The following is a 55,042-nucleotide window of genomic DNA, read 5'->3' as shown; positions in this document are numbered from 1 at the left end:
TGACGAGACGGTGGAACCACACGTTCCCGCCCCTCCCCGGAAGGCAGTCCCCTCATGAAGTCCCTGCTCACCACGGCCACCCTCTGGATCACGTGCGTCGCCGGACTCTCGGCGGCGGCGGCCTCCGGCACCGTCCTCGACGGCACGGCGAAGAGCGTGGCCACCTACGGCGGCATCGCCCTCTCGCTGGTGGCCGGCTCCCGCATCGCCCGCAAGGAGCCGGTCAAGTCCTTCCTGTCGCGCCGGCCGGTGCTGTGGTTCCTGTTCCTGTTCAACGGCACCGTCGCCGCGTTCTGCGCGGTCGCGGTGGACGGCACGCAGGGCGTCATGGCCGCGGTGGGGATGGGCCTCGTCGCGCTGGGGGCGGGGTTCGGACTTCTCCCGAGGCGGCGCGGCAATCCGCAGCCCGAGCGCGCCCGAGCCACCGGTCAGGGATAGATCTTCCGCTGCTCGGCGAGCATGGCGACGAACTTCTCGATGCGGTCCGCCCGGGTCTGGGGCCTCTTCGCGTCCTGGACCCGGTACAGGATCGCGAACCGGTTGCGGCTGTCCAGGGTCGCGAAGAAGGCCCGCGCCTCCGGGACGGCGTCCAGGGCAGCCTGGAGATCATCGGGCACCGTCGCCGTGCTCTGCGCGGCGTACGCGGCCTCCCAGCGGCCGTCCGCCCTGGCCTGCTCCACCTCCCGCAGACCGGCCGGTCGCATCCGGCCCTGCTCGGTCAGCTCGACGGCCTTCTGCCGGTTCACCTGCGACCACTTGCTGCCCCGCCGACGCGGAGTGAAGCGCTGCAACCAGTGCAGCTCGTCCAGCTTCTTCTTCTGCCCGTCGATCCAGCCGAAGCAGAGCGCCGACTCCAGTGCCCGCGCGTAGTCGACGCCGTCGATTCCCGAGCCCTTCTTCGGGATCTTCAGCCAGACACCCGCGACGTCCGTGTGGTTCTCCTCCAGCCACTGCTCCCACGCGTCCTGCGTGGAGAAGAGGAGAAGCGGCTCCGCCCCGGCCTGTGCGCCACCCGACATGGCCCCCATCCAAAGCCATCCCTCGGTCACGGTCAACCGGCACGCGAAACACCGGTCCATCGGCCGGTCGGCCCGAGCCGGGGCGGGCACCGGACACACCGCCTGGTCGACATGGCCGAGTCGGGGCGCACCATCGGGTCGAGCGGGTCGAGCGGGTCGAGCGGGTCGAGCGGGTCGAGCGGGTCGAGCCGGGGCGCGCCGGGCCGAAGTCCGATGCGCCCCGCCCGCTCATGCCGCGTGTCCGCCGTCCACCGACAGCTCCGCCCCCGTCATGTACGCCGCCTCCGGGCCGGCGAGGTAGGCGACGGCGGAGGCCACCTCCTCGGCCGTGCCGTAGCGGCCCAGCGCGGTCATGGCCGCCTGGCCGGCCGCGAAGGGCCCGTCGGCGGGGTTCATGTCGGTGTCGGTCGGGCCCGGGTGTACGACGTTCGCGGTGATCCCGCGCCCGCCCAGCTCCCGGGCCAGCGCCTTCGTCAGCCCCACGACGGCCGACTTGCTCATCGCGTACAGGGTGCCGCCGGGGGCAGGCACGTGCTGGGTGATGCAACTGCCGACGGTGACGATCCGCCCTCCGGGTGCCATGAGCGCGGCAGCGGCCTGGGAGGCGAGGAACACCCCGCGCACGTTCACGGCGATGAGCCGGTCCACGTCGGCGAGCGACATGTCCTCCAGTGGCTGCATCAGGCCGAGGGCCGCGTTGTTCACCAGCACGTCCAGGCCCCCGAGCGCCTCCGCCGCACGGTGCACCGCGCCGGCCGCCTCCGCCGCGTCCGCGGCATCCGCCCGCAGGGCCACCGCCCGCCGCCCGAGCGCCTCGATGTCGCGTACCACCTCCTGTGCTGCCTCCTTGCCGTGCACATAGGTCACGGCCACGTCCGCGCCCTCCTGTGCCAGTCGTCGTGCCGTCGCCGCGCCGATCCCACGGCTGCCGCCGGTGACCAGCGCCTTCCTGCCGTTCAGGGGTGCTTGTGAAGTCATGACTCCATTTCAGGGGCGGGACGCGAGACACGCTGGCGGTGAACGGACCTCGACCTGATGGCGAGCCCCGGCCCGGCCGCCGCGGACGGGCGGATTTCGGCCCGGACCTCGCGGAGGCGTTCGCCGGCCAGTCCGCCGGGCTCTGCGGGGCTGGAGTTCCGGGCGCACTGTGGCTGACCACCGGACTGCACACGGGCGATGTGGGCTTCACGGTGGAAGTGCACGAGGAGGCACCGCCGTTGGCCGAAGGCTGGGAGGACGTCGTGGAGGTGTCCTTCCGCCCCGTCTCCGACGGGACGAGGCTCGTGCGGTGGGCGTGGGAGGACACCTGGGAGCTGGACCTGGCCGAGACCGACTACCGGGTGCGGTACTGCGCCATGGGCATGGACGCGGCCCACCGGAAGGACACCCGGCTGGACGAGGAGCCCCGACTGGACTGCTGTCTCCTGCAGTTCTGGCCCGCCGCGCCCGCACCGGACCGCGTCGTGCGGCCGACCTCGCGGATGGCGGCCTACTGGCACGGCCACGCCCGCGAGCTGCCACCGCCGCCCACACCGGCCGACCGCGCGGATGCCGGACGCCGGGCCCGTCGTGCACAGGAAGAGGCGGAAAAGGAACGCGAGTTGGCCTATGAGCGGTGGGCATGGGGCGGTCGGTCGCCGAGCCCGGCGCTGCGCGAGGCCGACGGCAACGTGCTCGGTCTGATCGACTTCGACGCGCCTCTCGTACACGCCATCGACGCGGCCGGCCCCGCGGTACAGCGTGCGGTGGCCCTGCTCGCCGCGCGTCGCGCGTGCGAGGCCGCGGGGCTGGCGGAGCTGGACCGGATCGCCGCCGGACTCGCCGCCGTGACGGAGGGACGGCCACTGCCGCCGCCCCTCGACGACTCGGAGCGGGCCTGGCGGGCCTTTGACGCCGATCCGGGTCTCCCGCACCGGACCGTGAGGCGGGCCGTCCCACCTGAGCGTCCGCCGTTCCAGGCGCCCGCCGGTGACGAGGTGTGCCTGCCGGTTCCGGCGCCCGAACCGACCGCATGGATCGTGGGACCGGCTGCCGACCGGGCGAAGGAGCCGGGGCCCTCCGAAGAGCCCGCGCCGGAGCCCACCCGAGCGACGGGCTACAAGCTGTGGGCCACGATCGGTGCGCCCGGCCCGTCCCTGCCCGTCTCCCAGCCGCACATGGTTCTGCCCGCACTGCTGGGCGCCGGGGAGAGCGATCCATTGCGGGCGGCCCTCGACGCGGTGTTCGCGGCCGTCGCCGCCTACGGCGAGGATTGTCCGACGCTGTTGCGGGAAGTTTGGTCCGCCTGCGAAAGACGTTGGTAATTCTGTATGAAATACCGCGGCGGAATCATTTCTGCAGGGCGACCGCAGATAATCATCGCGAGCGAGGGTACGTCACGGGAGACCGAATTCCTGACAAGCAGCCGGCGGCGGTCTCAGGGGGAGCGGACCGCCGCCGGCACCCCGTCACCCTGCGGGGAGGCCGGCGCCGTGGAGAGCACGTGGGACTCCGGCATACCGCAGACGTGACCTTCCGGCTCAGCCGGAGTGCAGAGCGGAGCGCGGCGTGCGGACGGCCAGGTCGATGGCCGCCCCGGCCGCGTGGGTGCCGCGCAGGACGTTGAGCATCACGAAGTCCTGGATGATCTGGGCGCGCTCGGCCTCGTCGGTCACCGGGTGACACAGCACCTGCTGGACCAGCGTGGGACCGCCCCGCTCCTTGGCCGTCAGGGGGAGCGCGGCGGTCATGTTGCCGCCGACGGAGTCACCGGCCACGGCCGGCCGGGACCCGTCCAGGCCTTGGCCGCGCCCTGCCCGACGACCCACTGGGCGACGGCGTGGCTCTGTTCGATGGCGACCGGGTGGCGGGCCTCGGGTGGTGTGTGCACCGTCAGGGTGGCGCTCAGCGGCTCAGCCGTACGGCCGCGCATGCTCGGCCGGCCATGCCGAGGGCTTCGTCGTCTTCCACGTCCAGGTGACGGGCGCGGTCGCGTTGCTCCAGGACGGCCGTCGGGCCGGGCTTCGGCCCCGCGCGGCCTTGTCGTCCACGACACGACACGGCCGACCGCCACCTGGAGGACCGGAACCGGCACGCGCCGGTGCCGACCACGACCGGTCCCGAGCGGCCGGAGACACTTCTTCGGCGCCCGGGTGGCACGGCCGGCACCGCGACCACGGGTCACGCGGAGGCGTCGGACCCGGCCTCCGGCTCGCTCGCGGCCGTAGCCTCGGCGGCAGCGGGAACGGTGTAGAAGACGGACGTGCCCTGCTTGGTGCGCTGGGCGCCGTTGCGGGCCACCAGGTTCTCCAGCGTGGTGCGGATGACCTTGGTCTGGATCTCCCGGTCGGGAAGTGCCTTGCCGAGTGCCTCGGCGACCTCGGCCGCGGAACGGGGCTCCTTCTGGTCCGCCAGGTGACGCCGGACGAGTTCGACGAGCGTGGGCTGAGCCGCCTGCGGGGCAGCCTTCTTGGCCTCGGGCTTCTTCGCCGCCGCCTTCTTCGCCGCGGGCTTCTTGGCCGGCTGCTTCTTGGCCTCGGCCTCCGGCACGCTCGCCTTCTTCGGCGTCTTCACCGGGCCGGTCGCCGTGGTGGACTTCTTGCGCGGGGCGGGCACCACGACGCCCTCGGTGGCGGCCGGCGCGTCGGCCGGGGGCGTGACACCGAGCGCCTGCTGCATGCTCACGAGGACACCGTGATCATGCTGCAGACCGGTCAACTGCTCTTGCAGTGCCGCGATTTCGGCCGTGATGCGTTCCTGTTCCTTGACATTGCGTTCGAGGTCATTGGACACCTGGCTGACGTACTGCGAGGTCAACTCGGTGACGGGTGTGGTGCTTTCAGACATCTGTTCCTCCGTGTCCGGCGGTGATGTGCCGCTCGCTCGACGAGTCCGGTGACGGCAGGCGGGGAGCGGGAGTTGTGCTTCGAAGGTGCACAACACAGGGGATGATACGGGTGGGTCAGCCTGTTTTCTGCTGAGTGAAGCCTGTGCGTTGCGCGGTGACAAGATGGGCGACAGGGGCCGTTCATGTGTCGTGGCTCTCCCGTCCCGTGGTGAGCGCCTGGACCGGAGTCGGGTCATGGCGTTCCTGGGCGGCCGACAGCCACGGTCGAGTCCGCGGATGCGGCGGATGTGTTCCTGGTGCGCGAGCCGGCTCCGGGGGCCGGGGACGCCGACCGCCGACGACTGCGATCCGGCACCATGCAGGTCAGGGCGTGCCGGCCGTGCGTGCACCACGGCGGCGACCGCCGCGTCCTGGAGCCGGTCGTAACTCAATGCTGAACCTTGCCCTCAGGGGCAAGGCCGAGGTCAACGCCATGGGGCGTTCGTGCCCTGTGCGGGTGGAATCAGGGGAGCGGGAGGTGTTCGGACCGGAACGGTGACTGTGTGCTCCCTAGGCTGCCGCCATGATCATCCCTACCGAACCCATCGGCAGCCTTCCCCGTTCTCCTCAGCTGCTCCAGGCCAGGGCCGCGTTCCAGACCGGGGAGCTGGACGAGGATGCTTTCACGAACGCCCAGCGAGAAGCCGTCCGTGACACCATCGAACGGCTTGAGGCGGCCGGGTCGCCGGTCGTCACCGACGGCGAGCAGAGCAAGCCCGGCTTTCTCACCTATCCCATCGCGGGCTCCCCCAGTCTGTCGTCCGACGGCGTGGTGATCCCCTTCGCCGACGGGCACCAGCGGCAGCTGCCCGCTCTGACGGCCGGGCCCTTCCGCTATCTGGTGTCCGCCGACCAGTACCTGCGCGCCGCCCTGCGGCACGCCCGGGTGCCGGTGAAGCAGGCCGTCGTCGCACCGTCGGCACTGAGCCTGCTCTACCCGGCCGCCGGGATCGTGGGGTACCCGCGAGAGGAGTACCTCCACCAGCTGGCCGATGAGGCGGAGGCAGAGATCCGCAGGTGTCTGGACGCGGGTGCACATGTCGTCCAACTCGACTTCGAAGAGGCCCGTCTCTCCCTCAAGCTCGACCCCAGCGGGCAGGTGCTGGACGATTTCGTCTCCCTCAACAACCAGGTGCTGGCCCGCTTCGCCGAGAGCGAGCGGGCCCGCATCGGTGTCTACAGCGGGCCCGGCGCCGACCAGGACGCCACACACAGCCTCGATGTCGACTACGCCGAGCTGCTGCCCAGGCTCTTCCGGCTCACCGCGGGCAACTTCTATCTGCAGCTCGCGAGCGAGGCCGACCCGGACCGTGTTCTGCGCCTGATCGCCGACGAGCTGCGCCCTGGAACCCGGGTCTTCGTCGGTGTCACCGATCCGACCGATCCGCGCGTGGAGACGGCTGAGCAAGTCCGCGACCGGGTGCTGCGGGCCGCCAAGCACATCCCCGTCGACCAGCTGGGCACCTGCGACGACGCGGGCTTCGCCCCGTTCGCCGACGACACCTCCACGTCACGTGAGGTGGCGTTCGCCAAGATCCGCGCCCGTGTCGAGGGAACCGCGCTCGCCGCGCAAATCCTCGGCTAGACACTGTGTCCCGCGCCTCGACGGGCCTGGACGAGGCCCGGCCGAGTGGGTGTGCGGTCATCGCGGCCGTGCGCGCCGGTGTGTCACCGGTGTGCACAGCCGAGGCCCATGGGCAGGCAGCTCAACGGCGCCGGGCGCGGACCAGCTGGACGACCACGGGATTGCCCGCGTCCGGGGCGGCGAGAAGCTCGGACACCTCCACGTCGAAGCCGTGGGCGGCCAGCAGCTCCTCCCACAGCACCGGTGACAGCACCCACATCCGCACCGCGATGGGCTCCTGGTCACGCAGCCGGACGTATCCCTGACGCACCACCGGCTCACTCGACGGCCCCTGTCCGTCGGCGTCGGTGTGCAGGGCCGAGAAGACCAACGGCGCGCCCCGTACGAGCCCGTCGCGCAGTGCCGGCAGCAGGTGCAGCGGATCGACGCAGCCGAAGGTGCGCAGGGCATACGCCGCTTCGTACGACCGCTGGGTCCGGCGGAGATGCTCGGCGACGTCGGCGCACAGGAAACGGACACCGGGCTCTGTGCCGTGGTCGTTCAGCGCGCGTCGGTGCTGCGTGGGGGACAGATCGACGCCGTCCACGAGGGCGCCGTAGGTGCGGGCCAGGTGCACGGCGTGATGGCCGGGGCCCGAACCGATGTCGAGCACCCGCTTGCCCCGGATGTCTCCGATGATCTCCGCCCCCGGACCCACACCCGGCCAGAAGCCCCAGTCGATGCGCTCCGGGACCGGCGGCGAGTATCCCCGGTCGAGCGCTGCTGGCCGTAGATCGTCCAGGCCTCTTCGTCTGCGGAGTGCGGTGTCAAGTGCGTCTTCTCCGGTCGGTGTGTCGGGACGGTGCCGGTGTTCGGGGGCGTGGCCGGCGCTCATCTCGTGAAGCGTGATCTGCCCAGCGTCACCTGGTGGCCGACCATGGTGATCTCGACGCCGTCCGAGGTCGAGCGTGCCGCGGTGAAGCCGACGCCCTCCGGGAGCGTGACCCGCCACGCGGGCGCGGTCTGCCGGGCACCAGGAACAGTGAGGGTGATCTCGTCGCCCTGGGCGAGGAGCGTGCCTGTGCCGTCCATGTTCCGTCCGCCGACCGTGCCCGTGATCCTGACCTTCGCCGCCTGCTCCGACGATCCTGGGGCCTGGGACACGCGTATGGGACCGCCGCTGCCGGCCAACCTCGTGACGACGCCGGACAGTTCGTCGTACGACAGGGTCAGGGTGCCGGTGGCGAGGTTCACCTCGGCGCTGCTCGCCGTCAGCGAGGTCACGTTCACGCCGTGCAGGTCGAGCTGGAACCGCTTGATGGGCAGATAGCCGCCCTGAGCGTTGGTCGTGGTGTCGACGGTGAACTGCCTGGCCGTGAGCTTGACGTGGCCGAAGCTCTGGCTGAGCGCCTGTGTCAGGAACGGGAAGCCCTCGATGGAGACGTCCACGTGGCTGTCGGTGGTGTTGCCGTAGTCGTACTTCTCCTTGACGAGGCGCGCGGCCTCCTTGTTCGCGAAGTGCACGGCCACGCGGTCGGCGACCGTGAACAGCACGGCCAGGACCACGACCGTGATCGCCAGGACTTTCACCCATCGACGTTGCATTACCGACCCCACCCGTTTGTCCCGGTCTCGTGCCGCACACGATCAGTGCGCGAACCGATCATGCACGGTCCGCAGCTCGGACGACAGGCCTGTGGACAACGCTCTGTGGACAACCGAGAGGATCCCCGTGCACCCGATGTGGCGCGCGGAGTGCGCCTTCGGCGCGTCATGCGCTTTCTGTGCACCAGGCGTAACCCTGTTGATCATATGAGGAATTCCGGTCTGTTTTTCAGGTGGGAGCAAGTGCGGAATTCCCATGACAGGAGCGGAAAATTCAGTCGATCGCTCCGTGGCTGCCAAGGGAAGGACGCAGGTGGAGGTCGAACAGTTGCTGGCCGATTGTCTCCGGGACGCGCGTGACATTTCCCTGGGTACGGTGCCCGTCGTCCCCGAAGGGCCCGCCTACGCGGCGGCCCGCCGTAGTTTCTGACGGCAGGCCTGTCCGCGCTGCGCGTGGGGGTGCCGGAGGCGGGCTGGGTGCAGATCAGTCTCGCACCCGGTCCCTCGGCCCGGCGACGGACGTACCGCTTCCTCGCCGACACGGCCCGCGACCTGATCGCGTCGGGCATGGTGAAGTCCTTCTTCTTCATGCACAAACCTCCGGGTCTGCGGGCCCGGTTCGAGGGTCGCAAGCGCCAACCAGAGCTGTTACAAGCCGAGTTGACGGATCGTCTCCGCCATCTCGACGGGCAGGCGGCCGCGCCGGTGTGCGGGATGTACGAGCCGGAGACGTACCTCTTCGGCGGCTTGCGGTCGATGCGGCTCGTGCGCGAGCTGTTCACGGTGGACTCCCTCGCCTGGCTCGACCACCACACCGACGGTGGACCCGAAGCCCTCGCGGACTGGCGGCTGTCCCTCGTACTGCTCGGTGAACTCCTCGGCGGGCTCGGTGTCGTCGGCTGGGAGCACCGAGGGGTGTGGGAGGTGGTGCGTGACGACACCGGGCGCCGGCTGGGCACCGGCCTGGACGGGGACGCCCGCCGCGCCGCCACGGGCATCCTGGACGCATGGCACGCCGGTCCCCGCGCGCTGCTGGACCCGTTGCCCGACAAGCGCCGGACCGCGGTCGAGGCCCACGCGGCCGCGGTGCGCCGGGGCGCCGAGCGGTGGCGCACCGGGTACTTCGAGTCCGGCGACGCGATCGTCGGCCCCCGCCGCGCCGCGGCCTACTACGTGATCTTCCACTGGAACCGCGGTCGGCTGTCCCTCGCCCGGCAGAGCCTGCTCACGCATGCCCTCGCCGGCGACGGGAGGTTCTGACGTGGGAGAGGATCTGATGCTGGGCGGCACCGCGTTGCTGAGAGTGGCCGGGATGCCCTTGGCGGCCTGGGCGGCGGCCGGCAGCCCGGAGCTGTTCGCCCGCCTCACCGAGCACGCCCACGACAGCGGACGGCGGGCCGAACGCGCCCGGGCGCTGGCCGAAGCGCTCGGCGTCACCGTCGTACCGCACCCCGGACTGACCGCCGCCGACCGGCGCGCCGTCCTCGCCCTGCGCCGGCGGCTGCACTCCGCTGCCGCTCCGCGCCCGGCGGACTGCCGGTTGCTGGAGGGCTTACCCGCCGCCCGGGACCTCGCGCGCGAGGCCGAACGGCTGCGCCGGGACACCGAGTCGGCCGACACGACCCTGCGCGAGCTGGAGCGAGCGGTGACCGCCGAGCGGGTGCGGGTGGGGGAGCTGGGCTGGTCGCTGGTGTGTGCCGCCCCGGTCATGCGGGCGTTCCTCCACGAGGCGGCGCCCGGCGTGTCCGCGGACATCGTCCGGCGGCTGGCCGAGGGCGAGTCCTGGAACGGGCAGCGGCTGCGCAAACGCGGGGCCTATCTGTGGCGGGCCCTGGGACGGGCCGCGGCCAAGACGACCCCGCGCGGATGGGCCGGCCAGGTCGTCGCGCTGCGGGTCGCCCCGGCGGCCGCGGACGGTGCGAGCGGCAACGGCCCCGCGGCACCGCTCGTCCCGCCCGGTACGGCGCTCGGCGCGCTGGCCGCCGAGGCCGTGGAGAACGTCCACCTGCTGCGCGGCCGGCTCGGCACGCTGGACCTCAGGGCGGCCGGCCCCGCAACCGTCCTGGCCCCTGCCCCGCTGCACTTCCTCGACCCGGCGGGCACGGCCACGGACACCGGCACCGGGGTGCTGCGCTGCTGGGTGATCGACCCGCGCGAACGCGGCAGGATGCGACAGGTCGTCCTCCGGCGCACCCGCCCGCTGGACGCCGTGCTCGCCCAACTGGCTGATGGGCCGGGCCAGTTGGGAGACATCGAGACAGCGCTGCTCGGCACGCCGGCGATCCGTGCGGCCGACCCCGGCCCGGCCGTGCTGCGCGGCTTCCTCGCCCACCTGGTCGAACTCGGCGTACTCCAGGTCTGCACGGCCCCGTGCCGTCGTAGCACCGCATGGGTCCCCGCGGAGAAGGTGCGGGAGCGTGACGTCCTTCCCCAGCCGGTCCCCGCACCGGCCGCTGCCCGCGAGACCGACCACCGCGCCGGTCGGCGCGCCGCCGTCGCCGCATCGGCGAGCGATGCCCGGTCCGCCCCATCCGCACCAGCAGCCGTAGCCGCACCTACGCCCGAGCCGGGGCACGATCATGGTTCCGCTCCGACCGCGCACACCGGCGAAGCCGACGCCTGGTTCATCGACTCGTACCGCACTGTCTCGGCCACGGTCCCCGCAGCGGCGGTCGAGCGGGTGCAGCGCGGGCTGCGGATCGCCGCCCGGGTGGCCTGGCTGCGGGACACGGACCGGTTCCCGGCGCCGGATGCCCGCCCCCTGCCCCCGGAGCTCGCGGCGCTCGACGAACGGCCGCGCCCCCTCGGCGAGATCCTGGCCCGCAGCCTGCCGGACAGCGCCTGTCCGCTACCCCCGCCGCAGACCATGCGCCGGTATGCCGGCTGGCACCCCGCCGAGACCGAAGGCTCCGGCTACGCCCGCCTGCTGGCGCACCTCGCCGACCGCACCGGCGAGGAACAGGCGGACCTGGACGACGGCTTGCTGGACGCTCTCGGCGCGCCGCCGGCCCGCACGGCGCTGCCGTCCTGGCCCCTGGACTGCCTGTTACGCCCGCTGCCGGCCCCGGGACCGGTCGCGGTGCTGGAGACGGCCTCGCCCGCGGGGATCCTGGACGCCCGGTTCGCCGACGCGCTGCACACCCTCCACGGCGGCTACGGGAGCCCGCACAGCTACCGGGCCTTCCTCGCCGGTGTGGAGCGGCTGACGGGCGCGCGGTTCGTCGAACTCCTGGTGCCCCCGCTGGCCGCGCGCGCTGCCAACGCCGTACGACGTCCCGTCACCACCGAGTGGTGGACCGGCGATCCGGATCCGGCGCCGTACCGGGGACCGGCCGGTCCGGGTGCGCGCTATCTGCCGCTGGACCGGATCACGCTCCGCCGTGCCGGCTCGCAGGTGATCGCCGAGGCCGACGGGCGGCGCATCCTGCCCGTGCATCACGCCACCCGTTCACCCCTGCCGCCGTACGATGTCCTGGTCCGGCTGCTGATGGCCGCCGGACACCCCGCTGCCTCGCGGGTGATCCGGCTGGACGGCCTGGCCGAGGCGTTCCCCGGCGCGGAGCGCCTGCCCCGGGTGACCGTCGGCGGGGACCTCGTCGTCAGCCCGGCCCTGTGGCGGCTGTCCCGAGCCCGGTTGTGGCGGCCCGGCGACAGCGACCTGGCCAAGGTGCGCGCCCTCGCCGCCCTCAGGCACTCGGCCGGACTGCCCCGCTTCGCGTTCGTACGGGCCGTACCCCAGGCGAAGCCGGTGCCCGTCGACTTCGAGGCGCTGACCGCCCTGCATCTGCTGGAGCGTGTCTGCGCCCACCAGCCCGGACCGGAGCTCCTGGTCGAGGAGATGCTCCCCGCGCCCGGACAGCTGCTGCTCCACGACCCTCTGCACGACGGCGCGGCCGTGGCCGCCCAGCTGCTGCTGAGACTTCCGTACGACCGGAGCGCCGCGGAACTCGCGGCACTCGCCGCCGCCGCACTGCGCGGCACTTCAGACGCCCCCGGAGCGCTCGCCCCGAGCGGGCGGGCCGTCTCCGGGGCGGCCCGACACCCATCCCGTCCCCTGAAGGAGGACAGCAATGCCCGAAGCCATGCAACTCTCCGACCTCGACGCCCTCATCGGTGACCTGGAGGCCCGGATCACCGAGAGCACCCTGCCGTCGGTGGAGGCCGACACCGGTGGCTGCAGCGGTGTGTGCACGGTCCTCGTCTGCGACACCGTGGTGATCTGTAGCGGCGTCGTCTGCTGACGATCCGCCGGTAGATCGCTTCCGCCGGCGGCCTCAGGGCGCGGCAAGGGTGCCCCGAGGCCTGTCCGGGATGGTCTCATGCCGCGAGCGTTCGTGGCATGAGACCGCAGTACCGGCGTCCCGCCCGGCCCCTCCGGATCCCGCCCGGGCGGGACGCCGGCCGGCCCCCGTCATAGCTCCGGAGCGCCGCAACCGAGCACCCCCGAGGAGATGCCATGCCGCAGGGCACCCAGCATGCGCCGTACACCGGCACCGCCCTCACCGCCCTCACCGCGCTCGTCGGCCGGCTCCTGGACGTCTGGTCCGCCGGCGGGAGTGACGGCGGCGTGTGCGACGGGCATCCGTCCGATCCCGGAATCCCCGTCCTGGCCGCCCTGTTGCATGACGTGGGGCCGCCGGGGAGCGCCGGGACGGCGGCCCGCGCGGTGGCCGTGTGGGCCCGCACCGCCGGACAGGGGCCGGGCCATCGCGGCCTGTACGACGGAGGGCTGGCCGGAACCCTTGTGGGCCTGCGGCTGGGCGCCCGGCTGCACCCCCAACTGAACCTGGCCGCCGACCGGTTGCGCGACCAGCTCGTCCGCACCGCGCCGGCCCGGGGCTGGCGGCGCGACCGCGTCTCCTTCCCCGACTACGACCTGATCGTCGGGCCCTCCGGGACTCTGCTCGCGCTGTGCGCCGGCACCCAGCCTGAACCGGCTGACCTCGTGCCGTTCGCCGACCACTTGGCCGCACTGTGCGACGCGGACGACCTGCCACGACTGCGGACGGCGGGCTATGCCGGACATCCCCACCTCGACTGGCTGGACGGACGGATCAACACCGGCATGGGGCACGGAACAGCCGGCGTCGTCGCCGCGCTCACGGCCGCCGTCCGCCACCTGGGCCCCCGCCCCGAACTGACCCGTGCCCTGCGCCACACCACCCGGTGGCTGATGCGCCAGTCCTTCGACGACGCCCGCTCTCTGCGCACCTGGGACGGCGCCGGGCTCGACGGACCGCCGCCCGCCGGGCCCCGCGCCCGCCAGGCCTGGTGCTACGGCACGCCCGGGGTGTCCTGGGCGCTGTGGGACGCGGCGGACGCGCTGGGCGACCCGGAGGCGGCCACCTGGGCCGCCGGCGCCTTCGCCACGCTCGCCGAACGCTACGACGAGAGCTTCCACCTCTTCGGCGACCGCCCCGCCGACGTCCTGGCCCTGTGCCACGGCGCGGCGGGCGTCCTGGCCGTGGCCGACGCCTTCGACCACCACGCCGGCCTCCCGGTGGCAGCCGAGCTGAAGGCGCGGCTGCTCGGCCGGCTGCTGGGCCGCCTGCCCGAGCTGTACAGCTTCGGCCAGGAGGCCAGGGGACTCCTCGGCGGGGCGGCCGGCGCGCTGAGTGCCCTGCTCACCGCGGGACAGGGCGCCGCACGGACGTGGCTGCCCTGTCTCGGGCTGCGCTGAGCCGCCGCACCCGAAGGGCGCGGCGGCACAAGGGGGTTCGTGTGCTCGGGGTGCCGTCGCGGGTACGCCGGTCACGGACCACGGGTCGAGCGAGCCTCATGTGTGTGCCGCGGCCGTGCCGTCGCCGATGTGCAGGACCGCGTCCGCCGTGTCGAGCGTGGCCTGGGCGAGAGGGGCGTAGCCCTGCCGCGGTTCGGTGTCGGTCCGGACGCGGGCGGGAGCGAGTGTGCTGGGCGCGGTCAGTGCCCAGGTGGGGAAGCGGGCCTGGAGGAGGCCCTCGTAGGTGTCCGGCGCGGGAGCGCCGAGGCCGAGGGCTTCGCTGCGGCCGAGGCTGCCCACGACGAAGAGATACCGCTCGCCGAGCAGGTGGGCCAGGACGGAACCGGCGCCCCACCAGTCGGCCCCTACCTCGCCCAGATGCCAGCCGCTCATGGTGCGCTGCAGATGGCCGTTGTTGGCGAAGACCAGGGTGGGTCCCCGTTCCGCCTCGATGTCCCGGATGTCCAGCAGGTTCTGGACCATGTGGGCGTCCCGGACGGCGAGCAGCGCGGTGACCCTGGGGCTGGTGTCGAGGGGCTGCCGTGCCGACTCATGGTGGTAGCGCAGCAGGCCGAGACCGGCGGTGAGGTGGGTCCGGGCCCGCAGCCACCGCTCGCGTGAGGTGGACTCGATGAGTTCGGGTGCGCGGGTGTAGAGCGAGGTGAGCATGTCGTCCGCGATCAGCCGAAGCTGCCCGGCCTCGGCCGTGGCGCCGGGTGACATGGCCGGGTCCATGACCGCCTCCGCGCGGCTCCACCGTTCGTCGTCGCCGGTGAGGCGGGTGAGGTCGAGGTCGAGGCCGAGATAGGCGCGGGCGTGTTCCAGGTAGGCGCGCGGGCTGGGGGCGCTGTAGTTCTCCGTCGGGGTGTCGAAGCCGTGGAAGGCCAGCCGCTGCTCCGGCGGCCGGTTGCGGTTGTGGTCCCGCATCCAGGCGATCAGCCGCCTGTTGGGCTCCAGCGCGCCCCAGCCGTGGGAGAAGCCCTCGCTGAGCACCGTGTCGAGGCTGCCTGCTCCTCCCTGGACGTAGTCGTTCACGGCGAGCGCGGCCACGCGGTCGGTCTCCAGGGCGATGGACCGGAAGCCGCCCCCGACCAGCTGGGCGAACAGCTCGTTGCGGACCCGGCCGAAGGCGGGCTCCTGGTGTGTCGGCTCGCCCAGCGCCAGCAGTTCGCACGAAGGGGTGACGAAGTCTCGGATGTCCTGAGTCATGAGCCTCAATCGTATCTTTGAAAGCTCGGTTGATACTTTGAGCGAGAGGTGCCCCCGGAAGCTTCGGCGGGCCATGGCGTAAAGTCTCAACCGATGAGCACCTTCCGTCCGGCGGACCTCGCGCGTGAGCACGGCATCTCGACCCAGGCGGTCCGCAACTACGAGCGGGACGGATTCATCCCTCCCGCCGAGCGCACCCGGAGCGGCTACCGCATCTACACCGAGGTGCACGCGGCGGCGCTCCGCGCCTTCCTCGCGCTCGTCCCGGCGTACGGTCACGCGGTCGGCGGCCAGATCATGAACGCGCTCCACCGGGACGCGCTCGACGACGCCCTGACGATCATCGACCGCGGCCACAGCCAGTTGCTGCGCGACCGGGACACCCTCGACGCGGTGCGCGACGCGGTGACTCACCTGACCGCCGAGTCCGGCTCCGCTCCGACACCGTCACCGGACGCCGGCACCCGAACCGTCGGCGAACTCGCGCACCAGCTCGGCATCACCCCGGCGACCGTGCGCAACTGGGAAGAGGCCGGCATTCTCGACCCCGCCCGGGATCCCGCCACCGGATACCGCGTCTTCGACGCCGCCGACGTCCGCGACGCCGAGCTGGCGCACCTCCTGCGGCGCGGCGGCTATCCGCTGGATCACATCGCCATGGTCGTCCGGCAGATCCGGACAGCGGGCGGCACCGACGCACTGGCCGCCTCCCTGGAGGCCTGGCAACGCAAACTCACCGCACAGGGCCTGGCCATGCTCCGGGCGGCCACGCGACTCGACGTCTACCTGGGCCTGCTGAACCTCACCTGAGTCGTGCCGACCCGCACGGTCACGCGGAGCGGTGGCCTGCGGCGCATGCACGCCGGCCGTCGCGGGCCGATCCACGGCCGCCAACTCGCCGTACCCTTCGAGGAGAACCGTGCAACGAGCAGGATCGAGATGTCTGCCGGACCGAGGGGGAGAACGGCGTGACGAACGGGGAGCACGACGACAGCGCGGACGTGCGCGAGGCGCGGCGGCTGCTCGACACCGAGTGGCGCGTCGACGCAGACGCCATACTGGAGGGGGCGCGGCGGCTGATCGCGCTGGGGCCGCGGTACTCCGGCGAGGCGGCGACCCGGCTCGGGCTCGTCTTCACGAGCAACCAGCACGTCGGATCCGCGCGGCGCATCGAGGCCGCTCGCATTCGCGCATCCCTCGGCGGCGACCACGTCAAAAGTGCCGCCGGTTCCCTGCGGCTCGTGGCCAACGAGTACCGGGGCTATGTCGAGCAGTGGGAGAACATCGACGGCGCGTACGCGCTGGCCCGGCTCGCACCCCAGTACGTGGGCGAGGGCGCCGCGCTGCTGCGGAGCTTCCTCTCTTCCTCCGGCCACCACCTGGACGACTGGGACCGGGCCTACGCCCTGCCTCGACTGGCCGCGCTGAGAGGGCCAGGGCTCCAGCCCGAACTCCCGTATGAGGGGCAGGAATTCCCCGTTCACGGCCTCGCACACGGGGCTGCGGAGCGCTGGCTGGAAGGGTGGGGCACCGTGGAGGGCAAGCCCGAGAAGCCCTTGTGGTTCGTCAGCCACGCGTACCGTACGGCTGCGGGAGCCACCGTCGTCGTATCGACCTGGCGGCCCGTCGACTCCAACCGGTACGGATTTCACGGGCTCCAGAACGCCTTCGCCGAGGCCCGTGTCGAGTGTCTCGCGGGCGCCCTGCACCTGGCGTTCCGGCCGGACCCCGACCGTTTCGCGTTCCCGGCCGGTCCCGACGACGCCGAGGCCGAGGCCGCCTTCCGCGAGGCGGGACGGCTCGGGCCGGAACACACGTGGCCGACGACGCTCGGCATCGAAGTGGACGGGAGCCGGACCGAGTTCGAGTTCCAGCGGGCCGGTGACGCCTGGGCCGCCGTCGGGGAGGCCGGCCCGCTCGTGATCGGCGTCTACGGCCGGGGCGGTGAACCCGGCGACGAGCCGCTCGCCCGCGCCCGGCCCTAGGCACACCCACGGCGGTCCCGTCCGGCCCGTGAGCGGCGCGGGGCGGGACCGCCGTGTCCGGCGTCAGAACTCGTCGGCGCCGTTGCGCAGTTCGTACGTCCCTTCTGGTGGACGATCCTGGAAATGGCCCGATCGGAGCGCTGGGCCGGGCGGTGATCAGCCCGTGGTGTGGAAGTAGTGCCCCTTGTCGAGGTCGTCCAGAAGGCCGGGGTGGGCCGGCTGCCAGTCGAGCAGGTCGCGGGTGAGGGTGCTCGACACCGGGGCGTCGAGGCCGACGAAGCCGCCCATCCAGCCGAAGTGCTCCGCCGCGGCTTCGGGGGCCACCGAGGTCACCGGGACACCCAGATGGCGGCCGATCACCTCGGCGACCTCGCTGAGGGCGACGCCCTCCTCGGCGGCGCCGTGCAGCACCGCGCCCGCGGGCGCCTTCTCGACCGCCAGACGGAACAGCCGGGCGGCGTCGAGGCGGTGCACGGCCGGCCAGCGGTTGGTGCCGTCCCCGAGATAGCCCGAGACGCCCTTGGCGCGGGCGGTGGCGATCAGGGTCGCCATGAATCCGTTGTCCCCCTCGCCGTGGCAGGTCGGGGAGAGCCGCACCACGGACGAGCGGACGCCGCGCGAAGCGAGGCCGAGCGCGGCCAGGGAGGTGGCCGCCCGGACGGAGAGGGGTGAGCCGTCGACGGTCGGCATGTCCCGCTCCGTCGCCCGCCGGCCGGGCGCGAGACCGGCCACGCCGGAGGCCAGGACGAAGGGCCGGTCGGTGCCGGCGAGCGCCTCGCCGACGGCGTCGACGGCGCGGCGGTCGGCCTCGGCCGCGCCCTGGAAGTCGCCGGAGAAGGCGATGTCGTGTTTGAAGGCGAGATGGATCACCCCGTCGGAGGCGGCGGCCGCCTCCCGCAGGACGTCGAGGTCGTCGACGGTGCCGCGGACGACGTCGGCGCCGGCCTCGGTGAGCGCGGCGGCGGAGGTGTCGGAGCGGGCGAGCCCGACGACCTGGTGTCCGGCGTCGAGAAGCTCGGGAACGACGGCGGATCCGATCCAGCCGGAGGCGCCGGTCACGAAGATGCGCATGGAAGCCCCAGAGAGTCGATGTCAGTGACTGTCATAGACAGTACCACCGAATGTCAGTCACTGTCATCACGTAAGATCGGCGCATGGGCAGATGGGAGCCGGACGCGCGCGGGCGCCTCGCGAAGGCCGCGCTGGAGCTGTACGGCGAGCGTGGGTACGAGCAGACCACCGTCGCGGAGATCGCCAAGCGGGCCGGGCTCACCGAGCGGACCTTCTTCCGGCACTACGCCGACAAGCGCGAGGTGCTCTTCGCCGGCTCCGGCGAGCTGGAAGATCTCTTCGTGCGCGCGGTCACGGGCGCTCCGGAATCCGCGGCACCGCTGGACGCGCTGGCGCTGGGGCTGTACGCCGCCGCTGAGATGTTCGCCGACCGGCGTGACTTCGCCCGCCGGCGGCACGCGGTGATCACGGGGAACGCCGAACTGATGGAGCGCGAGCTGATCAAGCTCGCCTCGCTGTCGGCGGCGCTCGCCGGCACCCTGCGGCGCCGCGGTGTACCCGAACCGACTGCGAGCCTGGCCGCCGAGGCGGGCATCGCCGTCTTCAAGGTCGCCTTCGACCGCTGGATCGCGGCCGGCGAGGAACGCCCGATGGCGGAGCTGACACGGGAGTCGCTGGCCGGACTGAAGGCGGTGGTGTCGGGCGGTTAGGCCCCTGCCGTCGGCTCTGCCGGTGAACTCCCGTGCCTGCGCGGTGATATGGAGACGCGACGGCTTGACGGTCCGATAACGATCTGTTGACGAACCGCACGCGTCTTCATGGAATGTACATACGATCCGACGCATGAACAGAGCTGTGAAGATCGGCCTTGCCGGTACATGCACCGCGCTGCTCGCTCTCGGGGGAATCGGTACGTACAACGTTGTCCACGGCCTGACCTCCGGTTCCGCGGGTGACGCCCAGCCCACGCGGGGGAGCACCTTCGACGCGTCGGAGATGTCGGGCACGCCGCCGACGGGCGCCGAGGCGGCGAAGCTGACCCGTGCCTTCCTGGACAGCTGGTCCAAGCAGCACCTCGACGGCGCGGCGAGCGACACCGACGTACCGGACACGGCGTCCCAGGCGCTGCGGAGCTACGCCGACGGACTGCGGCTGAAGAAGCTGTCGTTCGACCACATCGTCGCCGTCGGGCCGTCCCAGGTGACACCGGGCGCCACGAAGGTCACCTTCGACGTCACCGCCCAGGTGGCGGGCGGCACATGGAGCTACTCCAGCGCGGTCGCGGTGCTGAAGAGCACGCACGATCAGCCGGCGGTGCACTGGAACAACTCGGTGCTCTATCCGGGCATGGCTGACGGCCAGTCGCTGGTCGCGGGAAAGCTGCCGGCCGACCCGGATGCGGCGAAGGTCGTCGCGTCCGACGGCAGGACCGACCTCTCCGGCTTCCCGTCCCTGCGGGACATCGCCGCGACGATCCGCAAGAACGCCAAGGCCACCGGCGGCAGCGCCGAGACGGGCGTGGCCGTGGTCGGCGGCGACGGCGAGCCGGTGGAGACGGTGAAGGTCTTCATCAAGGGGCGGGCCCCGGTGATCCGGACGACCATCGACGCGGACCTTCAGAAGGTGGCCGAGAACGCGGTCCAGGACACCAACCTCCAGGGCAAGCCCGCCGGTACCGTGGCGCTCGACTGGCGCACCGGGCACATCCTCGCCGTCGCGCACACCGGCGACGACGGGGACATCGCCGTCAACGGCATCAAGTCGCCCGGCTCGACGATGAAGATCATCACCGCAGCGGCCCTCTTCGACCAGGCGGGTCTCACGCCGGACAGCCCGGCGCCGTGTACGGACTCGCTGATGGCCAACAGTCAGCTGTTCCACAACGACCCCGGTGTACGGGCCGATCCCGGCTCCTCGCTGGCCCAGGCGTTCACGGTGTCGTGCAACACCTCGTTCATCAAGGACGGGTTCCATCACCTCGTACGCCATGGTGACGCCTCCGCCCTGCACGACGAGGCCGTGAACGTCTTCGGCATGGGCAGCTGGTCCATCGGCGGCGGGGTCGCCACCACCGACCCGAGCATCCCGGCGGACGCCCAGGGCGGCGACCAGGCGGCCCAGTTCATCGGCCAGGGCAAGGTCACGGCCACCCCGCTGTTCATGGCGTCGGTGGCGGCGACCGTCCGCAACGCCGGCTTCGAGCAGCCGGTCATCCTGCCCGGACAGCACCAGGACACCGCGCCCCGGCCCATCTCGCCCCGTACGGCCGGCTACCTCCAGTCGATGATGCGCGGCGTCGCCACCAGCGGGACCGCGGCTCCGCGGCTCGGCGGACTGGCGGGCGTCGGCGCCAAGACCGGCACCGCGGAGGAGGGGGACCACACCAACGGCTGGCTGACCGCCTACGACTCCCGTATCGCGGTCGCGGCCCTCGTCGAGGGTGGCAGCTCGGGCGTGGACTCCGCGGGGTACGTCGTACGACGGCTGCTGACCGGCAACTGATCGAGTCCGGCGCCGCACCGGGTCACTCGCTCCTGAGGCCGGTCTCCCGCTCACTCGGTCAGGACGGCGAGGGCGAAGCCGGTCGAAGCCTCGGCGCCGACCGCCCGGAGCGTGGTGGCGGTCCGGCCCGGGACGGGCGAGGGTGCCCACGGCGGTGGTGGGCGACTGGTGGGGCTGCTCGTCCGGCGGGGGATCGCTTGCGGGGATTCGCCTGCGGGCATCTGCGCTTCGACCGGCTCGCCGGGGCACCGGGCGCCGTCCGGTGCCCGTCCCGGTGTCGCTCCAGGACTGGCCGACCCGTTGCCGCTCGGCGACGGCACGCTCACCGGCGGGGCCCCGGCGACCGGGCCGAGGCCCGGCGGGTGGCGTCGCTCGTCGGTGAGACCGTCCCCAGCGGGGCTGCGGCTGCCGGCATTCCGGGCCGGACCGATCACCGGCCTCCCTTCCGCCGTGGCCGATCGCGACACCCGACTATGCATGGCCATACGGAATGGTGCATACTCTTCCTATGTCCAAGGTCCTCACCTCCCTTCCGGTCGGCGAGCGCGTCGGCATCGCCTTCTCCGGCGGCCTCGACACGTCGGTCGCCGTCGCGTGGATGCGCGACAAGGGTGCCGTCCCGTGCACCTACACCGCCGACATCGGTCAGTACGACGAGCCCGACATCGCCTCGGTGCCGAGCCGTGCGGCGACCTACGGTGCCGAGATCGCGCGCCTGGTCGACTGCCGTGCGGCCCTGGTCGAGGAGGGGCTGGCCGCGCTCGCGTGCGGCGCCTTCCACATCCGCTCCGGCGGGCGTGCCTACTTCAACACCACGCCGCTCGGCCGCGCCGTCACCGGCACCCTGCTGGTGCGGGCGATGCTTGAGGACGACGTGCAGATCTGGGGCGACGGCTCCACCTTCAAGGGCAACGACATCGAGCGGTTCTACCGCTACGGGCTGCTCGCCAACCCCCACCTGCGGATCTACAAGCCCTGGCTGGACGCGGACTTCGTGACCGAGCTGGGCGGCCGCAAGGAGATGTCGGAGTGGCTGCTCGCGCACGGGCTGCCGTACCGCGACAGCACCGAGAAGGCGTACTCGACGGACGCCAACATCTGGGGCGCCACCCACGAGGCGAAGACCCTGGAGCACCTGGACAACGGTGTGGAGACCGTTGAGCCGATCATGGGTGTGCGGTTCTGGGACCCCACCGTCGAGATCCTCGCCGAGGACGTGACCATCGGCTTCGACCAGGGCCGCCCGGTGACGATCAACGGCAAGGAGTTCGCCTCGCCGGTCGAGCTGGTCATGGAGGCCAACGCCATCGGCGGCCGGCACGGCCTCGGCATGTCGGACCAGATCGAGAACCGGATCATCGAGGCGAAGAGCCGCGGCATCTACGAGGCGCCCGGCATGGCCCTGCTGTACGCGGCCTACGAGCGCCTGGTCAACGCGATCCACAACGAGGACACCCTCGCCCAGTACCACAACGAGGGCCGCAAGCTCGGCCGGCTCATGTACGAGGGCCGCTGGCTGGACCCGCAGGCGCTCATGATCCGTGAGTCGCTCCAGCGCTGGGTCGGCGTCGCGGTCACCGGCGAGGTGACGCTGCGGCTGCGGCGCGGTGAGGACTACTCGATCCTGGACACCACGGGTCCGGCGTTCAGCTACCACCCGGACAAGCTGTCCATGGAACGCACCGAGGACTCCGCGTTCGGCCCGTCCGACCGGATCGGCCAGCTCACCATGCGCAACCTCGACATCGCCGACTCGCGTGCCCGGCTGGAGCAGTACGCGGGCCTGGGCATGGTCGGCACCGAGCACCCGGCGCTGATCGGCGCCGCGCAGGCGGCCTCGACCGGTCTGATCGGCGCGATGGCCCACGGCGGCGCCGAGGCGATCGCCTCGCGCGGCGAGGCCCCGGAGGAAGAGGACGAACTGCTCGACCGCGCCGCGATGGAGTCCGGCACGGACTGAGCACGCTCACCCGGTCGTACGCACCCGGACAACGGGCCCCGTCGGTTCACCACCGGCGGGGCCCGCCGTCGTATCAGGGGACGGCGCGGGGCGTACGTCACCCCGAGCGCCGAAATCCGACTGCGGGCCCGCCTCGCCCATGCGGGCCACAGCTGGACGACTACGGGAGGTGGTCCTGGACCGGACCGCGTCGGCGTCCCGCGCCGCACTGCCGACCGACCTCGCCCCCGACCCCGACCCGTACCCCTCGTACCCTGGTCGCCGTGCCCCATTCCCGTCTGCGCCGTGTCGCCGTCCTGGTGCTCGACGGTGCGAAGCCGCTCGATGTCGGTATCCCCGCGCAGGTGTTCACGACCCGGGCGAGCATGCCGTACGAGGTACGGGTGTGCGGCGCCGTGCCGGGACTCGTGACCGGTGGCGACGGGCTGTCGTACCACGTCGCCCACGGACTCGACGCGCTCGCGTGGGCCGACATCGTCTTCATCCCCGGCTACCGGTTCCCGGACCGCGAGGATCCGCCGCGGAACGTCATCGATGCTTTGCTCGCCGCCCACGCGCGCGGAGCGCGGCTCGCCGCCATCTCCACGGGTGCCTTCGCCCTCGCCGCCACCGGCCTCCTCGACGGCAGACGCGCGACGACCCACTGGCACTACTCCCGGGCCCTCGCGGCGAAGCATCCGCTGGTCCAGGTCGACGAGAACGTGCTGTTCGTCGACGAGGGCAGCGTGCTGACCTCGGCCGGCGCCGCCTCCGGCATCGACCTGTGCCTGCACATCCTCCGCGCCGACCTCGGCGTCGCCGCCGCCAACCACGCCGCCCGGCGTCTGGTCGCCGCCCCCTACCGCAGTGGCGGTCAGGCCCAGTACGTGCCGCGCAGCGTCCCCGAACCGCTCGGCGAGCGGTTCGCCGCGACCCGCGAGTGGGCCCTGCACCGCCTCGGCGAACCCCTCAGCCTCGCGGCGCTCGCCCGGCACGCGGCGGTCTCCCCGCGCACCTTCTCCCGGCGGTTTGTGGAGGACACCGGCTACACACCGATGCAGTGGGTGATGCGCGCCCGCGTCGACATGGCCCGCGAACTGCTGGAACGCTCCGAGCGCAGCGTCGAGCAGATCGCTGTCGACGTCGGACTCGGCACCGGCGCGAATCTGCGGGCGCACTTCCAGCAGATCCTCGGGACCACCCCGAGCGAGTACCGGCGCACCTTCACCCAGGGCGATTAGCGGCGCGAGAGCAGCCTGGCGCGATCCTTGCGAACCATGGCGCTCCGGACACGGCCACGGCCGGACGCGACACGCGACGCTGGTGGCGACCCGCAGTGAACAACCGAAGGGGACACCACCCGTGACGCGCATCGCCATCAACGGATTCGGCCGTATCGGACGCAACGTGCTGCGCGCGCTGCTGGAACGCGACAGCGAGCTGGAGGTCGTAGCCGTCAACGACCTCACCGAACCCACCGCCCTGGCACGGCTTCTCGCCTACGACAGCACGGCCGGCCGGCTCGGCCGTCCCGTGGCCGCCGACGGGGACGACCTCGTCGTCGACGGCCGCCGTATCAGGGTGCTTGCCGAGCGCGAACCGGCTCAGCTGCCGTGGGCCGACCTCGGCGTGGACATCGTGCTGGAGTCGACCGGCCGCTTCACCTCGGCCAAGGCCGCGCGCGCCCACCTCGACGCGGGCGCCCGGAAGGTACTTGTCAGCGCGCCCTCGGACGGCGCCGACGTCACCCTCGCCTACGGGGTCAACACCGACGCGTACGACCCCGCCCTGCACACCATCGTGTCGAATGCCTCCTGCACCACCAACGCGCTCGCCCCGCTGGCCGCCGTGCTGGACCAACTCGCCGGCATCGAGCACGGGTTCATGACGACTGTGCACGCCTACACCCAGGAGCAGAACCTCCAGGACGGCCCGCACCGAGACGCCCGCCGCGCCCGCGCCGCCGCGGTGAACATCGTGCCGACCACGACGGGCGCCGCCAAGGCGATCGGCCTCGTGCTGCCGAACCTCGACGGCAAGCTGTCCGGCGACTCCATCCGCGTGCCCGTCCCCGTGGGCTCGATCGTCGAACTCAACACCACCGTCAGTCGCGACGTCACCCGCGACGACGTGCTGGAGGCCTACCGCGCCGCCGCACAGGGCCCGCTGGCCGGCGTCCTCGAATACTCCGAGGACCCGCTCGTCTCCTCCGACATCACCGGCAACCCGGCGTCCTCGATCTTCGACTCGGCCCTCACCCGCGTCGACGGACGGCACATCAAGGTCGTCGCCTGGTACGACAACGAGTGGGGCTTCTCGAACCGAGTGATCGACACCCTCGAACTCCTCGCCGCACGCTGACCGAAGGCGACAACGGATTCAGCCCGCCAGCAGCATCGCGGCCTCGACCACGCCCAGGAGCCCGAGGTACGCCCAGGCGTAGGCGCGGTCGGGGATGCGCGGCGGGCGCCGGCGCAGCACCGCGATGACGGGCAGGGCACCGAGGAGCAGCGCCGCCGCGGCCCGCAGGTCGACCAGGCCGACGAGGCGCGGGTGCGTCCCCGCGGCGGCTATGCCCGAACCGCCGTACAGGGCAAGCGCGGTGGCCGGGAGCGCGATGGCGAGGGTGAGCGGGTTCGCCAGCGCGGTCGCCACCCGCATCGGATGTCCCGCCCGGCGTAGCGCGGGCACGGTCATGACGCTGCCGCCGACACCGAGAAAGGCGGCGACCGCGCCGATCGGTACCCCGAGGACGGCCGGCAGGGGACGCGGCGTCCCTCCGGCCGCCTCCGCCTGCCCGCGCGGACGCAGGAAACCGGGCCGTAGCAGCAGATCGGCGATGGTGAGGGCGACGTACGCGACGAACCCCCAGCGGGCTTGCCCCGCCGGGGCGAGCCGCGTGGCCAGCGCACCGCCTGCCGCGCCGGCCGCCAGCAGGACGAGCAGCACCCCACTGCCCCGCAGCGCCGACAGGACCCGGCGCGGCGTGACGGCCGTGGCGAACCCCGCGCTCACCAGCATGACCAGCGCCGAGGTGGCCGTGGCCACCCGTATCGCGTCCGCGCCCAGGGCGGCGTTCGCCCATACGACGACCGGGACCGCGACGAACCCGCCGCCGAACCCGAACAACACAGTCGTGACTCCGGTGAGGAGCCCGATGCCGAGAAGTGCCATGACGTTCACGGCACCCACCCCACCAGCCGGGACAGGTGTCCCGCATGCGATGGTCGGCATCATCCCTTCGAGACTCGGCCATAGGGTGAGCCGGGTGAAGAACGTCTCTCTGGCCGACTACGACCACGTCGACCGGGCCGTGCTGCCCATCGGCACCGACTACGCGCCCGGCCATGTGCTCGACTGGCACGAGCACCGGCGCGCCCAGTTCCTCTACGGCGCCACCGGCGTCATGGTGGTCGACACCCCCGAGGGCACCTGGACCGTGCCGCCCGAGCGGGCCGTCCTGATCCCGGCCACCACCCGGCACCGGGTCCGCATGGTGGGGGTGAGCACCCGGAGCCTGTACATCGAGCCGGACGCCGTGCCCTGGTGGCCGGCCACCTGCACGGTCGTGGACGTACCGCCGCTGTTGCGCGAACTGCTCCTGGCCGCCGTGGAGTTCGAGGCCGACTACCGCCTCTCCGGCCGCGAGGGATGCGTCGTCGCGCTCCTGCTGCACGAGATCGCCGCGCGCGCCCCGCTCCCGTTCCACGTGGCGATCCCCACCGCCCCCGACCTCGCGGAGATCTGCCGCGCCTACCTGGCGGCTCCGGACGCAGGCGTCACCAATGCCGACTGGGCCGCGCGGACAGCCATGAGCGAGCGGGCCTTCACCCGCCGCTTCCGCGCCGAGACCGGCGAGAGCCCGGCGGTCTGGCGGACCCGGGCGCGCCTGCTCGCCGCCGTACCGCTGCTGCGCACGGCATCGGTCACCGAGGTCTCCGGCCGCCTCGGCTACGCCTCACCGGCCGCGCTGACAGCGGCCTTCACCCGCGCCTTCGGCATGTCACCGTCCCGCTTCGCCACGAGCCACGGCACCGGCGGGTCCTCCTCCGTCCGCCCGGCCTGAGCGCCGTATCGGCCGGGCGGCACCACGGCCGGACCTGCCTGACGAGCCCGCCGCCGTACCGGGCGCGTCACCGTGCACCGGTTCCAGCGAGGCCTCGTCCTGCCCATCGGCGTGCCTGGTTCGGCGTTCCTGGCCCTGTCGGCGACCGCGTCCGCGCTCGGGGTCATCCCCGTCGTGGCCGTCGCCCTCCTGCTGGGCTGAGTGGCGAGGCCGCCCTCGTAGCGGAGGAGCCCGATGGTACGGCCGTGGCGAACTCCGGTCACGTGGCGGCGGAGCCGGATTCAGGCCTCTCGGTGCGGACCGACTGACCTCTCCCGCAGCCCCGACCGCCTCGGTGCCCCGGCGAGTCGTCAGGACGCTTTGCGCTGCCGCCGGATCGGTTCCCCCACCCGGTGCATATGGGTGAGGGCCTCGCGGTAGGACCGGATGAGTCCGGTCTCGTGGTACGGCACACCGATCTCGGCGCAGTACTGGCGGACGATGACCTGGGCCCGGCGCAGATGGGGTGTGGGCATGCTCGGGAACAGATGGTGCTCGATCTGGTAGTTGAGCCCTCCGAGCATGACGTCGGTGAGCAGGCCACCGCGTACGTTGCGGGAGGTCAGCACCTGGCGGCGCAGGAAGTCGGGCCGCTCGTCACCGGTGAACGTCGGCATGCCCTTGTGGTTCGGCGCGAAGGTGCAGCCGAGGTAGACACCGAAGAGACACTGGTGCACGGCGAGGAACGCCACTGCCTTGCCGGGGGAGAGCACCAGGAACAGCGCGGACGCATAGGCCCCGAGGTGCAGGCCCAGCAGAAGGCCCTCCAGCAGCCGCTTCTTCATCGACGGTGAGCGCAGTGCCCGGACACTGGAGACGTGCAGGTTGAACCCCTCCAGCGTCAGCAGCGGGAAGAACAGCAACGCCTGGTGGCCGCCGATGAGCCGGGCCAGTCCCCGGCTGTTGCGGGCCTGGTCGGTGGACCACACCAGGATGTCAGGGGAGACATCGGGGTCGAGTTCCTCGTGGTTGGGGTTGGCGTGATGGCGGGTGTGCTTGTTCATCCACCAGCCGTAGCTCATGCCGATCGCCAGATTGCCGAACAGCCGCCCCCACAGCTCACTCCTGCGGGCACTGCCGAAGACCTGACGGTGCGCCATGTCATGGGCGACCAGGGCGATCTGACCGAAGAGCAACGCCATGAAGGCCGCCACAGCCAGCTGCCACCAGGTGTCGCCGAGCGCGAGGAAGGTCGCCCAGCCCGCCGCCAGCAGCGCGATCACCAGACCGAGCCGCGCCGTGTGGTAGCCGGGGCGCCGCTCCAGCAGACCCGCCTCGGCGATACGACGGGACAGCCGGGCGAAGTCGCTGCCGGCTCCGGAGCCGGACGTACGGGAGCGGGCGGCCGGCAGCGTGGCCGGGACGGAGGTGTCGGTGGAAATCGTCATGCCGACGAGTCTCGGGACGGCGGTGCGGCCGTAACAGCCTGCCAGTCACCCGGCCGGACCGGGGGTTGTCCTGAGGCCGCCCAGGGTGTTTGCACCACCGCATGCGCCCTGAGCTGAGCAGTTGTCCGAGGTGCGGGGGAGTCACCAGCTACGGGCCGCCTGCCGCAGACGGTCACGCACGCGCAGGACGTCCGGGTTGGTGTCGGCACCGGGGCGCTGCACCAGGACGACGGTGTTCAGCGGCGGCTCCTCCGGATCGTGCAGCAGGGTCAGGCGGCCGGAGTCCAGGTGGTCCCGGCACAGTGAGCGGGGCAGCACGCTGTAGCCGGCGCCCGCGGTGATCGCGGAGAGCACGGCGTACAGGTCGGGCACGGTCATGGCCGCGCGGGCGGTGAGCTGCTTGCCGAAGACGGCCCGCCAGTAGCGCCGGACGATCGGCAGATCCTCGGCGTACGTCACCATCGGCACGTCCCGCAGCGCGGAGCACACATCGGCGGACCCGGCGCCGCGCTCCGCCCAGGCGGGGCCCGCGACCAGCACGTACTCCTCGTCGGTGAGCGGCACGGACACAAGGCCCCGGCCGCGCGGCCGCCGAGTGGCGATCACCAGGTCGTGCCGGCCCGCCCGCATCTCCTCCAGCAGCGGCTCGGACAGCCCCTGCGCGACCCGCAGCTCGCCCTCGTCGGCGACGAGCGGGACGAGTGCGGGCAGGACCCGTACGCGCAAAAGCTCCGACGGTCCGGCCAGATGCACGGGCACCGCCGCCGCGCCGGGCTCCTCCAGCGCGGCGAGCTCGTCCAGCGGGCCGGCGATCCGGGCGCTCAGCTCGTGCGCGTACAGGGTGGGCTCCACCCCGTGCGGCAGCCGGGTGAACAGCTCCCGCCCGGTCCGCTGCTCCAGGGTGCGGATCCGAGCGGTCACGGTCGGCTGGGACAGCCCCAGCTGCGGTGCCGCCGCCGTGAACGACCCGGAGCGGTACACGGCCAGGAACGTGTGCAGCAGGTTCAGATCCATGGCAGCCGGCGTAGCCACTGCACCTATCGATGTCCCGATATCAGAGATCCGCTTTCCTATAGATGTCCGGATGGGTGTGCTGCCTGCGGTCGAGAACGCCGGCAGGGCGGGAACGCCCCCGAGAAAGCCGGGGAAAGGCACGCCCATGACCGTGCAGAACGCGATCGACCGGCCCGAGCAGCACCTGCCCGGCACCGGCGGCAACGTCGTCTCCGACGAGGTCGTCGTCCGGGGCATCACGGCCGCTGAGGTCTCCCGGCCGGCTGTCCTGGACGGCCCGGCAGGACGGCACACCCGAGGAACAGCTCGATGCGCTGCACGCCCGGCTCGTGGAGGACCTGCCCGGCGGCCGCGTCCGTATCCTGACCCAGGAGACACGGATCGGGCAGCCCGCCGCCGCGCCGGCCAGGGAACTGCCCACCTCGATGCTCAACGGCCATCAGGCATGGCTGGACGGCCTGGTCCGCGCCGCCTCCGGTCTCCGCAGTGCCTGAGGGGGATGTGCCTGAGGGGGATGTGCCTGAGGGGGATGAGCCGCCCGCTCACCAGGCGTCGTCGAGCAAGCGCGTCACCGCCTCCACCTCCGGTGTGCGCGGGTTGGGATAGGGCTGGGCCGCGACCCGCTCGGCGACGGCCCGCAGCCCCTCCCGCGGCACGCCCAGGGCCTTGAGCGTGGTCGGGCCCGTGTGGCTGCCGGCCAGACCGCCGATGACCGTCACCGGGTCGCCGCCGGTGATCCGCTCCAGCCGGGCGGCGGCCTTCGGCGCGGCGGGCAGATTGAAGGCGAGGACATGCGGCAGCAGCAGGGCGTGGAGCTCGGCGTGCGGCAGGTCGAAGGTGCCGCCAAGGGCGTGGGCCAGCTGGTGGTGCAGGCCCATCCGGGTCTGGGCCAGACAGAGCCCGGCCAGCCAGGCGCACTGCTGGAGCCGCTCGCGCCCGGCGAGGTCTCCGGGACGCGCGAGCACCTCGGGCAGGGCGGTGAGGATGCCGTCGGCGGCCTCGGTCGCCAATGCGTCACTCGCGGCGGTCGTGTTCGGCGCCCAGAGGGCCTCGACCGCGTGGGCCAGGGCGTTGAGCGCGCTGGTCAGGGTGAGCCCGGCCGGCATACCGAGGGTCAGTTCCGGGTCGTAGACGACCGTACCGGGCGCGATGACGGGGTCACGGCGGGTCGTCTTCACCCCGTCCTTCGTCTCGCCCAGGACCGGGGTCACCTCCGAACCCGCGTAGGTGGTGGGGACCGCGATCTGGGGCAGGCCGGTGCGCACCGACAGCGCTTTGCCGAGGCCGATCGCCGAGCCGCCGCCGAGAGCCACCACACTGTCGGCGTCCGCCGCGCGCAGCAGCTTCAGCGCCTCCTCGGTCACGGCGACCGGCGTGTGCACCACGGGCCGGTCGAATCGCACCGCCAGACGGGGACCGAGGGCCCGGACCAGGTCGTCGGCGGCGGCGCGGGCCGAGCCCGACGCGACGAGCAACACCCGGTCCGAGCCGAGCCGTTCGGTCTCCTCGGGGACGGTGTGCCGGGCGCCGGCGCCCAGGAGGACCCGGCAGGGCAGAGTCTCGTGGACGGTGATGTGTCCGCTGCCGCGCTCGGACATGGTCGAACCTCCAGTGGATCTGAACGGAACTGATGCCGAGTCGGCTCAGCGGAGACAGAGGGACGTCACGGCTGGGTGTCGCGCCGGACGACGACCGGGAAGTCGACGTGGCGGAAGGGGTTGGGCAGCCCGTGCTCGGCGGCCCGGACGGGGTCGTCGACCGGGGCGAAGGCGCGGATCAGGCTCTCCTTGACACCGAAGACGGTGTCGGAGTCCAGGTACGGCGAGTCGTCGACGAAGATGTGGGTGGTCAGGGTGCGCACACCGGGCGCGGACACCTCGACGTGGATGTGCGCGGCCCGGTAGGAGTGGCGCCCGGTGGCCTTGAGCAGGGTGCCCACCGGTCCGTCGACGGGGACGGGGTAGTAGCGCGGCACGATGGTCCGGAACCAGAACCGGCCGTCCTCGTCGGCGGTGAACAGCCCGCGCAGATTGCGCTCCGGGACCTCGCCGGGCCTTTGCACGTCGTAGAAGCCCTCGGCGTCGGCCTGCCACACGTCGATGCCCGCGCCCGCCACGGGCCGGCCGTCGGTGTCCGTGACCCGGCCGGTGACCAGGCACGGCTCACCGCTCAGCCCGGCCTCGTCGATGGTGTCGCCGAGGGCACGCGGCGGCGAGTCGACCATGTGGAAGGGCCCCTCCACGGTCGACTCGGTGACCGGGCCGTCGGCCGGATGGTTCACGGCATCCACCAGCATCGACACCCCCAGCACGTCGGACAGCAGGATGAACTCCTGCCGGGTGTCGTCGCACTTCTGCCCGGTCTCGGTGAGGAATCGGATGCCCGCGGCCCACTCCTCGACGGTGAGCCCGACCTCCTTGACGAACTCGTGCGTGTGCCGCACCAGAGAGGTGAGGATCTCCTTCAGACGTTCGTCCGTCGTGCCGGCGAGACTCGCGGCGACGATCTCCGCCGACCGCTCCGCCTCGAACCGCCCCGACGAGAGGGCCGTGCCCGTTTTCTGGATGTCTTCGGTCATCTCTCGGCTTCCCGGCCGACCGCGACGCGCCGGCGCCACAGCCGGCCTGATGGTGGGGGTACGGCAGGACCGGCGTTGATCAGTATGGGACGCCGGGTCCGGGAGGAGAAGGACGGGCGCCGAAGCCGGCGCAGGAGCGAGGCGACGGCTCAGTACGGCGTGACCAGCCCCGCCTCGTACGCGGTGATCACGAGCTGTACCCGGTCCCGGGCGCCCAGTTTGGTGATCAGGCGGGAGACATGGGACTTGGCGGTGGCCACCGTGATGAAGAGGTCCTCCGCGATCTCGGTGTTGGAGCGGCCGCGCCCGATCAGCGTCAGCACCTCCCGCTCCCGCTCGGTGATGCCGTCGAGGGCCCGCACGGGGCGCTGCGCGGCGGCCGTGGGACGGCCGGCGAAGTCCGCTATCAGCCGCCGGGTCACGCCCGGTGCGATCAACGCGTCCCCGGCGGCGACGACACGGATCGCGGCGAGGATGTCGTCCAGTGCCATGTCTTTGACGACGAAGCCGCTGGCGCCCGCCCGCAACGCGCCGTACACATGGTCGTCCTCGTCGAAGGTGGTCAGGATGAGGACCCGGGCCGCGGCCGGACCGGCCGTGATCCGGCGGGTGGCCTCGATGCCGTCCGCGCCGGGCATCCTGATGTCCATCACCACGATGTCGGGATCGACGTCCTCGACCAGCTGGACGGCCTCGTCGCCGGTCGCCGCCTCGCCGACGACCTGGAGGTCCGGGTGATCGGCCATGAGGACGCGCAGCCCGGACCGCACCAGCGGCTGGTCGTCGGCGAGCACGACCCGGATGGTCATCGGGCCTCCGCCCCGGCCGCGGCGGTCTCCGGCACCGGCAGCCGCGCCACCACCCGGAAGCCGCCCTCGGGACGCGGCCCGGCACTGAGCCGGCCCCGCAGCAGCCCCACCCGCTCCCGCATGCCGATGATGCCGAAGCCATGGCCCGAGCCGGACGCGGCGGCGCCGCACCCGTCGTCGACGACCTCCACCGTCAGCTCCTCGTCCCCGTAGTCGACGTCCACCCGGCAGTGCCCGGTGCCCGCGTGGCGGACCACATTGGTCAACGCCTCCTGCACGATACGGTAGGCGGCCAGTTCGAGGTCGCCCGGCAAGGTCCGCTGCTCCCCGCTCACGCGCACCTCCACCCGTACCCCCGCGTCCGCGGTCGCCGCCGCAAGCCGTTCGAGATCCCCGAGACATGGCGCGGGCGCGAGCGCCTCCCGCTCCCCGGCCGCCGTCGCGGGGTCGGCCTGACGCAGCGCCACCAGCGTGCGCCGAAGCCCGGACAGGGTCTGTCTGCTGGTCGTCTCGATGGCCCGCAGCGCCTCGCGCGCCTCGTCCGGCTGGGTGTCGATGACCCGGCCGGCCACCCCGGCCTGGATGGTGACGATGCCGATGCTGTGCGCGATCATGTCGTGCAACTCCCGTGCGATCCGCAGCCGTTCGGCCGTGACGGCCTCCGCCACCTCCTGGGCGCGCAGCGCCACCGCGTGCTCGCGGCGCTCACGCAGCAGCAGCCCGACCATGCCGGACGCGATCAGCGCCAGAAGTCCGATCACACCGTTGAGAATCAGGTAGTCGCCGTGCGAGAAGACGCCGATCACCAGCAGTTGCACGGTGAACGCCACCGCCACGGCGGCCACGCAGACCCGCCGTGTCCGGGTGGCCACGATGTACCCCACGACGAGATCCACCGCCAGGAACGACAGGAACGGAGCCTGGTACGCCAGCGTCAGCACCGCGTTGGTGGGGCGGTGCGGGAGAACCACCACCGTGGTGGCCCCGGCCAGCGTCAGAGCCAGTGCCGTGAGCGGCCGGCGCCGTGCCACACCGGCGAGCAGAGTCACCGCCAGCAGCGAGCCGACGGCGTGCAGGACACCCCCGGCCCGGGGCGCTCCCGTCAGCAGGACCAGCACCAGCAAGACGTACAGCACGCCGCACGCCCAGTCCGGGAGCGTCGTTCTCCTCATCACCGGTGTCTCCTTCCGGGAACGAGGTCGCCACGGGGCGCGGTCGGTGTGGTGATCATGCTGGCAGACTAGCCAGTAGGCATCGGTCCGGCATCGGTCCGGGGACGTACACCCGTGGGCGAACCCGGCCGCCCGCATTGCCGTCCGTGGCCTCATGCCGGGGCGGGGGGTCGCCCGGCACGGTGGTCCCGTGATCGAAATCAGCGAACTCACCAAGCGCTACGGCGACAGGACGGCCGTCGACCAGCTGTCCTTCACCGTGCGGCCGGGCCGGGTCACCGGCTTCCTCGGCCCCAACGGAGCCGGCAAGACCACCACCCTGCGGATGATCCTGGGCCTCGACACGCCCACGGGCGGCACCGCCACCGTCAGCGGCGTTCCCTTCCGCGGCCACCGGCGCGGACTGCGGCACGTGGGCGCCCTCCTGGACGCAGGCCACGTCCACGGCGGACGCACCGCGACGGCACATCTGACCGCCCTGGCACGCAGCAACGGCATCCCGCCGCGCCGGGTGAGGGAGGTGCTCGACGAAGTGGGGCTGACCGACGCGGCCGGGCGCCGCATCGGCGGCTTCTCGCTCGGCATGAAGCAGCGGCTCGGCATCGCCACCGCCCTGCTCGGCGACCCGCCGGTCCTGCTGTTCGACGAGCCGATCAACGGCATGGACCCGGAAGGCGTGTTGTGGGTACGACGGCTGTTCCGGCGCCTGGCCGCCGAAGGCCGTACCGTCTTCCTCTCCAGCCATCTGATGTCGGAGATGGAGAACACCGCGGACCAGCTCGTCGTCATCGGGCGGGGCCGGCTGATCGCGGCCGAGCCGCTGGCCGACTTCGCGGCTCGCGGCACCCGGCTGAGCGTGGTGGCCGGCAGCTCGCGAGCCGTCGAACTGGCGGCCGTACTCGCCGCGGCGGGCGCGTCGGTCGAGCCGCGGGGCCCGGCGGACGCCGGACGCATCGCCGTGACCGGGCTGCCGGCGGACCGGATCGGAGCGCTCGCCCTGGAGCACCGGATCCAGCTGACCGAGCTGACCACGCAGGCCGCCTCACTGGAAGAGGCCTTCATGGAACTGACCGCCGACAGCGCCGAATACCTGGCAGGACACCGCCGATGAACACGCTCACCTCCGCTCCCGCGCCCCGGTTCGTCACCGAACCCGCCGCCCGCTTCGGCGACTTGACCGCCTCGGAGTGGATCAAGCTGCGGTCTCTGCGCTCCACCTGGTGGACGATCGCCCTCGGCGCCCTCTTCGCCGTCGGATCGGCGGCGGTGGCCGCGGTGGCGGACTACCGCAACCTCGCGGGCTCCGCCACGAGCACGCAAGGGCCACCGGTCTTCCTGCCGTTCGACGCGTTTCCGCCGTCCGGCTACATGACGCTGATGCTCGTCGCCGGCAGCGTCGGCGCCATCACCGCCGTGAGCGAGTACAGCACCGGTCTGATCCGCACCACCACTGTGGCCGTTCCTGCCCGCGGCTCGGTCGTCCTGGCCAAGGCGACCGTCACCGCCGCACTGTGGACGGCCGTGGGTACGGCGGTCTCCCTGGCCTCCTTCTTCGTCGCCCAGGCCATCCTGAACGGCCGGCACGCCGGAGTCGGGCTCACCCACCCCGGAGTGCCGCGCGCCCTGGCGGCATCCGTCCTGGTGATGCCCATCTGCGCCCTGGTCGGCCTGGGACTGGGCGTCCTGATCCGGCACAGCGCCGCGACCATCACCGTGTGCGCCTTCACGCTGCTGATGCTCCCCACGGTCTTCTCCCCGAGGAGGCGGTGGTCCGCCGACATCCAGCACGCCATGGTCCTCACCGCCTGGCGGCGCCTGATCCAGAACTGGCAACCGCAGCCCGGCTCTCTCATGCTGACCGCCACCGTCCCCGGTTCGTGGGTCGTGTACGCGCTGTGGCCGCTGGTCGCGGTGGCACTCGCCGTGCTGGTCGTCCGCCGCCGGGACGTCTGATCTCCCCGCGGCCGGCGCAGACCCCGAGCCCTACGTCCGGGGCGTGCCGTCCCAGCGCCAGGTCGTCAGCCGGGGGCGGCCGGGCAGTTCACCGCGTCCGGTCGCCCACAGCAGGGTGCGCCACGGGTCCATGGCGTCAGGGACGTCGGGAAAGAGCCGGGCGAGCACCCGCGCGCACAGATCGGCGGGCGGGTGCCAGGCCAGCCGGAGTCCTTGCGCCAGGTCGTACGTGTGCACCAGGGTCTCCACGATGCCCATCGCGGCGAAGCCCTCGGGGTCGGAGATGCCGAAGACGTGGTGGGCGCGGGCCTGCGCAGGCGTCGTACGGACCATGGCAACCAGCAGCGCACCGCTCGCCTCCAGCACCTGCAACAGGCCCGCGGGACCTGCCTCACGGTTCACGTGGATGACGTTCGCCGGGCCGCCCGGCCGCCGCCGCGCCCACACGAAGGGCACCTCGCCGTCCAACGGGGGTGTTCTGGGGCCCAGTTGGGCGGCGTAGGAGAAGAGGTCGTCACTGAGATGCTCGACGGTCTCCCAGCAGTCCCACTCCAGCGAACCGGCCATGCCGTCCCAGGCGTCAGGGGGTGCCTCCCGCAGGACCGCCACAGCGAGCCGCACGGCGAGGTCGAGATCGTCCGCGGTGACGGAGGACGGGGAGAAGCCGGTCTTGGCTGATCGGGACATGCCGGGACCGTACCGCGCCACGACCGGGCGCCGCCCGGCCTTTTGATCACGAGACACTCACGTCCGGCGCACAACGGTCCGCGCAGTGGCTGGAGTTGACGTCGGGATTGCGCAAGGTCCCCCAGAAGCGGTCGTCCGGCATCGGCGGGATCGGCGGGTCGCCCAGGTCGGCGAGGAGTTCCGCGCGCCAGTCGACGCTCAGCCGGCTGCGCGTGATCGCGATGCCGTACACCGCCCGGTGCGGGGACGCGGACCATATCGTCTCGGCCATCTGCTGCGCGGCCCATCGGCGCAGGTCGTCCCGCTGAGTGTCCGCCTGGGCGAGCACCGAGCGCAGCCGCAGGGCGAGCGGGCCGGCCAGGCCGGCCGGCAAGGGCTCGTCCCGCTCCAGCGCGTCCAGGGCCGCACCGGTCTCGGGGTACTTGGCCAGCCCGGTCTCGGTGGCCAGTCTGCGCAGCTGTCTGCGCGCCGTCTCGGCCAGGCGTTCCCGCGGCAGGACGGCGACCAGCGCACCGAGTTCCTCCAGGCTGAGCAGGTAGCCGACCGGGAGCGGATCCGTGCCGCTTTCCGGCAGGTCCAGCGGCGGGAGCGGTTCCTCTGGTCCGGGAAGGGGGTCGTCGGCGCTGCCCCAGTCCGGCCGGGGCGCAAGGGCGGACCCCCAGATCAGCCGCCCGTTGAAGGAAACCGCTCCGGCGTTCATGCCGCGTTCCAGCCGATCCGCCACCCCGGCGAGGTAGGCGCCCAGCGAGTCGGCGTGCCCGAAGCCGGTGCCAGTCTCGTCGAAGAAGCGGCCGATCGCGCCGTAGGACATCCCTCCCGGGCGGCAGTCGACGGTGAGACCGTCGGCGGTGGCCCCGTACGAACCGATCTTGGCGTAGCCCTGGTGCCAGTAACAGGCGGCGGCCTCCTCATCGAGGTCGGCGGCGAAGCCGCGCAGGTCGGCGGTCATGCCGGCGATCTCCCGCAGACCGAGCAGCCGGTCGTGCGTCGGGAACCGGAACGCCTCCCGGTCGCCCGTGGCCCCGTCGTGCCGGCGCAGCGACGCGCGCAGGTCCGGCGGGAAGACGAGGCCCAGCTCGCCTTCGGCCGCCCGTATGTCCTCCTCCGCCGCGGGCGCGCGCAGCGAGGCGAGGGTCCGGGGCGCATGCCGATCCAGCCAACTGTCGATGCGATCCCATGAGTTCTCGACCAGCTCAGTGCTCATAGGGCCGACGGTAGCGGCAGGCACTGACAGCGGGCCGGTGGTCGTCGTCCCGCGGCCGTGCGGGAGGTGATCTGACGACAGGTGACCCGAGTCCGCGCACGCCGGAGGGCCGTACGGCGACGTCCGGGTGATTCTGGGCGATCTCTTACCCGTGCTTACCGCCGTCTTCACGGTCGTGGCCGCCGCGGTGCGTACGGTTGCCGATGCGGGCGTTCGTCGGCTGTGGCGGCCCGCCACCAGGTGTGTTCCGCCGGGTGCGAACGGGTGTGAAGGAGCGGACGGATGACTGCCGGTCGTCGCGCGGTGCTCGGTGTCCTGGCGGGCGGTCTGCTCGCCGGTTGCGCGGGCCAGAAGAAGGACACGGACACCTCCGCGGCCTCCTCCGGCCCGCAGGGGACCGGCCCCGCCCCCGCCCCGCAGGCCTCCGGCGCCATCCCCTCGACGGCATCGGCCGCGACCCGGCCCACCGTCACCCGAGCCCAGGTCGTGGCCCGCTACGGGCACAGCGTGCCGCACACCTGGGGCTTCGACGCCCCCGGCGTGGTGCACTCCCTGCCGGCCACGAAGAAGGAGATCGCGCTCACCTTCGACGCGTGCGGCGGCCCGGGCGGCAACGGCTTCGACCGTGAGCTGATCGACTTCCTGCGCACCCGGCACATCCCGGCGACACTGTTCATCAACTCCCGCTGGATCGACGCCAACCCGGCCGAGTTCCACCGCCTGGCCGCCGAGCCGCAGTTCGAGATCGCCAACCACGGCACCCGGCACCGCCCGCTGTCGGTCACGGGCCGCTCCGCGTACGGCATCCCCGGCACCCGCAGCGCCGGCGAGGTGTATGACGAGATCGCCGGGAACCGGGCCAAGCTGACCCGGCTGCTCGGCGCCCCGCCCCGCTGGTTCCGGTCCGGCACCGCGTACTGCGACGACGTCGCGGCACGCATCGTCCAGGACCTCGGGGAACGCTTCGTCAGCTTCTCCGTCAACGGCGACGGCGGTGCCACCTTCACCCACGGGCAGGTGCACGAGACCGTCGCGGCCGCGCCGGGCGGTTCCATCGTCATCTGCCACATGAACCACCCCGAAGGCGGCACGGCCCAGGGCATCGCGAGCGCGGTCCCGCACCTGCTGGCCACCGGCCACCGCTTCGTCCGCCTTTCGGACGCGCTCCACGCCTGACGCGGGTCCTCACCCGAATCCGCGCACAATCCTGCACCTCAGCACTCGTCACCGCGCCCTCGCGGGATCACAATGTCTCCCACAGGCGGACCGGGCACGGGAGGCGTCATGAGCACTGCAGCAGAGCCGAGGGTGTCAGGCCTTGAGATCCGGTCCATCGACTACGTCCCCCTGGACGAGCGGCACGGCAAGCTCTGGCATCTGGGCCCGCTGTGGTTCATGTCCAACGCCCAGATCGCCACCCTGGCCGTGGGGCTGATCAGCATCACCTCCGGCGGGAACCTGATCTGGTCGCTGCTGGCCATCGTCGCCGGCACCGTCATCGGCACGTTCTTCATGGCCTTCCACTCGGCACAGGGCCCGCAGCTGGGCCTGCCGCAGATGATCCAGTCACGCCCCCAGTTCGGCTACGTCGGCGCGCTGCTCGTCTGGCTCTTCGCGTATGTGCAGTACGCCGGGTTCAACGTCTTCAACAGCATCCTCGCCGCCGACTCCCTGCACACCACCCTGCACGGCAGCGTGAAGCTGTGGGTCGTCGTGGTCACCGTGGTCGCGCTCGTCATCGCGCTGGTCGGCTACGACATCATCCACAAGGCCGAGCGGATCCTGACGTACACCTTCCTGGTGATCTTCGGGATCTTCACCGTGGGCGTCCTGGTCACCCTGCACTACCCGGCGGGCTCCTTCGACCTCGGCGCCTTCAAGTGGACGCCGTTCCTGGCCCAGTTCGGCGTGGTCGCCGGCTACCAGATCAGCTGGGCCATCTACGTCTCCGACTACTCGCGCTACCTCCCGCCGGACGTCACGGTCCGCAAGACCTTCTACTGGACGTACTTCGGCTCCGCGCTCGGCGGCATCTGGCTGATGGTGCTCGGCTCGCTGCTGGCCGCCTGGGCGGGCAAGGACTTCGACACGATCAAGTCGATCAACGCGGCGGGCGACAAGGTGTTCAGCGGCTTCGGCGCGATCGTCCTGCTCTTCGCCGCGCTGGGCCTGGTGTCCGTCACCGCTCTGAACATGTACGGCGGTTCGCTGACCCTCATCAGCGGCATCGACTCGTTCAAACGGGTACGGCCGACGCTGGGCGTACGCCTGCTGACCATCGGCCTGACCGCGGCTCTCTCCCTGGTCGGCGCCCTGGCCGCGACCGCCAACTTCCTTGAGAACTTCAATAACTTCCTGCTGCTCGTCCTCTACCTCTTCATCCCGTGGACCGCGGTGAACCTCATGGACTACTACGTCGTCCGCCGTGGCCACTACGCCATCGCCGAGATCTTCAACCCCCGCGGCATCTACGGACGTTGGGGCTGGCACGGCATCATCGCCTACCTGGTCGGCTTCGCCGTCATGATCCCCTTCTTCTCCGTCGGCACCCTGTATGTCGGCCCCGCGGCGAAGGCCCTCGACGGCGCCGACATATCCCTGTTCATCGGCCTGCCGGTCGCCGCCCTGCTGTACTGGTGGCTGACCCGCTCCATCGACGTGGCCGCCGAGACACGCGTGGCCGAGGAGGAGGCGGCGGCCCTGGAGGAAGCGGCCCACGAACACCGCGAGCCCTGAGGAGCGGGCCCTTGCATGGCCGGGACATGCCTAACGAGTGGGGCAAACGGGTACGTTTCGTACAGATGGACAGACGTAGGCGACACATGAGTGCCGTCAGCCCGCCTCGGGGGTTCTGACCAGCACGTTCGTGGGCTAGCCAAGCGTCGGCTGCTGGTCCGGCTCTGCTCGAAGGGATGCCGGTCATGAACGAGGACACGAGGAGCCTGCACCCGGAGCGGCCACCGGCGGAAGATCCGCTCCCGGCGGTCAGGGGCGACCCGGCCCCGCTGGGCCTGGCCGGCTTCGCCTTCACCACCCTGCTGCTCTCGATCGTCAACACCAACCTGCTGAGGGAGCCCGGCGCCGTCGTGCCGGTCCTGGGGCTGGCCGCGTTCTACGGCGGCCTCGCCCAGTTCGTCGCCGGCCTCTTCGAATTCCGTCGGGGCAACACGTTCGGTGCCACGGCGCTCGTCTCGTACGCCGCTTTCTGGCTGTCGTACTGGTGGATCGTGCAGCGTCTGGCATTCGCCGGTGATGTGCACAACGCGCTCGGCCTGTTCCTGCTCGGGTGGTGCATCTTCACCGTGTACATGGCCGTCGCCGCGCTCCGGGTCAGTCTCGCCGTGCTGATGGTGTTGGTCCTGCTCGCGCTGACCTACCTCTTCCTGGCCATCGGAGCGTTCCAGACCGGGGCGCAGCCGCACGCCATGACCCAGGTGGGAGGATGGTTCGGCATCGCCACGGGGCTCGTCGCCTGGTACGCCTCGGCTGCGGGCGTCATCAACGAGACACATGGCCGTACGGTCCTGCCCGTCGGACTTCGCCGGCCCGGCCCGGCCCCGGCACGCGTGCCGGGCGTCCCGCCCGAGGCGTGACCGACCGGACGGCACGTCGCCACGAGGTGTCCCGACGGCAGCCCGGTTCCCGAGGGGGAGGACTTCGCCCGCGACAATCCTTGTCATGAACGACGACATGGATGACGCCGAGAGCCGGCTGGGCCGGATCGAGCGGTTGCTGGAGAGCGGTCAGCGCGAGTTCGTCCCCGCCTGGCGCCGGGCGACCCGGGGCGAGCCGCGCTGGACGGTGACGGCCGTGATCCTCGCGGCCGTCGCCCTGCAGCTGACCCTGCCGCACCGGCTCGTCCTCCTTCATCCCGCGTGGGCCATGCCCGTGCTGGAGCTGGCCCTGCTGGCCGGCCTGGTGGCCGCCAACCCCCGCCGGGTGGAGCCCGGTGCCCGGTGGCTGCGGTGGCTGGGCCTGACGTTGATCTGCGCCATCAGCCTGGCCAACGGCTGGTCCGCGGTCCGGCTCGTGGGGGACCTGGTCAACGGCACCGGCGGCGACCAGGCGGTGCCGCTGCTGCTCACCGGCGGCGTCATCTGGCTCACGAACGTCATCGTGTTCGCCCTGTGGTACTGGGAGTGGGACCGGGGCGGCCCGATGGCCCGGGTCCAGGGACAACATCAGTACGCGGACTTCCTCTTCGTGCAGATGCAGAGCCCGGAGATCGCCCCGCCGGACTGGGAACCGGCCTTCCTGGACTACCTGTACCTGTCCTTCACCAACGCCACCGCGTTCAGCCCGACCGACGTCATGCCGCTGTCCCGCTGGTCGAAGATGCTGATGATGCTGCAGTCGTCGGTGTCCCTGGTCACCGTGGTCCTCGTGGTCGCTCGCGCCGTCAACATCCTCAAGTAGCCGCGCTGCGCGTCGTCAGGTTCGGCTCGTCGGGACCCCGCTCCACTGTGCCGCTCACGACATGCTCGGCAGCGAGCGAAGATCGGCGCGGTCGTCCGCGGACTTGTCCCGCATGATCACTTTATTCGCTCAACGCTTGTTGACTCACTCACCGTAAAGCTCGCGCGGGAGTCTGATCAACGATCGTAGAGTGAACTGGTGTCCACGCCGCATGAGCCCCGGCCTCACCGGTCCCGTGCCGACCGCCGTCGAGCCACCGAGGCGCGCATTCTGGAGTGCGCCCGGGAACTGTTCGCCGAGAAGGGATTCGATCGCACCACCATCCGCGCCGTGGCGAGCGCGGCCGGTGTCGACCCGGCTCTGGTGATGCAGTACTACGGCTCCAAGCGTGAGCTGTTCACCCGGGCCGTGCAGGCGATGCCGGCGGTGCCGGCCGTCGCCGACGCCGGCGCGCTCGTCGACGAGCTGCTGGCCACCCTCGGTCTCGAACTCGGCGGTCTGCCCGAGGGCGCGCTGGCGATGTTGCGCTCCATGCTCACCGACCCGTCGGCGGCCGAACAGGCCCGCGGCACCCTGCTCCGGCAGATCGACCGCATCGCCGCGGCCCTGCCCGGAGTGGAGGACCCCGAGCTGCGGGCCACACTGGTCGTCACCACCCTGCTCGGCATCACCATCGGCCACCAGCTCCTGGACCTGGCCCCGCTGCGTGAGGCACCGGGCGACCGCGTCGCGGGCATCCTCCGGCCCGCTGTGAAGGCCCTGACGGAACCGCCGGACTGATCCGGCCGGTACCGCTCCGCGCGGAATCGGGGCGTCACTTGGATGGCAGGCTCGCCGCGAACGCCCGGCCCCGCTCGATCCACCCGGCCAGTTCGGCGTCCTCCGCGACGGCGTCGCCCGCGACCACGACCCAGCCGCGCATCGGACGGCCGGTCATGTCGAAGAGCCGCGTCCCCGGCCGGGCGAGGGCCGCGTCGGTGGCGTCCGGGCCGACGCGGACCATGAGGTCGTCGCCGGTGACACCGACGGCCATGTTGCCTCGGTGCAGGAAGGCGATGCCGCCGAACATCCTCTTCTCGGTGATGCCGGGATCGTCCCCGAGCCGCTCCCGGATCCGCTCGGCGAGACCTTCGTCGTACGCCATCGGGCGCCTCCCTTCGCGTGGGTTCCCCCGGCCATGGTCCTGCCGCATCCAGGATGACCGTGATCGACGGCTGACGCTCGCCCCGGTCAGTCCTTGATCGTGGCCAGGATGAGTGTCCGGAGCTGCTCCGCGGTGTGGTCCAGGGGCTGGATGCTGCGCTTGGCGCGGCACATGGCCACGGTCCCCTCGACGGCCGCGACGCAGAGCGTCGCGAGCTGGGCCGCCTGGTCGGGCCCGGCGCCGTGTGCGCGCAGGGAGTCGGCCAGCAGGCTCTCCCAGGTGGTGAAGACATCGGCGGCGGCCAGCAGGGCCTCGGGTGTCTCGTCGCCCGGGGGCTCCTCGATGGAGACGGCCAGGACCGGACAGCCGGCCCGGAAGTCGCTGTCCACGACGATCTTTCGCCACAGGCCGAGGAAGGCGCGCAGCCCGGCCACCGGTCCTGCCTCCAGCTCCCTGCGCAGGACGCGGGCGACACACTCGCCCGTGTACCGGACGGCCTCGGTGGCCAACTGCTGCTTGCCTTCGGGGAAGTAGTGGTACGTCGAGCCCAGCGGAGCCCGGGCGTGCTTGGCCATCTCGCGGATGCTCGTCGCGTTCAGGCCGCGCCGGCTGATCATGTCGGCCGCACCGGCCACGATCCGCTCGCGCGGGGTCGGGGTGGGCTTGCTCACGTACTCGATCCCTTCTGCCCCACTGACTATAACGATCGTCATAGTCTAGCGTGACCGAGGTCTATAACGACTGTCATAGACCCGTCGTCGTACGCGACCCGTCGTACGGACCGAAGAGAGAGGCGTGCCCCCATGCCGATGATCCGGATCACAGCCCCCGCCGGTGCCCTGACCGAAGAAGGCCGCGAGAGCGTTCAGCGGGTCCTCGCCGCGGTGCTGCTGAAATGGGAGGGCGCTCCCGACACGGCGTTCTTCCGCGCCCAGGCGTGGAGTTACCTGCTCGAACTGCCCGAGGGCGCCCAGACCACCGCCGAGGACGACCAGCCCCGCTTCCTGGTCGAGGTCACCGTCCCCGCGGGGGCCCTGTCCGAGCGCCGTAGGACGGGCCTGGTCGAGGAGGCGACGAAGACCGTGCTGGCCGCCGCCGGTCTCGGACCGGCCGACGCACTGCGGGTGTGGGTCCTGGTGCACGAACAGCCCGACGGCACCTGGGGTGCGGGCGGCTCCGTCATCCGCTACGCCGACCTGGTGGCACTGGCGAAGGAGAAGCGCGCCGATGCGTGAACTGACCTACGTCGCCCGGCGCACCGTCGAGTGGCGCGAGGCGCCCGATCCCGAGCTCCAGGGCGCCGGGGAGGCGATCGTCGCACCGGTGGCCGCCACCCCGTGCGACGTCGACTCCGCGATCCTCGCCGGACATGCCACGCGGCGGCAGCCGCACATCGAATACAGCGCGGAGCCGCCGTTCGCTCTGGGACACGAGTGCGTCGCCCGGGTCGTCGAGACCGGAGACGCCGTCGCCTCTGTGGCCCCCGGCGACCTCGTCGTCGTCCCCTGGTCCATCAACTGCGGCAGCTGCGACCGCTGCCGGGCGGGCCTGACCGCGCACTGCGAGGCCGTCCCCTACATGGCGATGTACGGCGCGCCCATCGGCGGCAGCTGGGGCGGGCTGTTCTCCGAGCTGGTCCGGGTGCCGTACGCCGACGCCATGCTGGTCCCGCTGCCCACCGGACTGGACCCTGTCGCCATGGCCTCGGCCAGCGACAACTGGTCCCTGGCCTGGCGCCTGGTCGCCCCCCACCTCAAGGCCCGCCCCGGTGCACGGGTGCTGGTCGTCGCCCGCGGCAGCATCGGTCTGTACGTGTGCGACATCGCCCGTGTGCTCGGCGCGTCCGACGTCCTCTACGTCGACCCCGACCCCGAACACCGGGAGCTGGCTCGCGCCTTCGGTGCCGCCACCGCCGAAACCCTGGAACCGCTTCCGCAGGGCTTCGACATCGCCGTGGAGGCCACCGGACGCGTCGACCAGCTCGCCCTGGCCGTCAAGTCCCTCGCTCCGGAAGGGATCTGCGAGTCGGCGGGCAACCACTTCCGCCCCGGCGAACTGCCCCTGCTCGACATGTACCTCACCGGCGTCACCCTGCGCATCGCCCGCGACAACGTCCGCTCCCACATCCCCGACGCCCTCGCGCTCGCCGCCTCCGGCAAGGTCAGCCCCAAGGCGGTGGTCTCCCACGTCATCGACTGGGAGGACCTGCCCGCCGCTCTGCCGGAGAAGCACCTCAAGCCCGTCTTCGTCCGCGCCGATGCCTGACCGCACCACGACCGCACACCGCCACCCCGCACCGAGAGACCCGATGCACACCTCTCTCACCGGCCCGCCGGCCTCCGGGACCGACACCGGACCCACGCCGTCGGGCGCCGCCGAACGGGACCACCACACAGCGGCCGTCGACCGGCTCGGCCGCGAACTGCGCGCCCTGGTGGATGCCGCCGTCCGCACCGCCGCCTCCCCGGACACCCTCCACCGCGTGGCGGACGGCGTCCGCCAGGTCACCGGACAGCTCACGGGCCGGCGGCGGGCCCGCGCGGAGATCCCCGAACTCGACGTATTCCCGGGCGGGCCACGGATGTTCAGCCCGGTCACCGGAACCGGCAGTCCGCTGGCCCCGCCGATGACCGTCACACCCGCCGACGACGGTCTGAGGGGCCGCTGCACCCTCGGCATCGCCCACGAGGGCCCGCCCGGCTACGGCCATGGCGGTATGAGCGCCATGCTGCTGGACGAACTCATGGGCTACGCCTGCGCGGCGGCCGGAACCCCCGGGCTGACCGTCTCCCTCCGGACCACCGCCCTGTCCCGCTGGAGACACCGCTGCGCGTCTTCGCCCGCGTCACGGGTACGGACGACCGCAAGATCTTCGTGACCGGATCGATCACGACCGAGGCGGACGCCGCCGTCCAACTCGTCACGGCCGATGGGGTGTTCATCGCCCCCGGCCCCGAGCGCGCCCAGGCCCTGTTCCCCGGGCTGCGAGCGGATCCGTAACCGCGGAGGGCCGGGCCCCCGCCCCGCTGTCCGGCGGGGGGCTCGGCCCCGCCAGGGTCAGAAGGCGACGGTGGCGTGGATGACCCGGTGGTCCGAGAGCTGCGGATCCACCACTGCGCAGCCGTACGTCGGGCCGACCGGACCGAAGATGTAGTCGATCTTGTTGTTGCCGTCCGTGGGTGCGCCGGCGTGGGGTGCGTCCGGCGTGGCCTGGCCGCATTCCTGGTGCGAGGAGTAGAGGCTGGACAGGACCGACACGTCCGCGGTGGTCGTGTTCAGGTCGCCGCCGTAGAACGGCGTGTACCCGTAGGACTGCAGGCCGTCCACGATGGAGCGCAGCTGCTCGGCCTGCTGGGGGCGGTAGACGTTGTCGGGGTCGTCCCCGGCCTGGTTGCCGCTGCTGTCGACGTAGGAACCGCTGCTGAAGTGCGCGTCGCAGTACACGGTTCCGGCGTCGGGGACGGTGGCGCACAGCGCGGGACGCTGCTCCTTGCCGTCGGGGGAGGGCAGGGTGTAGCCCCGGTACCAGGTGTTGGAGTCCTTGACCGCCAGGGCGATCCCGAACGCGCCCCGGTCGGTGCCGGTCGTGCTGTCCGCGCAGGTCTTCTGGGCCGTCAGAAGGGAGTCGGTGGTCCCGTTCTCGTCGACGACCTTGTAGTACGTGGGCGCGAACCGCACGTCCCAGCCGCCCCCGAGCTGGTTCTCCAGCTGGAGCTCCAGTGGCTTGACCGCCTTCTCGCAGATCTCCTGGAAGAAGATCGCTTCCGGTCGGTGGGTGAGATACCCGGCCGGGACGGTTGCCAGGTCACTGGCGACGCTGGACGCGACGGTGTCCGCGTCGGCGTACTGCAGCTTGCACTCCGCGCTCGTGTTGTTGTTCGCGCACAGGTTCCACGAGGCGATGTCGTGCCGCCCGGAGGCCGAGGCCGTCGGTGCCGACGGCGCCGACATGTCGCCCGTACCGCCTACCTTCTCGAAGGTGAACCGCTCCCAGCTGCCGATCGAGGAGGAACGGGCGCGCAGCAGCCCCTGGTCGCCGCCGGTGTAGTTGAACTGCGCCGAGACATAAAGGCCGTTCGCGGCCGACTTCAGCGCGTACTGCCCGCTGCCCTGCGGGATGACGTAGAACCGCTCCCAGGAACCGGTGTTGGTGCCCCAGGCCCGCAGCATGCCGCTCTGCACGCCGCTGGTGCTCACCTCCGAGGTGACGTAGAGACCGTTCTCCTCGTTGCGCAGCGTGATGGTCGTGCCGTATCCCGCGCCGTCGATGTGGTCGGTGTGCAGGGAGAAGGTCTCCCAGCTGCCCACGGACGTCGACCGGGCCCGGAGCTTGCCGTACTGGTCGCCGGAGTCGTTCACCTCGGCGGCCACGTACAGGCCGTTGACCTTCAGGGCCCAGCGCTGGCCGGTGGACGACGGCGGCGCCGACACCGCGAGCGCGGGCGTGGCCGGCAGCGCCACCACACCCGTGAGGGCGGCCAGCACGGCCATCACGAGAAGGCATGTTCTTCGCATGTTCACCTGATCTCAACGGGACACAGACGTTGACGATCTTGACATGAAGGCCCGTCAGCCGACGTGTGCGGCGATGGTGCGTGCACACTCCATCGACTCGGTGTGTGTGGTGTCCACTTCCACGTCGTAGGTCATGCCCCGGTGGACGAGGTCCGCCTGGGCGGCGGCCATTCCGATGACACGGTCGCCCCGCGCGACCTCCCGTCCGGCGGCCACCGCACCGTCGCATCGGACACCGACCCACAGCACCCGCAGGTCACCCAGGGCCTTCTGCCAGCGCTGCTGTGACTCCGGTCCGCCGAGGAAGACCTCGTCGACGATGACCCGCGCACCGGCGCGGGCCATCGCGGCGACTCCCTCGATCCAGGCCGCTTCCAGCGTCCGGAACTCCGGCCCGACGGTCACCTCGCCGTCCGGAGCGAACTCGATCCCGGTGTCCGACGCCCGCATGGACGCCGGCATCGCCTCGACCAGCGTGTCCGTCCCGAGCGCCAGCCACGGATCAGGCAGGACTGCCTGCAGACACCGTACGATTCCCGACTTCCCCGCACTGGAACCACCGTTGAGCACGATCACCTGGGTCATCACCGGGTCACAGTAGAGGAATCGCGGCAGGGCGACGTGATCCTGAGCGCACGGCCGGGCGGTCCGGACGGGGCTGGGCCGGCTCGTACAGCAGGGCGTGGGCCGGCGCGCCCTTGCCGGTCATGGTGACGTCGCGGCGGCGCTGCTCGTGGCTGAGCCGGGCCGGTTCGGCCTTTATCCGGCGCAGCAGCCGAAACCGCTTGCTGCACTGGTGCTCGGAGATCTCACCGAGGGCCACCGCCGTTCGCTCCGACCGGTCGAGACGGTCCATGCCGAAGTCGTTCTGTCCATCGGCCCGGCCGATCTCCTCGCCCGCCCGCCGGATCACCGCCTCCATCTGCGCGGGATCGTCCCCGGCCCCGTCCGGGAGGTCCGGCACGCTCGCGAACAGGCTTGCAGTTCGGGTAAGTTGGCGCGTTGCGCCGACCGGGCGGGCGAAGTCCTCGACCATGGAGGTGGAGCCGTGCCAGAGGGTGCGCAGCGAGTGCTCGGCGGCCTTGGCGGGCGCCGCTTCGGTCGCCGCGTCGAGCTCGGTGCCCGCGGCGTCGTGGAGATCCTGGACGAGCCGGGCCACATCCTCCGGGCGCTTGCGCAGGGTGAGGTGGCGTGCCGCTGGTTTGTGGGGCAGGGCGAGGCGCACGCGGGGTCTGTGTGCTCAGTCCGCCGTGCGCAGCAGCAGCTTGCCCGTCGAGGTGCGTCCGCCCATCAACCGGTGTGCCTCGGCGGCGTCCGTCAGGGCGAACTCCGCGGTGACGGGCAGCGTCACGGTGCCGTCGGCGACCTTGCGGAAGGAGCGCTCGGCGAGTGCGCGCAGCGCCTCGGGGTCCGACTGCGCGAGATTCAGGATGGAGAACGCGGCGACGGACCGGCCCTGCGCGCCGAGTGCCGCCTGCCCGACGTGCCACGGCTCCGCCCCGCTCGCGTTGCCGTAGGACACCAGACGGCCGAAGACGGCCAGCGCGTCCAGGCCACGGCGCAGGGTGTCGCCGCCGACGGGGTCGAGCACCAGGTCGACACCCCGACCGCCGGTGGCACGGCGGACGTCCTCGGCGAAGGTGCCGATGGTGAACACCTCGTCGTAGCCGTGCTTGAGGGCGTACTCGGCCTTGTCGGGAGTGGAGACCACGCCGTACACCGCTCCGGCGCCCGCCGCCCGGGCCAGCTGACCGGCCGCCGTGCCGACGCCGCCCGCCGCGCCATGCACCAGCACACTCTCACCGGCGCGCAGCCGCCCGACCTCGTGCAGCAGGGCGTGCGCGGTCGGCACCACCGTGGGGAGCGTGGCCCCGGTGCGCAGGTCCACGCCCTCGGGCAGCGGGAAGACGGTCGCGGCGTCGGCGGCCACGACCTCCGCGTAGGCGCCGCCGCTGACAAACGCGACGACCTCCTGACCCGCTCGCAGTCCCGCCACGCCCTGGCCGACGGCCCGGATCCGTCCCGAGACCTCCAGCCCGGGGCGGAACGGCAGCGACTGCACCCGGTATCCCTCGGCGCGGGCCTTGAGGTCCGCGAAGTTCACGCCTGCGTAGGCGGTGTCGACGGTCACCTGCCCCGGCCCCGGCTCGGGGATGTCGGCCTGGACGACCTTCAGCACCTCGGGGCCGCCGTACTCCTGGAATTCGACTGCACGCATCAGCGGAAACCGTCCTTCTGCACGGTGTGTCAAGGGGTGGATCCACGGGGGGATCCCTCAGTGTTCAATGGAAAGCGAACACTGGGACTGTAAGATATCCATCGAACACTCGGCAAGTGGTCCGGGTACCCGGCGGGGTGTCACCCGCGAAGCGCACAGGGCGAGGAGTGGGGCATGGCGAACCAGGCCGCGGGCGCGAGTCACCGAGCCGCGCCGGTGCACACGGATCCCGAGGACGTCTCCGTCCTGACCGCGCTGTCCGCGGTCGCCGATCCCGTGCGTGTCCAGCTGATCCGCGAGCTGGCCGGCTCCGCCGACTGGACGCGCAGCTGCGGCAGCTTCGACGTACCCGTCGGCAAGGCCGCGCTCAGCCACCACTTCTCGGTGCTGCGCGGCGCCGGTCTCGTCGAGCAGCGCGACGAGGGGCCGCGGCGGGTCAACCGGCTGCGGCGCGAGGAGTTCGAGGCGCGCTTCCCCGGGCTGCTCGACCTCCTGCTGCGCGACGACGACGCAGGCTGAGCTGCTGCTCGTCTGCGCGGACCCGGTGACGTCATCCCCGCGCAGTAGAGGGTGCTCCTCCTTGAGGCTGAGCTGAGCGCGTCGGCTCGTGCGCTGCCACCAGGCGGTATTGCCAGCACCGGCACGACGCCCCGGCACCCCCGTTCCGGCCAGGCTGGTCAGGTCCCCGACCCCAGACCTGGAGATCCGTTTCCCGTGGCTACCCTGCTCTATCGATGGGGCCGTACCGCCTTCCGGCGGCGCTGGCTCGTGACGTTGCTGTGGGCCCTGATCCTCGGCGCAGTCGGATTCGGCGCCGCAAAGGCTCCGGCCTCCTCCGACGCCGGCACCTCCTTCATGCCCGGCATCGAGGCACAGAAGGCCTTCGACCTGATCGGACAGCGCTTCCCGGGCTCGGACGCCGACGGCGCCACCGCGCGAATCGTGTTCGTCGCACCCCACGGGGAGAAGGTGACCGCGTCCGGGCACCGCACCGCCATCGACACACTGGTCGCGGAGGCCGCCGGCGAGCCCAAGGTCGCCGGCGCCGTGAACCCGTTCACCGCGCACGCGGTGAGCAAGGACGGCTCCACCGCCTACGCCACCGTGAACTTCAAGGTGAAGGCCGACGACCTCACCAAGGACGACAAGGCCGCCCTGCAGCAGGCCATCGACCAGGCCCGCGACTCCGGCCTCACGGTCGAGACCGGAGGCAGCGCACTCGCCTCGCAGCCCTCGGCGGGCGGTTCCTCCGAGACCATCGGCATCGTCCTCGCCGCGGTCGTCCTGCTGATCACCTTCGGCTCCCTCGCGGCCGCCGGCCTCCCGCTCCTGACCGCCGTCGTCGGCGTCGGGGTCAGCATGGCCGCCATCCTGGCCCTCGGCAGCGCCCTCGGCCTGTCGCTGACCTCGGGGACCCTCGCCACGATGGTCGGTCTCGCGGTCGGCATCGACTACGCCCTCTTCGTCGTCTCCCGCTACCGCGAGGAACGGGCCGCCGGCCACGCTCCGCGCGAGGCGGCCGGGCTCGCCGTCGGCACGGCCGGCTCCGCCGTGGTCTTCGCCGGCCTCACCGTGATCATCGCGCTGGCCGGGCTGGCCGTGGTCGACGTACCGATGCTCACCAAGATGGGGCTGTGCGCCGCGGGTGCCGTGACCGTCGCCGTCCTGGTCGCCCTCACTCTCGTCCCCGCCCTGCTCGGCATGTGGCCGAACGCCGTACTCTCCCGGGCCGCACGCAAGCGCGGTCGCGTGGCCCGCACGGTGGACAACGCCGGTGCCCGGTGGGCGCGCTTCGTACTGCGCCGCCCGGTGGCCGTGCTGCTCGCATGCGTCGCGGGACTGGGCGCCCTGGCGCTGCCCGCCACGCACCTGCAGATGGGCATGCCGGGTGACGAGTCCAAGCCCGTCTCCACGACGGAGCGCCGCGCCTACGACGCCCTCGCGCACGGTTTCGGGGCGGGCTTCAACGGGCCGCTGACGATCGTGGTCGACGCCAAGGGCGCGGCCGACCCCAAGGCCGCCGTCACCGAGATCACCCAGGAGGTCCGTGCGACGCACGGTGTCGTCTCCGTCTCTCCCGCGCGGTTCGACCGGGCCGGCGACACCGCACTCGTCTCGGCCGTGCCCGCCACCGGCCCGAACACCGAGGACACCAAGAGCCTCGTCAAGACCATCCGTGCCGAGCGCCCCGGGGTGGAACAGCGGACGGGGGCGACCTTCGAGGTCACCGGCACGACGGCGATGAACATCGACATCGCCCAGGCCCTGCAGGACGCGCTCGTGCCGTACCTGGCCGTCATCGTCGGCCTGGCACTGGTCCTGCTGCTGGTGGTGTTCCGGTCCGTGCTCGTGCCGGTCAAGGCCGCCTTCGGTTTCCTGCTGTCGGTGCTGGCCGCGCTCGGCGCGGTCGTGGCGGTCTTCCAGTGGGGCTGGGGCGCCGGGCTGCTCGGCGTGGAGCAAACCGGTCCGATCATGAGCCTGATGCCGATCTTCCTGGTAGGCATCGTCTTCGGCCTGGCGATGGACTACGAGGTGTTCCTGGTCGCCCGGATGCGGGAGGCCTACGTCCACGGGGACCGGGCCCCACAGGCGGTCGAGACCGGTTTCCGGCACAGTGCGCGGGTGGTCGTCGCCGCGGCGGTCATCATGATCGCGGTCTTCTCGGCGTTCATCGGCTCCGGCGAGTCGATGATCAAGACGATCGGTTTCGGTCTTGCCGTCGCGGTGCTGCTGGACGCGTTCGTCGTCCGCATGGCGCTTGTGCCCGCCGTACTGGCGCTGCTCGGCGACAAGGCGTGGTGGCTCCCGCGCCGGCTCGACCGGCTGCTGCCCCGGGTGGACGTCGAGGGCGCCGGTCTCACCACGTCGCCGGCCCACGGTACCGAACCCGCGGACACCGAAACGGCACCACAGGAACCGGCCCGCACCTGACCTGGGCCTCACAACCGGGCGCCATCACCGGGCCTTACGCCCGGGTCTTACGCCCGGGTCTCACGCCTGGGTCTCACGGCCGGGCCTCGCACTCGGGCCTTGCGCCCGGGGCCAGGTGCGGGCCCCGCATCCGCCGGCGCGGCGTCGGGGCCCCGCACCTGGGTTCCGCTCCCGGGCCAAGCTCCTGGGCTGGGTCCCGCACCTGGGTCCCGTCCTCGGGCGTCGCAGCCGGGCTCGCACCCCTGAATGGGCCCCGCACCTGGGTTCCGCCCGGGCGCCGCCCCGGGCCGGGCCCCGCCCCTGGGACCCGTATTCGGGCCTCACATCCGAGCCCCTCATCTGATCTGAGCCCCGCACCTGGGTCTCACATCCGGTGCCCGCCCGGCAGGCCGCGTCGTGGTGGCCTGCCGGGTGGGAGTATGTCTACGTTCGGTCCTCTCTCGGAGCGTGATGAACACAAGCTGGCAGCGGCGGGCGGCGGCCCGTCCGAGAGCGGTCGAGGCCGCCAGGCTGATCCTGCTGTTCGCGGGCACCGTCGGCGGGGTCTTCCTCACTCGTGCGGTGATGCCCGAGCCGCCGGCCGCGTGGCCCGGCATCGCCCTGTCCGCCGTGGCCTGCGCCGCGCTGTACCGGCGACGTACCCACCCCCTGCACGTCCTCGCGGTGACCACGCTGTGCACCATGGCCGAGGGTGCGCTCGGCTACCTGATGACCCTGCTCCTGATGGGCCCGCTGCTGGTCGCGCAGTACGTCACCAACCTGCGCACACCCCGGCGCACCGCCTGGAACAGCGCACTGGCGGCCGCCGCCGGCATGGTCGTCACCGGCGTGTTCCTCACCACCCTGCACAACTCCCTGATCCTCGCCGTCGTCAACCCGGTGGCCTGGGTGCTGCTGTGCGCGGCCCTCGGCAGCTACATCCGGGTGCGCCGTGAGTACGCGGCGGCCCGCGCCGAGCATGCCGACCGCCAGCGGGAGGAGGAGGCACGCCATCGCGTGATCCAGGAACGCATGCGCATCGCCCGCGAACTGCACGACGTCGTCGCCCATCACCTGACCCTCGCCGACGCTCAGGCCGGGACCGCGGCCCATCTCGCCCGCACCCACCCGGACCAGGCCCTTGAGATCATCGCGAAACTGCCCGAGACCACGGCGGCGGCCCTGCGCGAACTCAAGGCCACCGTGGGACTCCTGCGCCAGGACACCGACCCCGCGGACGACCTGGCACCCGCGCCGGGGCTACGGCACCTGCCCGACCTCGTCGACGCCTGCGCGGCGGCCGGACTGGACGTGACCGTCACCGTCGAGGGCCGGGCGCGCCGGCTCACCCCCGTGCTCGACCTGACCGCCTACCGGATCATCCAGGAAGCGCTGACCAACGCCACCAAGCACGCCGCCACCCGCGCCGCGCGGGTACGGCTCAGCTACACCTCCCGCTTCCTGACCCTGACCATCGCCAACGACACCGCCCCCGGCCGCCCGGCCGTCACTGCCGGTCCCGGCGGCGGCTTCGGCCTGCTCAGCATGCGCGAGCGCGCCACCTCGGCGGGCGGCACGTTCCAGGCCGGCCACCGCCCGCACGGCGGCTTCGAGGTCGCCTGCTCCCTCCCGCTCGACCCTCACGACGACAGCCTTGACGAAAGCACCGCCCCATGACGATCCGTGTCCTGCTCGCCGACGACCAGGCCCTGCTCCGGGCGACCTTCCGCATCCTCATCGACTCGGTCCCGGACCTGACGGTGGTCGCGGAGGCCGCCGACGGACAGGAGGCGATCGACCTCGCGGTCAGCCACCGGCCCGATGTCGTCCTGATGGACATCCGCATGCCCCGGGTCGACGGCGTGACCGCGACCGCCGCTATCTGCTCCCATCCGGAACTGACGGGCACACACATCCTGATCCTGACGACCTTCGAGAACGACGAGAACGTGGCCAGGGCCCTGCGGGCCGGCGCCGGCGGTTTCCTCGGCAAGGGCGTCAGCCCCGACGACCTCCTGTCCGGCATCCGCACCGTCGCGGCCGGCGACGCGCTCCTCTCGCCCACGGCCACCCGCGCCCTCATCACCCGTTTCCTGGCGGCCCCGGCCACCGACGAGTTCCACACCCTCCCCGACGCGGTCAGAACCCTGACCGACCGCGAACGCGAAGTCACCGCACTCGCCGCACTCGGCAAGTCCAACGCCGACATCGCCGACCAACTGTTCCTGAGCCCCCTGACCGTACGCAGCCACATCCAACGGGCCATGACCAAACTCGACGCCCGCGACCGCGCCCAACTCGTCGTCATCGCCTATCAGAGCGGGCTGGTGAAACCGCACACGCAACGTCCGTGACGGTGCGGTCGACGAGATCGGCTCCCGCCCCGGTGCCCGTCGAGGTGAGTCACTCCCTCGGCTCCGATCCGGTCACGGTCACAGTGCCCGGCATCATGTCCGCATCCGGCCGGCATCCCGGCCGTTGACCGCATCCGGCTGTCATCCAACGCGCGGC

At 72.0% G+C, this 55,042-nt stretch carries 54 protein-coding genes and 1 pseudogene; 32 read left to right on the top strand and 23 right to left on the bottom strand.

The window, feature by feature from the left end; translation table 11 throughout:
• The first annotated feature begins 54 nt into the window (after positions 1 to 54).
• Complete coding sequence (locus LE548_RS30225; RefSeq protein WP_225100137.1) at positions 55 to 438, top strand: hypothetical protein; 384 nt, start codon at positions 55 to 57, stop codon at positions 436 to 438.
• Here LE548_RS30225 and LE548_RS30220 read toward each other — a convergent pair.
• Entirely contained in the window at positions 429 to 1,019 is a 591-nt protein-coding gene (locus LE548_RS30220; RefSeq protein ID WP_225100136.1) for a YdeI family protein, read from the bottom strand. The two genes, LE548_RS30225 and LE548_RS30220, sit on opposite strands and share 10 nt — an antisense overlap.
• Before the next feature lie 228 nt (positions 1,020 to 1,247).
• Entirely contained in the window at positions 1,248 to 1,997 is a 750-nt protein-coding gene (locus LE548_RS30215; protein ID WP_225100135.1) for an SDR family oxidoreductase, read from the bottom strand.
• Between the two features lie 38 nt (positions 1,998 to 2,035).
• On the opposite strand from LE548_RS30215, the gene LE548_RS30210 reads away from it, so the two are divergent.
• Entirely contained in the window at positions 2,036 to 3,322 is a 1,287-nt protein-coding gene (locus LE548_RS30210) for a hypothetical protein (RefSeq protein WP_225100134.1), read from the top strand.
• Positions 3,323 to 3,538: 216 nt separating this feature from the next.
• Here the strand turns inward: LE548_RS30210 and LE548_RS30205 are convergent.
• Both LE548_RS30205 and LE548_RS30200 read right to left on the bottom strand, forming a co-directional pair.
• A pseudogene (locus tag LE548_RS30205) lies at positions 3,539 to 3,876 on the bottom strand (alpha/beta hydrolase fold domain-containing protein); the annotation flags it as partial.
• 302 nt (positions 3,877 to 4,178) lie between these two features.
• Complete coding sequence (locus LE548_RS30200; RefSeq protein WP_225100133.1) at positions 4,179 to 4,844, bottom strand: hypothetical protein; 666 nt, start codon at positions 4,842 to 4,844, stop codon at positions 4,179 to 4,181.
• Between the two features lie 563 nt (positions 4,845 to 5,407).
• Between LE548_RS30200 and LE548_RS30195 the strand changes: the two genes are divergently transcribed.
• The gene (locus LE548_RS30195) at positions 5,408 to 6,469 is read left to right on the top strand and encodes a cobalamin-independent methionine synthase II family protein (RefSeq protein ID WP_225100132.1); all 1,062 of its coding nucleotides are present in this window, start codon (positions 5,408 to 5,410) and stop codon (positions 6,467 to 6,469) included.
• Between the two features lie 121 nt (positions 6,470 to 6,590).
• On the opposite strand, the gene LE548_RS30190 is transcribed toward LE548_RS30195, so the two are convergent.
• Together LE548_RS30190 and LE548_RS30185 are read right to left on the bottom strand one after the other, a co-directional pair.
• Entirely contained in the window at positions 6,591 to 7,343 is a 753-nt protein-coding gene (locus tag LE548_RS30190; protein WP_225100131.1) for a cyclopropane-fatty-acyl-phospholipid synthase family protein, read from the bottom strand.
• A complete protein-coding gene (locus LE548_RS30185; RefSeq protein ID WP_225100130.1) occupies positions 7,340 to 8,038 on the bottom strand; it encodes a DUF2993 domain-containing protein in 699 nt (232 codons plus the stop codon). The genes LE548_RS30190 and LE548_RS30185 overlap by 4 nt, the downstream gene beginning before the upstream one ends.
• 492 nt (positions 8,039 to 8,530) lie before the next feature.
• On the opposite strand from LE548_RS30185, the gene LE548_RS30180 reads away from it, so the two are divergent.
• The 4 genes from LE548_RS30180 to LE548_RS30165 all read left to right on the top strand — a co-directional run bounded on the left by LE548_RS30180 (position 8,531) and on the right by LE548_RS30165 (position 13,733).
• Positions 8,531 to 9,313: a thiopeptide-type bacteriocin biosynthesis protein gene (locus LE548_RS30180; RefSeq protein WP_308030777.1), complete on the top strand. Its 783-nt coding sequence runs from the start codon at positions 8,531 to 8,533 to the stop codon at positions 9,311 to 9,313.
• A gap of 1 nt (position 9,314) precedes the next feature.
• Positions 9,315 to 12,170, top strand: coding sequence for a lantibiotic dehydratase (locus LE548_RS30175; RefSeq protein WP_225100129.1), 2,856 nt, complete (start codon positions 9,315 to 9,317; stop codon positions 12,168 to 12,170).
• Complete coding sequence (locus LE548_RS30170; protein WP_225100128.1) at positions 12,124 to 12,294, top strand: hypothetical protein; 171 nt, start codon at positions 12,124 to 12,126, stop codon at positions 12,292 to 12,294. Before LE548_RS30175 ends, LE548_RS30170 begins: the two co-directional genes overlap by 47 nt.
• A 215-nt stretch (positions 12,295 to 12,509) precedes the next feature.
• The gene (locus LE548_RS30165) at positions 12,510 to 13,733 is read left to right on the top strand and encodes a lanthionine synthetase LanC family protein (RefSeq protein ID WP_225100127.1); all 1,224 of its coding nucleotides are present in this window, start codon (positions 12,510 to 12,512) and stop codon (positions 13,731 to 13,733) included.
• Positions 13,734 to 13,829: 96 nt separating this feature from the next.
• Here the strand turns inward: LE548_RS30165 and LE548_RS30160 are convergent, their stop codons facing one another.
• Positions 13,830 to 14,981, bottom strand: a complete 1,152-nt coding sequence (locus LE548_RS30160) for an erythromycin esterase family protein (RefSeq protein ID WP_225100126.1) — start codon at positions 14,979 to 14,981, stop codon at positions 13,830 to 13,832.
• A 93-nt stretch (positions 14,982 to 15,074) separates the two neighbouring features.
• Here LE548_RS30160 and LE548_RS30155 point away from each other — a divergent pair, with 93 nt between their 5' ends.
• A complete protein-coding gene (locus LE548_RS30155; protein ID WP_225100125.1) occupies positions 15,075 to 15,791 on the top strand; it encodes a TioE family transcriptional regulator in 717 nt (238 codons plus the stop codon).
• 158 nt (positions 15,792 to 15,949) lie between these two features.
• Positions 15,950 to 16,966 (top strand): hypothetical protein, encoded by a 1,017-nt coding sequence (locus tag LE548_RS30150; protein ID WP_225100124.1) that lies wholly within the window; start codon positions 15,950 to 15,952, stop codon positions 16,964 to 16,966.
• Between the two features lie 156 nt (positions 16,967 to 17,122).
• Here the strand turns inward: LE548_RS30150 and LE548_RS30145 are convergent, their stop codons facing one another.
• Entirely contained in the window at positions 17,123 to 18,037 is a 915-nt protein-coding gene (locus LE548_RS30145; RefSeq protein ID WP_225100123.1) for an SDR family oxidoreductase, read from the bottom strand.
• Positions 18,038 to 18,120: 83 nt separating this feature from the next.
• On the opposite strand from LE548_RS30145, the gene LE548_RS30140 reads away from it, so the two are divergent.
• From LE548_RS30140 to gap, 5 genes are all read left to right on the top strand, one after another.
• Positions 18,121 to 18,687 (top strand): TetR/AcrR family transcriptional regulator, encoded by a 567-nt coding sequence (locus LE548_RS30140; RefSeq protein WP_225100122.1) that lies wholly within the window; start codon positions 18,121 to 18,123, stop codon positions 18,685 to 18,687.
• Between the two features lie 133 nt (positions 18,688 to 18,820).
• A complete protein-coding gene (locus tag LE548_RS30135; protein ID WP_225100121.1) occupies positions 18,821 to 20,479 on the top strand; it encodes a penicillin-binding transpeptidase domain-containing protein in 1,659 nt (552 codons plus the stop codon).
• 508 nt (positions 20,480 to 20,987) lie between these two features.
• The gene (gene argG, locus LE548_RS30130) at positions 20,988 to 22,439 is read left to right on the top strand and encodes an argininosuccinate synthase (RefSeq protein ID WP_225100120.1); all 1,452 of its coding nucleotides are present in this window, start codon (positions 20,988 to 20,990) and stop codon (positions 22,437 to 22,439) included.
• Positions 22,440 to 22,702: 263 nt separating this feature from the next.
• The gene (locus LE548_RS30125) at positions 22,703 to 23,659 is read left to right on the top strand and encodes a GlxA family transcriptional regulator (protein ID WP_225100119.1); all 957 of its coding nucleotides are present in this window, start codon (positions 22,703 to 22,705) and stop codon (positions 23,657 to 23,659) included.
• A gap of 121 nt (positions 23,660 to 23,780) precedes the next feature.
• Entirely contained in the window at positions 23,781 to 24,779 is a 999-nt protein-coding gene (gene gap / locus LE548_RS30120) for a type I glyceraldehyde-3-phosphate dehydrogenase (RefSeq protein ID WP_225100118.1), read from the top strand.
• An 18-nt stretch (positions 24,780 to 24,797) separates the two neighbouring features.
• Here gap and LE548_RS30115 read toward each other — a convergent pair whose 3' ends face one another.
• On the bottom strand, positions 24,798 to 25,592 hold the full coding sequence (locus tag LE548_RS30115) for a sulfite exporter TauE/SafE family protein (protein WP_263636731.1): 795 nt from the start codon (positions 25,590 to 25,592) through the stop codon (positions 24,798 to 24,800).
• A gap of 94 nt (positions 25,593 to 25,686) precedes the next feature.
• Between LE548_RS30115 and LE548_RS30110 the strand changes: the two genes are divergently transcribed.
• Both LE548_RS30110 and LE548_RS45615 read left to right on the top strand, forming a co-directional pair.
• Positions 25,687 to 26,484, top strand: coding sequence for a helix-turn-helix domain-containing protein (locus tag LE548_RS30110; RefSeq protein WP_225100116.1), 798 nt, complete (start codon positions 25,687 to 25,689; stop codon positions 26,482 to 26,484).
• 72 nt (positions 26,485 to 26,556) lie between these two features.
• The gene (locus LE548_RS45615) at positions 26,557 to 26,685 is read left to right on the top strand and encodes a hypothetical protein (protein WP_263636730.1); all 129 of its coding nucleotides are present in this window, start codon (positions 26,557 to 26,559) and stop codon (positions 26,683 to 26,685) included.
• Positions 26,686 to 26,834: 149 nt separating this feature from the next.
• On the opposite strand, the gene LE548_RS30105 is transcribed toward LE548_RS45615, so the two are convergent.
• Complete coding sequence (locus LE548_RS30105; RefSeq protein ID WP_225100115.1) at positions 26,835 to 27,911, bottom strand: acyl-CoA desaturase; 1,077 nt, start codon at positions 27,909 to 27,911, stop codon at positions 26,835 to 26,837.
• Positions 27,912 to 28,052: 141 nt separating this feature from the next.
• The gene (locus tag LE548_RS30100; RefSeq protein WP_225100114.1) at positions 28,053 to 28,925 is read right to left on the bottom strand and encodes a LysR family transcriptional regulator; all 873 of its coding nucleotides are present in this window, start codon (positions 28,923 to 28,925) and stop codon (positions 28,053 to 28,055) included.
• Between the two features lie 329 nt (positions 28,926 to 29,254).
• On the opposite strand from LE548_RS30100, the gene LE548_RS30095 reads away from it, so the two are divergent.
• The gene (locus tag LE548_RS30095) at positions 29,255 to 29,419 is read left to right on the top strand and encodes a hypothetical protein (protein ID WP_225100113.1); all 165 of its coding nucleotides are present in this window, start codon (positions 29,255 to 29,257) and stop codon (positions 29,417 to 29,419) included.
• Between the two features lie 48 nt (positions 29,420 to 29,467).
• On the opposite strand, the gene LE548_RS30090 is transcribed toward LE548_RS30095, so the two are convergent.
• The 4 genes from LE548_RS30090 to LE548_RS30075 all read right to left on the bottom strand — a co-directional run bounded on the left by LE548_RS30090 (position 29,468) and on the right by LE548_RS30075 (position 33,484).
• The gene (locus LE548_RS30090) at positions 29,468 to 30,523 is read right to left on the bottom strand and encodes a maleylacetate reductase (RefSeq protein ID WP_225100112.1); all 1,056 of its coding nucleotides are present in this window, start codon (positions 30,521 to 30,523) and stop codon (positions 29,468 to 29,470) included.
• 65 nt (positions 30,524 to 30,588) lie between these two features.
• Positions 30,589 to 31,503: a dioxygenase gene (locus LE548_RS30085; RefSeq protein WP_225100111.1), complete on the bottom strand. Its 915-nt coding sequence runs from the start codon at positions 31,501 to 31,503 to the stop codon at positions 30,589 to 30,591.
• 149 nt (positions 31,504 to 31,652) lie between these two features.
• Positions 31,653 to 32,312, bottom strand: a complete 660-nt coding sequence (locus LE548_RS30080) for a response regulator transcription factor (protein WP_225100110.1) — start codon at positions 32,310 to 32,312, stop codon at positions 31,653 to 31,655.
• Positions 32,309 to 33,484, bottom strand: coding sequence for a sensor histidine kinase (locus LE548_RS30075; RefSeq protein ID WP_225100109.1), 1,176 nt, complete (start codon positions 33,482 to 33,484; stop codon positions 32,309 to 32,311). The genes LE548_RS30080 and LE548_RS30075 overlap by 4 nt, the downstream gene beginning before the upstream one ends.
• A gap of 190 nt (positions 33,485 to 33,674) precedes the next feature.
• Between LE548_RS30075 and LE548_RS30070 the strand changes: the two genes are divergently transcribed.
• Positions 33,675 to 34,595: an ABC transporter ATP-binding protein gene (locus tag LE548_RS30070; protein WP_225100108.1), complete on the top strand. Its 921-nt coding sequence runs from the start codon at positions 33,675 to 33,677 to the stop codon at positions 34,593 to 34,595.
• Positions 34,592 to 35,437, top strand: a complete 846-nt coding sequence (locus LE548_RS30065; protein WP_225100107.1) for an ABC transporter permease — start codon at positions 34,592 to 34,594, stop codon at positions 35,435 to 35,437. Before LE548_RS30070 ends, LE548_RS30065 begins: the two co-directional genes overlap by 4 nt.
• A 30-nt stretch (positions 35,438 to 35,467) precedes the next feature.
• Here LE548_RS30065 and LE548_RS30060 read toward each other — a convergent pair whose 3' ends face one another.
• Entirely contained in the window at positions 35,468 to 36,124 is a 657-nt protein-coding gene (locus LE548_RS30060; RefSeq protein WP_225100106.1) for a hypothetical protein, read from the bottom strand.
• A gap of 46 nt (positions 36,125 to 36,170) precedes the next feature.
• Positions 36,171 to 37,328 carry an SMI1/KNR4 family protein gene (locus LE548_RS30055; protein ID WP_225100105.1) on the bottom strand — a complete coding sequence of 386 codons (1,158 nt, stop codon included), beginning with the start codon at positions 37,326 to 37,328 and terminating at the stop codon, positions 36,171 to 36,173.
• 282 nt (positions 37,329 to 37,610) lie between these two features.
• Here LE548_RS30055 and LE548_RS30050 point away from each other — a divergent pair, with 282 nt between their 5' ends.
• The 5 genes from LE548_RS30050 (at position 37,611) to LE548_RS30030 (ending at position 42,524) form a co-directional block, all read left to right on the top strand.
• Positions 37,611 to 38,504 (top strand): polysaccharide deacetylase family protein, encoded by an 894-nt coding sequence (locus LE548_RS30050; RefSeq protein ID WP_225100104.1) that lies wholly within the window; start codon positions 37,611 to 37,613, stop codon positions 38,502 to 38,504.
• A gap of 108 nt (positions 38,505 to 38,612) precedes the next feature.
• Positions 38,613 to 40,064, top strand: coding sequence for a cytosine permease (locus tag LE548_RS30045; RefSeq protein WP_225100103.1), 1,452 nt, complete (start codon positions 38,613 to 38,615; stop codon positions 40,062 to 40,064).
• 185 nt (positions 40,065 to 40,249) lie between these two features.
• Positions 40,250 to 40,921 (top strand): acetate uptake transporter, encoded by a 672-nt coding sequence (locus tag LE548_RS30040; protein ID WP_225100102.1) that lies wholly within the window; start codon positions 40,250 to 40,252, stop codon positions 40,919 to 40,921.
• Positions 40,922 to 41,006: 85 nt separating this feature from the next.
• A complete protein-coding gene (locus LE548_RS30035) occupies positions 41,007 to 41,744 on the top strand; it encodes a DUF1345 domain-containing protein (RefSeq protein ID WP_225100101.1) in 738 nt (245 codons plus the stop codon).
• A gap of 198 nt (positions 41,745 to 41,942) precedes the next feature.
• Positions 41,943 to 42,524: a TetR/AcrR family transcriptional regulator gene (locus tag LE548_RS30030; RefSeq protein WP_225100100.1), complete on the top strand. Its 582-nt coding sequence runs from the start codon at positions 41,943 to 41,945 to the stop codon at positions 42,522 to 42,524.
• Positions 42,525 to 42,558: 34 nt separating this feature from the next.
• On the opposite strand, the gene LE548_RS30025 is transcribed toward LE548_RS30030, so the two are convergent.
• Positions 42,559 to 42,888 carry a TfoX/Sxy family protein gene (locus tag LE548_RS30025; RefSeq protein WP_225100099.1) on the bottom strand — a complete coding sequence of 110 codons (330 nt, stop codon included), beginning with the start codon at positions 42,886 to 42,888 and terminating at the stop codon, positions 42,559 to 42,561.
• An 86-nt stretch (positions 42,889 to 42,974) separates the two neighbouring features.
• Complete coding sequence (locus LE548_RS30020) at positions 42,975 to 43,559, bottom strand: TetR/AcrR family transcriptional regulator (protein WP_225100098.1); 585 nt, start codon at positions 43,557 to 43,559, stop codon at positions 42,975 to 42,977.
• A 132-nt stretch (positions 43,560 to 43,691) separates the two neighbouring features.
• Here LE548_RS30020 and LE548_RS30015 point away from each other — a divergent pair, with 132 nt between their 5' ends.
• The 4 genes from LE548_RS30015 to LE548_RS45610 are packed head-to-tail and all read left to right on the top strand — an operon-like array spanning position 43,692 to position 45,888.
• Positions 43,692 to 44,123, top strand: a complete 432-nt coding sequence (locus LE548_RS30015; RefSeq protein ID WP_225100097.1) for a tautomerase family protein — start codon at positions 43,692 to 43,694, stop codon at positions 44,121 to 44,123.
• Positions 44,116 to 45,153: a zinc-binding dehydrogenase gene (locus LE548_RS30010; RefSeq protein ID WP_225100096.1), complete on the top strand. Its 1,038-nt coding sequence runs from the start codon at positions 44,116 to 44,118 to the stop codon at positions 45,151 to 45,153. Before LE548_RS30015 ends, LE548_RS30010 begins: the two co-directional genes overlap by 8 nt.
• 43 nt (positions 45,154 to 45,196) lie before the next feature.
• Positions 45,197 to 45,766 carry a PaaI family thioesterase gene (locus LE548_RS30005; protein ID WP_225100095.1) on the top strand — a complete coding sequence of 190 codons (570 nt, stop codon included), beginning with the start codon at positions 45,197 to 45,199 and terminating at the stop codon, positions 45,764 to 45,766.
• A complete protein-coding gene (locus LE548_RS45610; RefSeq protein ID WP_263636727.1) occupies positions 45,763 to 45,888 on the top strand; it encodes a hypothetical protein in 126 nt (41 codons plus the stop codon). The genes LE548_RS30005 and LE548_RS45610 overlap by 4 nt, the downstream gene beginning before the upstream one ends.
• A 57-nt stretch (positions 45,889 to 45,945) precedes the next feature.
• Here the strand turns inward: LE548_RS45610 and LE548_RS30000 are convergent, their stop codons facing one another.
• The 4 genes from LE548_RS30000 to LE548_RS29985 form a co-directional block, all read right to left on the bottom strand.
• Entirely contained in the window at positions 45,946 to 47,379 is a 1,434-nt protein-coding gene (locus LE548_RS30000; RefSeq protein ID WP_225100094.1) for an endonuclease/exonuclease/phosphatase family protein, read from the bottom strand.
• A 78-nt stretch (positions 47,380 to 47,457) separates the two neighbouring features.
• The gene (gene cpt, locus LE548_RS29995) at positions 47,458 to 47,988 is read right to left on the bottom strand and encodes a chloramphenicol phosphotransferase CPT (RefSeq protein ID WP_225100093.1); all 531 of its coding nucleotides are present in this window, start codon (positions 47,986 to 47,988) and stop codon (positions 47,458 to 47,460) included.
• Positions 47,989 to 47,995: 7 nt separating this feature from the next.
• On the bottom strand, positions 47,996 to 48,628 hold the full coding sequence (locus tag LE548_RS29990) for a hypothetical protein (RefSeq protein ID WP_225100092.1): 633 nt from the start codon (positions 48,626 to 48,628) through the stop codon (positions 47,996 to 47,998).
• A gap of 15 nt (positions 48,629 to 48,643) precedes the next feature.
• Complete coding sequence (locus tag LE548_RS29985) at positions 48,644 to 49,621, bottom strand: zinc-binding dehydrogenase (RefSeq protein ID WP_225100091.1); 978 nt, start codon at positions 49,619 to 49,621, stop codon at positions 48,644 to 48,646.
• A gap of 174 nt (positions 49,622 to 49,795) precedes the next feature.
• Here LE548_RS29985 and LE548_RS29980 point away from each other — a divergent pair, with 174 nt between their 5' ends.
• The 4 genes from LE548_RS29980 to LE548_RS29965 all read left to right on the top strand — a co-directional run bounded on the left by LE548_RS29980 (position 49,796) and on the right by LE548_RS29965 (position 54,885).
• Positions 49,796 to 50,140 carry a helix-turn-helix transcriptional regulator gene (locus LE548_RS29980; RefSeq protein WP_225100090.1) on the top strand — a complete coding sequence of 115 codons (345 nt, stop codon included), beginning with the start codon at positions 49,796 to 49,798 and terminating at the stop codon, positions 50,138 to 50,140.
• 195 nt (positions 50,141 to 50,335) lie between these two features.
• A complete protein-coding gene (locus LE548_RS29975; RefSeq protein ID WP_225100089.1) occupies positions 50,336 to 52,552 on the top strand; it encodes an efflux RND transporter permease subunit in 2,217 nt (738 codons plus the stop codon).
• A gap of 450 nt (positions 52,553 to 53,002) precedes the next feature.
• Positions 53,003 to 54,208 (top strand): sensor histidine kinase, encoded by a 1,206-nt coding sequence (locus LE548_RS29970; protein WP_225100088.1) that lies wholly within the window; start codon positions 53,003 to 53,005, stop codon positions 54,206 to 54,208.
• Positions 54,205 to 54,885 carry a response regulator transcription factor gene (locus LE548_RS29965; RefSeq protein WP_225100087.1) on the top strand — a complete coding sequence of 227 codons (681 nt, stop codon included), beginning with the start codon at positions 54,205 to 54,207 and terminating at the stop codon, positions 54,883 to 54,885. Before LE548_RS29970 ends, LE548_RS29965 begins: the two co-directional genes overlap by 4 nt.
• Positions 54,886 to 55,042: the final 157 nt, after the last annotated feature.

Source organism: Streptomyces sp. CoH27 (genome assembly GCF_020181035.1).
Classification (GTDB): domain Bacteria; phylum Actinomycetota; class Actinomycetes; order Streptomycetales; family Streptomycetaceae; genus Streptomyces; species Streptomyces camelliae.
Note: the sequence above shows the minus strand (reverse complement) of the source record. Positions and strands in the feature narration are given on the sequence as shown.

What these genes read in the sequence shown, in the direction of transcription:
- LE548_RS30065 (WP_225100107.1), top strand. Translation starts at nt 34,592, where the DNA reads ATGAACACGCTCACCTCCGCTCCCGCGCCCCGGTTCGTCACCGAACCC.
- LE548_RS30045 (WP_225100103.1), top strand. Translation starts at nt 38,613, where the DNA reads ATGAGCACTGCAGCAGAGCCGAGGGTGTCAGGCCTTGAGATCCGGTCC.
- LE548_RS30135 (WP_225100121.1), top strand. Translation starts at nt 18,821, where the DNA reads ATGAACAGAGCTGTGAAGATCGGCCTTGCCGGTACATGCACCGCGCTG.
- LE548_RS29965 (WP_225100087.1), top strand. Translation starts at nt 54,205, where the DNA reads ATGACGATCCGTGTCCTGCTCGCCGACGACCAGGCCCTGCTCCGGGCG.
- LE548_RS30035 (WP_225100101.1), top strand. Translation starts at nt 41,007, where the DNA reads ATGAACGACGACATGGATGACGCCGAGAGCCGGCTGGGCCGGATCGAG.
- LE548_RS30155 (WP_225100125.1), top strand. Translation starts at nt 15,075, where the DNA reads ATGAGCACCTTCCGTCCGGCGGACCTCGCGCGTGAGCACGGCATCTCG.
- LE548_RS30195 (WP_225100132.1), top strand. Translation starts at nt 5,408, where the DNA reads ATGATCATCCCTACCGAACCCATCGGCAGCCTTCCCCGTTCTCCTCAG.
- argG (WP_225100120.1), top strand. Translation starts at nt 20,988, where the DNA reads ATGTCCAAGGTCCTCACCTCCCTTCCGGTCGGCGAGCGCGTCGGCATC.
- LE548_RS30055 (WP_225100105.1), bottom strand. Translation starts at nt 37,328, where the DNA reads ATGAGCACTGAGCTGGTCGAGAACTCATGGGATCGCATCGACAGTTGG.
- LE548_RS30105 (WP_225100115.1), bottom strand. Translation starts at nt 27,911, where the DNA reads ATGACGATTTCCACCGACACCTCCGTCCCGGCCACGCTGCCGGCCGCC.
- LE548_RS30115 (WP_263636731.1), bottom strand. Translation starts at nt 25,592, where the DNA reads ATGGCACTTCTCGGCATCGGGCTCCTCACCGGAGTCACGACTGTGTTG.
- LE548_RS30015 (WP_225100097.1), top strand. Translation starts at nt 43,692, where the DNA reads ATGCCGATGATCCGGATCACAGCCCCCGCCGGTGCCCTGACCGAAGAA.
- LE548_RS30160 (WP_225100126.1), bottom strand. Translation starts at nt 14,981, where the DNA reads ATGACTCAGGACATCCGAGACTTCGTCACCCCTTCGTGCGAACTGCTG.
- LE548_RS30050 (WP_225100104.1), top strand. Translation starts at nt 37,611, where the DNA reads ATGACTGCCGGTCGTCGCGCGGTGCTCGGTGTCCTGGCGGGCGGTCTG.
- LE548_RS30200 (WP_225100133.1), bottom strand. Translation starts at nt 4,844, where the DNA reads ATGTCTGAAAGCACCACACCCGTCACCGAGTTGACCTCGCAGTACGTC.
- LE548_RS30060 (WP_225100106.1), bottom strand. Translation starts at nt 36,124, where the DNA reads ATGTCCCGATCAGCCAAGACCGGCTTCTCCCCGTCCTCCGTCACCGCG.
- LE548_RS29985 (WP_225100091.1), bottom strand. Translation starts at nt 49,621, where the DNA reads ATGCGTGCAGTCGAATTCCAGGAGTACGGCGGCCCCGAGGTGCTGAAG.
- LE548_RS29980 (WP_225100090.1), top strand. Translation starts at nt 49,796, where the DNA reads ATGGCGAACCAGGCCGCGGGCGCGAGTCACCGAGCCGCGCCGGTGCAC.
- LE548_RS30025 (WP_225100099.1), bottom strand. Translation starts at nt 42,888, where the DNA reads ATGGCGTACGACGAAGGTCTCGCCGAGCGGATCCGGGAGCGGCTCGGG.
- LE548_RS30085 (WP_225100111.1), bottom strand. Translation starts at nt 31,503, where the DNA reads ATGACCGAAGACATCCAGAAAACGGGCACGGCCCTCTCGTCGGGGCGG.
- LE548_RS30220 (WP_225100136.1), bottom strand. Translation starts at nt 1,019, where the DNA reads ATGTCGGGTGGCGCACAGGCCGGGGCGGAGCCGCTTCTCCTCTTCTCC.
- cpt (WP_225100093.1), bottom strand. Translation starts at nt 47,988, where the DNA reads ATGACCCAGGTGATCGTGCTCAACGGTGGTTCCAGTGCGGGGAAGTCG.
- LE548_RS29970 (WP_225100088.1), top strand. Translation starts at nt 53,003, where the DNA reads ATGAACACAAGCTGGCAGCGGCGGGCGGCGGCCCGTCCGAGAGCGGTC.
- LE548_RS30225 (WP_225100137.1), top strand. Translation starts at nt 55, where the DNA reads ATGAAGTCCCTGCTCACCACGGCCACCCTCTGGATCACGTGCGTCGCC.
- LE548_RS30190 (WP_225100131.1), bottom strand. Translation starts at nt 7,343, where the DNA reads ATGAGCGCCGGCCACGCCCCCGAACACCGGCACCGTCCCGACACACCG.
- LE548_RS30090 (WP_225100112.1), bottom strand. Translation starts at nt 30,523, where the DNA reads ATGTCCGAGCGCGGCAGCGGACACATCACCGTCCACGAGACTCTGCCC.
- LE548_RS30140 (WP_225100122.1), top strand. Translation starts at nt 18,121, where the DNA reads ATGGGCAGATGGGAGCCGGACGCGCGCGGGCGCCTCGCGAAGGCCGCG.
- LE548_RS30165 (WP_225100127.1), top strand. Translation starts at nt 12,510, where the DNA reads ATGCCGCAGGGCACCCAGCATGCGCCGTACACCGGCACCGCCCTCACC.
- LE548_RS30000 (WP_225100094.1), bottom strand. Translation starts at nt 47,379, where the DNA reads ATGGCCGTGCTGGCCGCCCTCACGGGTGTGGTGGCGCTGCCGGCCACG.
- LE548_RS30100 (WP_225100114.1), bottom strand. Translation starts at nt 28,925, where the DNA reads ATGGATCTGAACCTGCTGCACACGTTCCTGGCCGTGTACCGCTCCGGG.
- LE548_RS30005 (WP_225100095.1), top strand. Translation starts at nt 45,197, where the DNA reads ATGCACACCTCTCTCACCGGCCCGCCGGCCTCCGGGACCGACACCGGA.
- LE548_RS30080 (WP_225100110.1), bottom strand. Translation starts at nt 32,312, where the DNA reads ATGACCATCCGGGTCGTGCTCGCCGACGACCAGCCGCTGGTGCGGTCC.
- LE548_RS30145 (WP_225100123.1), bottom strand. Translation starts at nt 18,037, where the DNA reads ATGCGCATCTTCGTGACCGGCGCCTCCGGCTGGATCGGATCCGCCGTC.
- LE548_RS30040 (WP_225100102.1), top strand. Translation starts at nt 40,250, where the DNA reads ATGAACGAGGACACGAGGAGCCTGCACCCGGAGCGGCCACCGGCGGAA.
- LE548_RS30075 (WP_225100109.1), bottom strand. Translation starts at nt 33,484, where the DNA reads ATGAGGAGAACGACGCTCCCGGACTGGGCGTGCGGCGTGCTGTACGTC.
- LE548_RS30215 (WP_225100135.1), bottom strand. Translation starts at nt 1,997, where the DNA reads ATGACTTCACAAGCACCCCTGAACGGCAGGAAGGCGCTGGTCACCGGC.
- LE548_RS30170 (WP_225100128.1), top strand. Translation starts at nt 12,124, where the DNA reads ATGCCCGAAGCCATGCAACTCTCCGACCTCGACGCCCTCATCGGTGAC.
- LE548_RS30010 (WP_225100096.1), top strand. Translation starts at nt 44,116, where the DNA reads ATGCGTGAACTGACCTACGTCGCCCGGCGCACCGTCGAGTGGCGCGAG.